The sequence below is a fragment of the Streptomyces sp. NPDC012769 genome (assembly GCF_042901205.1).
GTDB lineage: Bacteria > Actinomycetota > Actinomycetes > Streptomycetales > Streptomycetaceae > Streptomyces.
On the sequence record NZ_JBIBCP010000011.1, the window covers coordinates 1 to 57,671 of the forward strand.

The 57,671-nt window shown below is 68.4% G+C and carries 41 protein-coding genes and 5 pseudogenes (1 of these 46 running past the window's edge); 22 read left to right on the plus strand and 24 right to left on the minus strand.

Annotated elements, in window-relative coordinates; genetic code table 11:
• Positions 1-612: 612 nt before the first annotated feature.
• The 3 genes from ACFY7C_RS36020 to ACFY7C_RS36030 all read left to right on the plus strand — a co-directional run bounded on the left by ACFY7C_RS36020 (position 613) and on the right by ACFY7C_RS36030 (position 2,648).
• On the plus strand, positions 613-1,320 hold the full coding sequence (locus tag ACFY7C_RS36020) for a DUF6907 domain-containing protein (protein WP_389659633.1): 708 nt from the start codon (positions 613-615) through the stop codon (positions 1,318-1,320).
• 192 nt (positions 1,321-1,512) lie between these two features.
• Positions 1,513-1,941, plus strand: a complete 429-nt coding sequence (locus ACFY7C_RS36025; RefSeq protein ID WP_389659636.1) for a hypothetical protein — start codon at positions 1,513-1,515, stop codon at positions 1,939-1,941.
• A 212-nt stretch (positions 1,942-2,153) separates the two neighbouring features.
• Entirely contained in the window at positions 2,154-2,648 is a 495-nt protein-coding gene (locus ACFY7C_RS36030; protein WP_389659639.1) for a hypothetical protein, read from the plus strand.
• Between the two features lie 112 nt (positions 2,649-2,760).
• Here ACFY7C_RS36030 and ACFY7C_RS36035 read toward each other — a convergent pair whose 3' ends face one another.
• Positions 2,761-3,525 (minus strand): HNH endonuclease, encoded by a 765-nt coding sequence (locus tag ACFY7C_RS36035; protein ID WP_389659643.1) that lies wholly within the window; start codon positions 3,523-3,525, stop codon positions 2,761-2,763.
• Positions 3,526-3,963: 438 nt separating this feature from the next.
• On the opposite strand from ACFY7C_RS36035, the gene ACFY7C_RS36040 reads away from it, so the two are divergent.
• Positions 3,964-4,605, plus strand: coding sequence for a hypothetical protein (locus ACFY7C_RS36040; RefSeq protein WP_389659645.1), 642 nt, complete (start codon positions 3,964-3,966; stop codon positions 4,603-4,605).
• 64 nt (positions 4,606-4,669) lie between these two features.
• Positions 4,670-5,758 carry a helix-turn-helix domain-containing protein gene (locus ACFY7C_RS36045; RefSeq protein WP_389659648.1) on the plus strand — a complete coding sequence of 363 codons (1,089 nt, stop codon included), beginning with the start codon at positions 4,670-4,672 and terminating at the stop codon, positions 5,756-5,758.
• 479 nt (positions 5,759-6,237) lie between these two features.
• On the opposite strand, the gene ACFY7C_RS36050 is transcribed toward ACFY7C_RS36045, so the two are convergent.
• The 10 genes from ACFY7C_RS36050 to ACFY7C_RS36095 all read right to left on the minus strand — a co-directional run bounded on the left by ACFY7C_RS36050 (position 6,238) and on the right by ACFY7C_RS36095 (position 23,547).
• Positions 6,238-8,550 (minus strand): Helicase associated domain protein, encoded by a 2,313-nt coding sequence (locus ACFY7C_RS36050; protein WP_389659651.1) that lies wholly within the window; start codon positions 8,548-8,550, stop codon positions 6,238-6,240.
• Between the two features lie 76 nt (positions 8,551-8,626).
• Positions 8,627-11,620, minus strand: a complete 2,994-nt coding sequence (locus ACFY7C_RS36055) for an AAA family ATPase (RefSeq protein WP_389659654.1) — start codon at positions 11,618-11,620, stop codon at positions 8,627-8,629.
• Positions 11,620-12,816 (minus strand): exonuclease SbcCD subunit D, encoded by a 1,197-nt coding sequence (locus ACFY7C_RS36060; RefSeq protein WP_389659657.1) that lies wholly within the window; start codon positions 12,814-12,816, stop codon positions 11,620-11,622. The genes ACFY7C_RS36055 and ACFY7C_RS36060 overlap by 1 nt, the downstream gene beginning before the upstream one ends.
• Before the next feature lie 270 nt (positions 12,817-13,086).
• Positions 13,087-14,916 carry an ATP-dependent endonuclease gene (locus ACFY7C_RS36065; protein WP_389659660.1) on the minus strand — a complete coding sequence of 610 codons (1,830 nt, stop codon included), beginning with the start codon at positions 14,914-14,916 and terminating at the stop codon, positions 13,087-13,089.
• Positions 14,917-15,853: 937 nt separating this feature from the next.
• Positions 15,854-16,570 carry a helix-turn-helix domain containing protein gene (locus ACFY7C_RS36070; protein ID WP_389659663.1) on the minus strand — a complete coding sequence of 239 codons (717 nt, stop codon included), beginning with the start codon at positions 16,568-16,570 and terminating at the stop codon, positions 15,854-15,856.
• A complete protein-coding gene (locus ACFY7C_RS36075) occupies positions 16,570-18,702 on the minus strand; it encodes a hypothetical protein (RefSeq protein WP_389659666.1) in 2,133 nt (710 codons plus the stop codon). The genes ACFY7C_RS36070 and ACFY7C_RS36075 overlap by 1 nt, the downstream gene beginning before the upstream one ends.
• Positions 18,702-19,313: a DNA-binding protein gene (locus tag ACFY7C_RS36080; RefSeq protein ID WP_389659669.1), complete on the minus strand. Its 612-nt coding sequence runs from the start codon at positions 19,311-19,313 to the stop codon at positions 18,702-18,704. Before ACFY7C_RS36080 ends, ACFY7C_RS36075 begins: the two co-directional genes overlap by 1 nt.
• A 1,194-nt stretch (positions 19,314-20,507) precedes the next feature.
• Positions 20,508-20,996, minus strand: coding sequence for a hypothetical protein (locus tag ACFY7C_RS36085; protein WP_389659672.1), 489 nt, complete (start codon positions 20,994-20,996; stop codon positions 20,508-20,510).
• Positions 20,997-21,041: 45 nt separating this feature from the next.
• On the minus strand, positions 21,042-22,436 hold the full coding sequence (locus tag ACFY7C_RS36090; protein ID WP_389659675.1) for a helix-turn-helix domain-containing protein: 1,395 nt from the start codon (positions 22,434-22,436) through the stop codon (positions 21,042-21,044).
• A gap of 697 nt (positions 22,437-23,133) precedes the next feature.
• On the minus strand, positions 23,134-23,547 hold the full coding sequence (locus ACFY7C_RS36095) for a hypothetical protein (protein WP_389659678.1): 414 nt from the start codon (positions 23,545-23,547) through the stop codon (positions 23,134-23,136).
• 331 nt (positions 23,548-23,878) lie between these two features.
• Here ACFY7C_RS36095 and ACFY7C_RS36100 point away from each other — a divergent pair, with 331 nt between their 5' ends.
• The 9 genes and pseudogenes from ACFY7C_RS36100 (at position 23,879) to ACFY7C_RS36140 (ending at position 33,888) form a co-directional block, all read left to right on the plus strand.
• The gene (locus ACFY7C_RS36100) at positions 23,879-24,187 is read left to right on the plus strand and encodes a hypothetical protein (protein WP_389659681.1); all 309 of its coding nucleotides are present in this window, start codon (positions 23,879-23,881) and stop codon (positions 24,185-24,187) included.
• Between the two features lie 63 nt (positions 24,188-24,250).
• Positions 24,251-24,565 (plus strand): hypothetical protein, encoded by a 315-nt coding sequence (locus ACFY7C_RS36105; RefSeq protein ID WP_389659684.1) that lies wholly within the window; start codon positions 24,251-24,253, stop codon positions 24,563-24,565.
• Between the two features lie 861 nt (positions 24,566-25,426).
• Complete coding sequence (locus ACFY7C_RS36110) at positions 25,427-25,567, plus strand: hypothetical protein (protein WP_389659687.1); 141 nt, start codon at positions 25,427-25,429, stop codon at positions 25,565-25,567.
• Positions 25,568-25,991: 424 nt separating this feature from the next.
• A complete protein-coding gene (locus ACFY7C_RS36115) occupies positions 25,992-27,110 on the plus strand; it encodes an endonuclease domain-containing protein (protein WP_389659934.1) in 1,119 nt (372 codons plus the stop codon).
• Between the two features lie 359 nt (positions 27,111-27,469).
• Positions 27,470-29,311, plus strand: coding sequence for a hypothetical protein (locus ACFY7C_RS36120; RefSeq protein ID WP_389659690.1), 1,842 nt, complete (start codon positions 27,470-27,472; stop codon positions 29,309-29,311).
• Positions 29,312-30,209: 898 nt separating this feature from the next.
• On the plus strand, positions 30,210-30,749 hold the full coding sequence (locus tag ACFY7C_RS36125) for a DUF4365 domain-containing protein (protein WP_389659693.1): 540 nt from the start codon (positions 30,210-30,212) through the stop codon (positions 30,747-30,749).
• Positions 30,746-31,957: a hypothetical protein gene (locus ACFY7C_RS36130; RefSeq protein ID WP_389659696.1), complete on the plus strand. Its 1,212-nt coding sequence runs from the start codon at positions 30,746-30,748 to the stop codon at positions 31,955-31,957. The genes ACFY7C_RS36125 and ACFY7C_RS36130 overlap by 4 nt, the downstream gene beginning before the upstream one ends.
• A gap of 842 nt (positions 31,958-32,799) precedes the next feature.
• Positions 32,800-33,039 (plus strand): hypothetical protein, encoded by a 240-nt coding sequence (locus tag ACFY7C_RS36135; protein WP_389659698.1) that lies wholly within the window; start codon positions 32,800-32,802, stop codon positions 33,037-33,039.
• A 37-nt stretch (positions 33,040-33,076) separates the two neighbouring features.
• Positions 33,077-33,888: pseudogene (locus ACFY7C_RS36140) on the plus strand (IS5 family transposase).
• A gap of 148 nt (positions 33,889-34,036) precedes the next feature.
• Here ACFY7C_RS36140 and ACFY7C_RS36145 read toward each other — a convergent pair.
• From ACFY7C_RS36145 to ACFY7C_RS36160, 4 genes are all read right to left on the minus strand, one after another.
• Positions 34,037-34,699, minus strand: a complete 663-nt coding sequence (locus ACFY7C_RS36145; protein WP_389659701.1) for a hypothetical protein — start codon at positions 34,697-34,699, stop codon at positions 34,037-34,039.
• 1,252 nt (positions 34,700-35,951) lie between these two features.
• Complete coding sequence (locus tag ACFY7C_RS36150; protein WP_389659704.1) at positions 35,952-36,794, minus strand: DUF4231 domain-containing protein; 843 nt, start codon at positions 36,792-36,794, stop codon at positions 35,952-35,954.
• A 507-nt stretch (positions 36,795-37,301) separates the two neighbouring features.
• Complete coding sequence (locus ACFY7C_RS36155) at positions 37,302-37,727, minus strand: GIY-YIG nuclease family protein (RefSeq protein ID WP_389659707.1); 426 nt, start codon at positions 37,725-37,727, stop codon at positions 37,302-37,304.
• 66 nt (positions 37,728-37,793) lie between these two features.
• Positions 37,794-38,114: a DUF4041 domain-containing protein gene (locus ACFY7C_RS36160; protein WP_389659710.1), complete on the minus strand. Its 321-nt coding sequence runs from the start codon at positions 38,112-38,114 to the stop codon at positions 37,794-37,796.
• A 791-nt stretch (positions 38,115-38,905) separates the two neighbouring features.
• Between ACFY7C_RS36160 and ACFY7C_RS36165 the strand changes: the two genes are divergently transcribed.
• Entirely contained in the window at positions 38,906-39,589 is a 684-nt protein-coding gene (locus ACFY7C_RS36165; protein ID WP_389659713.1) for a RimK family alpha-L-glutamate ligase, read from the plus strand.
• Between the two features lie 854 nt (positions 39,590-40,443).
• On the opposite strand, the gene ACFY7C_RS36170 is transcribed toward ACFY7C_RS36165, so the two are convergent.
• From ACFY7C_RS36170 to ACFY7C_RS36180, 3 genes and pseudogenes are all read right to left on the minus strand, one after another.
• Positions 40,444-41,286 (minus strand): alpha/beta fold hydrolase, encoded by an 843-nt coding sequence (locus tag ACFY7C_RS36170; RefSeq protein ID WP_389659716.1) that lies wholly within the window; start codon positions 41,284-41,286, stop codon positions 40,444-40,446.
• A complete protein-coding gene (locus tag ACFY7C_RS36175; RefSeq protein WP_389659937.1) occupies positions 41,283-41,876 on the minus strand; it encodes a TetR/AcrR family transcriptional regulator in 594 nt (197 codons plus the stop codon). The genes ACFY7C_RS36170 and ACFY7C_RS36175 overlap by 4 nt, the downstream gene beginning before the upstream one ends.
• Positions 41,877-42,521: 645 nt before the next feature.
• Positions 42,522-43,083, minus strand: a pseudogene (locus ACFY7C_RS36180) (DnaB-like helicase C-terminal domain-containing protein); the annotation flags it as partial.
• 2,200 nt (positions 43,084-45,283) lie between these two features.
• Here ACFY7C_RS36180 and ACFY7C_RS36185 point away from each other — a divergent pair.
• The 3 genes and pseudogenes from ACFY7C_RS36185 (at position 45,284) to ACFY7C_RS36195 (ending at position 48,092) form a co-directional block, all read left to right on the plus strand.
• On the plus strand, positions 45,284-46,315 hold the full coding sequence (locus ACFY7C_RS36185) for a hypothetical protein (RefSeq protein ID WP_389659719.1): 1,032 nt from the start codon (positions 45,284-45,286) through the stop codon (positions 46,313-46,315).
• A 152-nt stretch (positions 46,316-46,467) separates the two neighbouring features.
• Positions 46,468-46,663: pseudogene (locus ACFY7C_RS36190) on the plus strand (transposase); the annotation flags it as partial.
• Positions 46,664-46,883: 220 nt separating this feature from the next.
• The gene (locus ACFY7C_RS36195) at positions 46,884-48,092 is read left to right on the plus strand and encodes an IS110 family transposase (protein WP_389659721.1); all 1,209 of its coding nucleotides are present in this window, start codon (positions 46,884-46,886) and stop codon (positions 48,090-48,092) included.
• Position 48,093: 1 nt separating this feature from the next.
• On the opposite strand, the gene ACFY7C_RS36200 is transcribed toward ACFY7C_RS36195, so the two are convergent.
• From ACFY7C_RS36200 to ACFY7C_RS36220, 5 genes and pseudogenes are all read right to left on the minus strand, one after another.
• Positions 48,094-48,570, minus strand: a complete 477-nt coding sequence (locus ACFY7C_RS36200; protein ID WP_389659724.1) for a hypothetical protein — start codon at positions 48,568-48,570, stop codon at positions 48,094-48,096.
• A 737-nt stretch (positions 48,571-49,307) separates the two neighbouring features.
• Positions 49,308-49,703, minus strand: coding sequence for a hypothetical protein (locus tag ACFY7C_RS36205; protein ID WP_389659727.1), 396 nt, complete (start codon positions 49,701-49,703; stop codon positions 49,308-49,310).
• A 168-nt stretch (positions 49,704-49,871) separates the two neighbouring features.
• Positions 49,872-50,207, minus strand: a pseudogene (locus ACFY7C_RS36210) (hypothetical protein); the annotation flags it as partial.
• 637 nt (positions 50,208-50,844) lie between these two features.
• Entirely contained in the window at positions 50,845-51,312 is a 468-nt protein-coding gene (locus tag ACFY7C_RS36215) for a relaxase domain-containing protein (RefSeq protein ID WP_389659730.1), read from the minus strand.
• 67 nt (positions 51,313-51,379) lie between these two features.
• Complete coding sequence (locus ACFY7C_RS36220) at positions 51,380-55,120, minus strand: CHAT domain-containing protein (protein ID WP_389659733.1); 3,741 nt, start codon at positions 55,118-55,120, stop codon at positions 51,380-51,382.
• A gap of 24 nt (positions 55,121-55,144) precedes the next feature.
• Between ACFY7C_RS36220 and ACFY7C_RS36225 the strand changes: the two genes are divergently transcribed.
• From ACFY7C_RS36225 to ACFY7C_RS36240, 4 genes and pseudogenes are all read left to right on the plus strand, one after another.
• On the plus strand, positions 55,145-55,531 hold the full coding sequence (locus ACFY7C_RS36225; RefSeq protein ID WP_389659736.1) for a hypothetical protein: 387 nt from the start codon (positions 55,145-55,147) through the stop codon (positions 55,529-55,531).
• Entirely contained in the window at positions 55,528-56,460 is a 933-nt protein-coding gene (locus ACFY7C_RS36230) for a hypothetical protein (RefSeq protein WP_389659739.1), read from the plus strand. The genes ACFY7C_RS36225 and ACFY7C_RS36230 overlap by 4 nt, the downstream gene beginning before the upstream one ends.
• 33 nt (positions 56,461-56,493) lie before the next feature.
• A pseudogene (locus ACFY7C_RS36235) lies at positions 56,494-57,017 on the plus strand (hypothetical protein).
• A 90-nt stretch (positions 57,018-57,107) separates the two neighbouring features.
• Positions 57,108-57,392 carry a hypothetical protein gene (locus tag ACFY7C_RS36240; RefSeq protein WP_389659742.1) on the plus strand — a complete coding sequence of 95 codons (285 nt, stop codon included), beginning with the start codon at positions 57,108-57,110 and terminating at the stop codon, positions 57,390-57,392.
• A gap of 22 nt (positions 57,393-57,414) precedes the next feature.
• Here ACFY7C_RS36240 and ACFY7C_RS36245 read toward each other — a convergent pair whose 3' ends face one another.
• On the minus strand, positions 57,415-57,671 hold the 3' portion of the coding sequence (locus ACFY7C_RS36245) for a hypothetical protein (RefSeq protein WP_389659744.1). Its footprint extends 2,284 nt past the window's final position; the window shows 257 of its 2,541 coding nt (coding positions 2,285-2,541); its start codon lies beyond the right edge, outside the window; it ends in the stop codon at positions 57,415-57,417.

Consider the following 57,671-nt stretch of genomic DNA (forward strand, 5'->3'; position numbering starts at 1 on the left):
GGGGCGGAGAGCCTGTCGGCTCTTAAGTTGGGCCTGACGGCCCAACTCCGGCCTGACGGCCGGAGAGTGACGCGGCGTCATGCCTGACGGCATGACGGGGGTGTGAGCTCGCCCCTGACGGGGCGATGGGGGGTTTGGGGTTGGGCCTGGCGGCCCAACGTGGGTTTGTGGCAGTTCCGGCCTGGCGGCCGGTAGTTGGTGGTGTGTCATGCCTGGCGGCATGACGGGTTGTTGGTGGTTCCCCTTCCCTGGCGGGAAGGGGTGTTGTCTGGGGCGCCTGCCGGCGCCTTGATGTCATAAGGGTTTGTTGGGCAGTGATTTGGTTTGGTGGTGTCTCTCCTGGCGGGGAGGTGGGTGGGGGTTGGTCGGGGGGCGGTTGCTTCAAACACCGTGGTGTGTGGTTTCCGTCTTATGGGTGGTGATGGGGACGGCCCACGTCGTAGCGGGGTGTGGTGGGCTCACGCTTGAGGGGCCGGGTTGCTGCTGCCCGGGCTGTCCCTTGTCGTTTGTCGTCTCCTCATCCTGGCGGACTCGTCCGTGCTGCCGGATGTCTCGAGTGGTGTGCCTGCATGCCGGCTGGCGTGTGTTCCCTCTCTGGTTTGGAGGATCGTCATGAGCGTTGCCCTGTCCGAAGCGGTCGGTCCCTCTGTCTGCCTTTCGCGGTTGTCTGCTGCCCGACGGGCTGCCTACGAGGACGGGCTGCCTCTCCTGCCTCGTCTGACCGCTCTGGGTGTCCATCTGGCCCGGGAAGTACCTCTGGCTGACGGCGCTGTGGGCAGGGTGCTGCACATCGACGACGGTCAGTGGGTGATCGTCCTTCCGGCGGAGCTGGCCGCCTTGACCGAACATGAGCGGATCGTCTCGGCTCTCTTCGCTCAGGAGCTCGGCATCGCTTCCGAGCGTCCCCTGGTCGTCCTGCGGCGGGACCGAAACTTCAAGGGGCCGTTTCTCACCTGGTGCCCCCCGGGGTGCGTGAGCGACCACACCAGGGACACGCGGGAGGGGACCATGCTGGAGGACGTCTCCCACGACATCGGTGCCGGTGCGAACCTGGAACTGCCTGTCTGGGACGCCGAAAAAGGGACTGTGGACACGCCGGTGCTGTCGGGCGCGATCCGGGTCGAACCCCACTCAAGTGTGGCCGCACGCAGGGCCCCCTATGTGAGCCTGGAGGTGTTCCAGGACGAGTGGATGGAGTGCCTCGGCCCTAGCGAGCTCGCTGACGTCATCCAGACCGTGCGGGCGCACCTGGATGTGCTGGAGAACCTGTGTGAGCGGCTTGCCCAGGCACGGCGTGTGTACCGGGGGGTGGGTGTGTGAGCGGCGAGGCGGGCCGGGGGTGTGCAGGGCTGGAGGGCGCCTGCACGGTTGATCATGTGAGGTTCCCGGGGACTGCTCACAGCGCGTTCGAGTTCTCGGTGCGTCTGGATGAGCGCGACTCCCTGACCCGGGTGGGTGCGGAGCTGGTGGAGCTGGACCGAGGAGGGGTACCCGCAGGCGTGGGAGGTCTGGGTGGACATCGCCGACTCTTGTCTTGAGTTGAAGACGGCTGGTGACGTCGCTGTGCTGCAGGAGCGGGTACACGCTTTTCTCCAGGGGCTGGCCCCCCTGGCCGGGCGGCTGGCCGACGCGCAGGCGGGTGCCGACCCGATGCGGAGCGTGGAATGGGGGGCTGGGTTCCTCGGCCAGGAGCACGTCGCCCAGGCTCCGGGTGACAGCTCTGGGGCACTGACGGCGCAGTTGTTCTGGGGGGACAGTCCGTCGTGCGTGCCGTTCGTCTCGTTCCACAGTCCCGGGCTCACCGCCGATCTGGACGCCGCCCAGACCCGGGCGTTCGCCATGCGGCTGCGCCGGATGGCCGATGACGCCGACGCCCTGGCGGCGCGCCTGGACGGCTTGCTGCATCCCGGAGGGAAGGGCGGGACGGTGAAGGCTGCCTGAGCCCGGGCGGGTGTTCCCGGGGCGCTCTGGGGGTGGGGATCCGGCCAAGTTCCAGCCGGTGACAGCCGGACGCAGTGAGACACAGGGGGACGTGCCCGGACACCTGCGGACAACCACGAACGTCCACGAACGTCGGGAGGGTGTGGCCGAACCTTGGGGCCCGGGGAGCGGCTGCTGTTTCACCGCGGCCGGTGTGCGTCACACTCCCCCGTATGCCGAGCTTTCACAGAAGGAAGGCGATCGGTGACGCCCACGAACAGCGCGTCACCCAGGAACTCAAGCAACGCGGCTGGCACGTCAGCCCCTGGGGACAAGGAGTCATGGGCGAACCCGTACGGCTCGCCCTGCACCACACCACCAGCTCCCTGCGCTGGACACCCGACCTCATCGCCGCACAGGGCCGACGGGTCGTCCTGATCGACTGCAAGAGCCGCATGACCAGCCAGACCAGCCGGCGGCACGCCATCGAACGGGCCGCCGTCACCGCCCACCTCCAGCTCGTCGCCTGGACCCAGCTCCCCCTCTACTACGTCTTCGACACCCTCGACCTCCTGACCCCGCACGACGCCCTCGGCCTCGGGCAGGAAGGCCCCCGGACTACTGCCGGCTCCGGGACGCCTTACCTCCTCGTCCCCGCCACGCGCGCCTTAGGGTTCGATGATGTCTTCGGTACTCCCGCCACCGACGCGTTGCAGACCGTGGCGTAGCTGGCGCGACTCGTGCGTTGTCCCGCTCCACCAGTTCCGCCGCGCCGTGCCTCTCGACGAGTCCTCGCCACGTTCGCCAGCACGTGGAAGCGTCGGCGCAGCCTGACTTCTCTCATATAAACCCCGGGAAGGTCCTTCGAATCAAAGGCGTCAGAGTCGCGGTGTCGCCTTCGTTCGTGAGAGTTGCTCCGGAATCGTGCGCGGTGTCAGCGAGGTACTGTCGAACGGCTTTGCCGAGCAGCTCCCCGGGGGAAAGGCGCTCCCGATAAGCGGCACGTCGGAACGCCTTGTACTCCTCGTCCGTCACAATGGCGTTCATCCACTGGCTGTCGGGGTGCATGGGTCCACAGCACATCAAGCGGACGCACACGTCGGCTCGTGCGTCCCGGACGTTCGGCGTCCGCCATGGGTAGTGGGGGTATCCCCGTAGCTCTTCCTTGCACCGCTTGAGGGCCTTGAGTGTCTCGGCTTTCTTCTTGTGTCGGCCGAGGTCGTAGTGATGCCGAAACCAGTCGCGCCGATCTGGGTCGGCTATCTCGCGCTGGGTTCGCTCGACGCGCCGGGTGATGCCGGCGTACACGCGGGCAGGCATGGCTCTCTTCGAGAATCGGAGCTCCGGGTAGCGGGTGTGGAGATCCATGTCTCGGACCCAGATCCTCGCGCTGCGCCCGTTCTTCCATCGGTTGCAGCCTTCGCAGGACGGCATGAAGTTCCACCAGATGTCGGCGCCGTTGGTAGCAACGGGCATCTCGTGGTCGATCGTGGTGGAGGGCGATCGACCGCAGTAGACACACAGGCCCCGATGAGCTGTGAGCACCATCAGCCAGACCGAGACATCCTGATCATTCCTGCCGCCTCGATCTATCGTCCTGGACATCCTCTGCTCTCCTGCCTAGCCCGGCTGCGCACGTTACGGGCAGGCTCTGACAGCCGAGCGAGGAGCACTCCATTCGGCCTGCCTGGAGCGCGTTCTGAGGGGTGACGGGTTCTGCGCAGGCTGGCGGCGAGGCGGGGCGGCCACACCGTGCGGAACAGAAAGCGTGCGGGTGGCAGTCACACAGTCCGCGACGACCTCAGCCTGATCCCGAACCACAGCGTCTAGGCGAGCACGCAGGTGGACGTGGAAGTGTTCCTGCTGCGTCGACCCGTGTGAGGGCAACACCCTTGCTGGTGTGGGGTATGACGGGGTGCCAGCTTCCAATTTCTTATAAAGGCGGCACCTCATCTGCGGTAGAGTTCTCATAAGTTTGCTGTCGAACTCGCGGAGGTCTCATTGGCCGTGCCCCTCGTTACACCGTCCCCTGAGCCTGATGATGTGCGGGTACAGCTGGGGAGTGTGGGGACCAGGCTGGAGTTCCTGCACCGCGTCCTGCGTGCGGGCGAAGCGGCAAGGCGCACCGCTGTGCCCAATGATCCGACGGGAACGGCGGGCCGGCGGGCATACGAGGCGCAGGTCCGGACTCTTCGGGAGCTCCAGATCGAGCACGAGGGCTGGGCGAAGCTCGTCCACGGTCGCCTTGAGCTGGTGTGCCGCGCCGATCGGTCAATTGCGATCGGCGTGATGGTCGGCAATGCCGCCACAGGGCAGGCGCCGCTGGTCCCGAAAAACGCGCGTCGGCGGGGTCTGGCGACGGAGCAGGTCACGCGGGCCAATGCGGGCGAGGGGGCTTCACATGTGCAGACGGCCCTCTTCGTGGCCGACGCCGGACCGAAGGGTGTGGCGCTGAGCGAGGAGGAGGCCTTCGCCCTGAAGACGTGGTTCTTGGTCTCCTTCCGCACCGAGGTGGGGGACGCGGTGCGGATCGACTGCGAGTTGTCGCAGCCTAAGCGGTTCGAGGACGGGTTCGTGGTCGAATGGGGGCGGCGGATTCCGCTTCCTCCGCTCCAGATGGACGGAATCGAACCTTTGAACGATGATGGGCCCGGAGTGATCGACATCGCCGTCGACTTCCGCTGAGCCCGCCGGTGGGGCGGCGAACCTCGTCGCCCCACCATGCACCATCGATAACTGAGGCAGCCCCATGGTGACCCCCTCCCGTATCGCACTGGCCCGCAGGCGCAGGGGCCTGACTCTCGCTGAGCTGTCGGCACGGTCCCGGGTGTCGCTGCAGAGCCTGTCCAACTACGAGACCGGCCGCACCTCGCCTCGTCCCGTCACCGTGGACAAGATCGCCTCGGCACTGGACTTTCCCGCGGCCTTCTTCGAAGGTCCGGCGCTGGACGATCTCCCTTCCGAAGGGATCTCCTGGCGGGCGCGCAGCAAGACCTCGGCGCGGGTGCTGGACGCTGCCCGGGCGGCGGGGGTTCTCGGTGCGATGCTCTACGACTGGATCGACGAAAGGTTCCAGCTCCCCGCCGTGGACGTCCCCTCACTGGGCAAGCCGGACCCTGAGACCGCCGCCGGCATGGTCCGCACCCGCTGGGGTCTGGGGGATGCGCCGGCGCCGAACATGGTCCATCTCCTGGAAGCTCATGGGGTGCGCGTCTTTTCCCTCGATCCCGACCACGCCGAGGTCGATGCGTTCGCCGTGTGGCGTGACGGCGTGCCCTTCGTGTTCCTCAACACCCTCAAATCCGCCGAGCGCGGCCGCTTCGACGCCGCCCACGAACTCGGGCACCTCGTCATGCACGGCAGCGAGCATGCCTGCTTCGGTCCGGAAGCCGAACGGCAGGCCAACGACTTCGCCTCCGCCTTCCTGATGCCCAGGGCAAGCGTCCTCGGCCACATGCCCTCCGGTGCCCACGTCGACCAGATCATCCGAGGCAAACGGATCTGGAACGTGTCGGCCATGGCCCTGACCTACCGCATGCACGACCTGGGTCTGCTCACCGACTGGCAGTACCGCTCCACATGCGCGGAACTCAGCCGCCTGGGATATCGGTCCGACGAGCCCGAGGGCATGGACCAGCGAGAGACGTCCCAGGTGCTCACGAAGGTCTTCACCGCCCTGCGCACGAAGCACATCAGGCCTTCCAGCGTCGCGGCAGAGCTCGGGCTGACCACCGAGGAGATGAACCGGCTCATGTTCGGCCTCACCTTCACGACCTTCCCCGGAGGTAACCGCCAGGACACCGCCTCTGCGCAGAGGAGACTCTCTGTGGTCCCGTGATCAAGGCCGCCGGTCATCCGGCATGCCGTGCCCGCCGGCAACGCGTCGTCTGGTCGAGGACGACTGCGCTGTCTGTGCGTCTCAGGTTGACCGGAGCGTGCCGGTCACACGTACCGTGTCGTTGAACCGGGGCATGATGACGGAGGCATTCGCAAAGGTGCTGCGCCGGGATGCCGCCGCGTTGCTGGAGCAGTACGAGGAAGGCCGATGAGTGCCGGATCGGGCCGAGCCGAAGCTCGCCGGAGACGTTGGCCATGGCCAGTGGGGCGAGGCGCTCTTCCGGCCCTGTCTGCGCCATGCGCCTGCGGCAGTGCGGTCGGGCCATCTCATCGAGGTGCTCGCCCCGCTGCTGACGTCCGGGGCGGCGGCGGGGCCGGTCCGCATGTCGTGGTCCAGTTGCGCGTGCTGATCGACGCATGTGCCCCGGGGAGCTGAACTCCGTCAGCTCCCCGACCCGCGCACTTCTGCCAACGCTCGATTCACTGGTGGGTCACCGTGCCAGGCGCGGGCGTCTGGATGCCCAGTCGTGTCAGTGCCCGGCGGTGTTCTGGTGGGAGGCGATCCCATCGTCGCCGGATGTTGGTGAGCCACTGCCCAAGCCGTACTGGCCCGGTGTCAAGTTGTTCGATGTGGCGCTGGGGCACCTTCAGGTGGCCTTCTCTGGCGAGGAAGGCAGCCGCTGCCTCCAGGCCACGCTGGAAGGACCGTTCTCGTGCTGAGAGCGAAGGCTGCTGCGTGGAGGGGGGTGCGGCGGTGTGCAGCCCCAGGTCTTGCAGGAGGAGAAGTTGACCGGGGTGGGCGGGTGGTGTGCTGCGCTGGGTACGGAGCCACTCCCCTAGGCGGATGCCTTCGCGGGTGACGAAGGCCCGCGGGACATTGGCGAGGTTGTGGCCGGCTTTCCGGTGATGGCGGGCGGCGTGGTAGGTGCGTTGCCAGGTCAGAGGCCAGGCCGGGTTCCAATGCGGATCAAGGTCTTCCAGGGCTTGGGTACGGGCATTGGTGAGCTGGTCGGCTCGTTTGCGTTGGGTGGCAAGCCAGCGGCCGAGGGCAAAGTCGGTTTCGGGGTCGTGGTAACCGACGGGGACGGCGAGGTGTCCGTGGGTGGTGGCGTAGGCAGCTGCATGGGTGAGGCCGCGGTCCCAGGCTTGCTGGCGGGGGTTCCAGATGATGCCGAGTTGTTCGAGGGCGTGGGTGCGGGTGGCATCGAGGGCGTTTTGGTTGTGGAGGTGGCGTTGCCAGGTGAGCCAGCGCCCCAGGGCGTAGCCTGTCGGGTCCTCGTATGTCTGGGGGATGTCGAGGTGGTGGTGGGTGCGGTGGTAGCGGCGGGCTGAGGCCAGGCCGCGGCGCCATTCGGCGCTCTTTGGTTTGAGGACGCGCAGGGTAAGGGCGAGGGCGACTTCGTCAGCTTGGGTGGGGCGTTCGAAGTGGAGCCATGTGCCGGGTTCGTTGGTGAGGGTGGGTCGGTGGGTGCGGGGGTCGGCGAGGCGTGCTTCGAGGCGGCTGTCGTGAGCGCGGAGGGCCTGAATGGTGCGCCACAGGGGGGTGTAGGCGTCGGCGCTGAGAAGGTCGTCGGGGTTTTCGTCGGGGGTGAGGTAGACGGGGACGACGAGGGTGGCTTTCTTGCCTGCGCCGGGTTGCTGGCGCAGGGCGCGGCCGACGGCCTGAACGGTGTCGACGGGGCTGTTCTTGGGGTCGGCGAAGACGACGGCATCAATGGCGGGGACGTCGATGCCTTCGCCGAGGACGCGGGCGTTGGCAAGAACGGCAGGTTGCTCAGGGTGGGTGTGGGCGGCGAAGTCGAGGAGGATGCGGCGGCGGACCCTGGGTGGATGGGTGCCGCTGATCCACTGTGACCACAGGCCCTCGGGCTGCAGGGCGGCTGGGAGGGCGGCCGCGGTGTCGGGGAGGGTGGTGGCGAAGGCGCGGGCGTCTTGGACGCGGTGGTGGAAGGTCAGGACGCGGCGCAGTTTGTGGTCGCGGATGGCTTTGAGGACGGCAACCTGGCGGCCGGCCAGGCGCAGGCCGTCGACGCCGGCGCCGGGGCCTGTGGCGAGCCAGTCGCGCAAGGTGGTGTCGTCGATGACAGGGACGAGGATCTGGTAGTCGGCAAGCAGGCCGAGGTCGATGGCGTCGGAGAGGGTGAGACGGTAGGCGACGGGGCCGAAGAGTGTTTCGTCGTCCATGGAGGCGACCGTCTCGGCGTCCCCGTCGCGGTCGGCGTCTGCGTCGGCGTCCCAGATCCGGGGTGTGGCGGTGAGGTAGAGCCGGTGACGGGCGGGGACCTGGTCGTCGTGGTGGATGGCTGCCCATGCCTTTCCAAGGCGGCCGGCGGTGCGGTGGGCTTCGTCGATGACCGCCAGGTCCCAGGGAGGCAGGGCATGGGTCTGGTGGGCGGTAACGACGGAGGGCAGGGAGGCGTAGGTGGCGTAGACAGTCACCGGCTCCCCCGCGCTGCTGGTGGTCAGAGCGGCGAGTTCGGCAGGGTTGGTGGTCATGGGTAGGTCGCCGGCTGGGGTATGATCGACGGCTTGCCGTGCCGAGCAGACAGCGACCGTTGTGCCCTTACGGCCCGCTGTGTGCCAGGAGCGGGCCGTCTGGGACAGCAGGTCCAGGGTGGGCAACAGAACCAGGGTCCTGCCTCGCGGGGTGAGGCGGCCTGTGGTGCGGGCGGCGATCAGGGTTTTCCCGGTGCCGCAGGCGGCGACCACGGTGGCCCGGGAGCGGGCACGCAGTGCCTTCACAGCAGCTGTGACGGCTTCCTGCTGATGCGGTCGCAGCTCGATGTCGGCCATGGGGGTACCGCTCCAACGGGGTCGGTCGGGCGCAGAGGGAACGGGTTTCCCGGTCCCTCTAGCTGGGGGTGTCAGGCTATTGGGCTGCCTCGGTCAGGTGGGCGAGGGTGGAGCCGGTGGGGCCTTTTCGGACGTGGAGGCGCTGGGTGATGCGGCGGCGTAGTTCGGGGATGTGGCTGATGACTCCGACGGTGCGGTCGTGGGCCCGTAGGGAGTCCAGGACGTCGAGGACGTTGTGGAGGGTGTCGTCGTCGAGGGTGCCGAAGCCTTCGTCGATGAAGAGGGTGTCCAGGGGGTTGCCGCCGGCTTCGTGGGTGACGACGTCGGCCAGGCCAAGGGCGAGGGAGAGGGAGGCGAAGAAGGATTCGCCGCCGGAGAGGGTGTCGGTCTTGCGGGGGTGGCCGGTCCAGGAGTCGGTGATTTCCAGGCCGAGGCCTGAGCGGGCGCCGTGGGCGGCTTGGTGGTCGGAGTGGCGCAGGGTGTAGCGACCTTCGGACATCAGGTGCAGGCGGGTGTTGGCGGCGGTGACGACCTGTTCGAGGCGGGCGGCCAGGACGTAGGCCTCCAGTTGCATGCGGACGCGGGTGCCGGATGCGTTGCCGGTGGCGAGGTCGGCGAGGTGGCGGGCGGTGCTGTGGGCCTGCTCGAGTTCCTTCAGGCGCTCGACGACTTCTGCCAGAGCTCTGGTGAGCGTGGTGAGTTCGGTGGTGCGGGTCTGGGCGGTGCTGGAGGCGGTGACCGCTTGGGCGTGCTGGTCGTCTGCTGCGGCGCGCCGGGCTGTCGCCGTTTCGATGTCGGCGGCAGGCTGTGCTGCTGCTTCCTGAAGGACAGGGTCGTCGAGAACGGCCTGGTGGGAGGCGCGGGCCTCGCGCCACTTGTTGATCTTTTCCTCGAGGTCGGTCAGGTCCTGCTCGCTGAGCAGGGCCTGTTCAGCTTCGGTGAGCGTGCCGAACCCCTGGGTCGTGGCAGCGTCAGTGGTTTCGCTGGTGCGCGTGTTCAGGGTCAGGGAAGCGATGTCTGCGGTGCGGGATGCCTCGGCTGCCTGCTCGAGGTGGTCGGCGGTGCGGGTGAGGTCGTCGATGCGGGTTGCGAGGGTGGTGGCGGCGCCGCGGGCGGCGTCTAGTGTAGTGGTGAGCTCTGCGTGCCGCTGGAACAGGTTGTCGTAGTTGGCATTGCGGTCGGACAGACCTGCGGTTGCGGTGCTGTCCTGCTCGGTCATGGCGGTGTGTTCGCGGGCGAGCGCGAGGAGTTCGTCCTCGACACTCCTGCGGTCGGCGGCTTGCTGGAGGGAGTCGGCCAGCTGCTTGGTGAGTGTCTCGTGGTCAGCTCTGAGGCTGGCCAGCGGGGTGTCGCCGGCTTCGCCTGTGGCCGCGGCGGCGTTCTCGCGCAGTTGCTGCAGTTCGGCCGCAATCTTGTCGCGCTGTTGCTGGAGGTGCTGGTGGGTCTTTTCGGCGGCTTGTTCGTCCTCGCGCGTGGGATGCCCGTCTGGTGCCTGGGCGGGATTGGGGTGGGAGCAGGAGCCGCATACCGGGCACGGTGCGCCGTCGGTGAGGCCGGTGGCGAGTTCGGCGGCCATTCCCTCGGTGCGTCGGCGGCGGATGTCGATGTGGGCTTTGGCGGCCTGATCGGTTTCCTTCTGGGCGGCGGCCAGGTGCTGCTCGGTGGCGTTGATCTGTGCACGGTGGGCGTCGCGGCGTTTGGCAGCCGCCAGGCGGCTGCTGAGGCTCTCTAGCTGGTCCTGTTGGCGCCGGCTTTCTTCCTCGGCCTCGCGGGCAGTCTCCCGGCGGATCTCCAGGGCGGCTCGCTGAGCGGTCTCCTTCTCGAGCCAGTCGCGTGCGGTGCGCTGCTGGAGGGCAAAGTCCTGCCGCTCGGCGTCGATCCGCTCCAGTTCGGTAGTGAGCTGGTGAAGCCGGGTTTCCTCAGGGAGGAGGGTGTTCAGCACGGCGATGTCGTCGCGGAGGCGTTGTCCGGCCGCGGCGAGGTCGGCGGCCTCAAGTGCGGCATGCTCGGGAAGGAGTCGGCTGCGGGCGTCCCTCTCACTGCTCTGTGCGCGGGTGTGGTCGGTGCGGGCGGTACTGAGGGCGTGCAGCAGCGGTGCCAGCTGCTGGGCCCGCCGAGCCTGTTCCCGGCGCCGCCCGAGGGCTTCTTGGTGCGGGGTCTGCTCGTCCAGCCGGTCCAGTTGTGCGCGGGCGGTGGCGTAGGTGGTCTGCTGCCTGTGCAGTTCGCGGGTGGCTGCTTCCAGCTTCTGGTGGGCGAGTTGCCTTTCCTTTGCCTTCTCGGCATCGGCCTGGGCGGTGAGGGCGTCGGTCTGGCTGGTCTGAATGAGGTCGCCTGCCCAGGTCAGGGCATGCGTGGCGTCGGGGCTGGGAGCGTCGTACTGGGATTTCAGGACAGGGCCGGCGGCCTGGTGGATGCGGGCCGCCAGGTGCAGCACCTCGTCGCGGGCGGCGTCACGGTTCTTCTGGGTGTTGCGGCTGTGGTCGCTCAGCCAGCGTTCGATGAAGGCGTATCGGTCGGTGTGGAAGAGTTTGCCAAGGAGTTCGCGGCGCTTGCCGGCGTCGGCGTAGAGGAACTTGGTGAACTCGTTCTGGGGCAGGAGAACGACCTGGCAGAACTGGGTCCGGCTCATGCCGAGCAGGTCCTTGATCTCCTTGCCTGTCTCCTGGTGGGACTTGCTGGAAGCCTCCCAGTGGCCTTTTCCCGCCGAATCGGTGGTCCACCGGCTGAGCCGGGTCTCGGCCTTCTGGAGGGTCTCGCCCGTGCCGTTCTTCTTGGGACGCATCTGCTGGGGGACGCGGTCGATGAGCAGCCGGTGGCCGGAGATGGTGACGTCGAGGGTGACCTGGGTGAGCAGGTCGGCTGGAGCGTGGTGGCTGCGCAGCAGCAGGTCGCGGTCGACCGGTGGTTCGCCGTACAGGGCGACGCAGATGGCGGTGAAAAGGGTGCTTTTCCCGGCGCCGGTGTCGCCGTGCAGGAGGAACAGGCTGTCGGCGGACAGGGCGTCGAAGTCGACGGTGTGGGTGCCGGCGAAGGGCCCGAAGGCCTGCAGGGTGAGGCGGTGCAGGCGCATCAGACGGTTTCCTTCTGCAGTTCGTTCACGCGGGCGGCGTCGACGGCCTGCTGGAGCAGGGCGTGTTCGTCGGGCGTGGGTGCGCTGCCGCGCAGGTCGGTGATGAAGTCGCGGGCGATATCGAGTTCGCTGCGGCCTTGGAGGCGTTGGGTGTAGGTGGGGGTGTCGGTGGCCTGGGCGGGGATGAGAGCGCGCTGGTGCTTGAGGCTGAGCGTGTGGGGGAAGCGGCGGCGCAGGCGCGCCATGGCTTCGAAGGGCAGGGCCGGGTCGGTGAGGGTGACCTCGAGCCAGGCATCCTTGAGCGATTCGTGGGCGGGGGCGTTGAGGAGGTCTTCGAGGAGGCCTTGGATGCGTTCCAGGCGGTGGGGGGTCGGGCAGGGCAAGCGGATGATGGTGGGGGCCGTGCCGGGGGCGAGGTCGACGAGGGTGAAAGACTTGGTGTGGGCGGCCTCGGAGAAGGAGTAGGGCAGGGGGGAGCCGCTGTAGTGGGCGCGGTCGGTGATCTTCTGGGGGCCGTGGAGGTGGCCGAGGGCGACGTAGTCGATGCCGTCGAAGACGTCCGCGCCGACGTGGGCGACGCCGCCGACGCTGATGTCGCGTTCGCTGGTCGATTCCTCCACACGGGGTTCTTCGCTCTGGCCGGTGCCGGGGGTGACGAAGGCGTGGGCGAGGACCACTGAGCGGGTCCCGGCTGGCTGGCGGGTGGTGAGATCGGCGTGAATTTTTTGCAGGGCGGCGGTCAGGACCGCGCGATGGGAGGCGGCTTCCGCCTCGAGCTGGGTGCGGACCATCGTCGGCTCGAGGTAGGGGATGCCGTACACGGCGACGGGCCCGTCGGGATCGTTGAGGACGACGGGGACGTCGCAGGTGTCCGGGTCGGTACGCAGGTGGATGCCGGCGCGGGCGAAGAGGCCGGATCCGACGCCGAGACGGTGGGCCGAGTCATGGTTTCCGCTGATCATGATGATCGGCACTGCGAGGTCGGCGAGCTGGTGCAGGGCGCGGTTGAACAGGCGCACGGCGTCCAGGCTGGGGATGGCACGGTCGTAGATGTCGCCGGCCACGAGGATGGCGTCGACGGCCTGGGTGCGGGCTGTGTCGACCATGTGGTCGAGGAAGGCACGCTGGGCGGGGATCAGGTCTTCTCCGTGGAACCGGCGGCCCAGGTGCCAGTCGGATGTGTGGAGAAACCTCATGCGCATACACCTCGGCTTTGTCACTCAGCGTGATTGTCAGTGTCGGCAGGGAAGATGAAGAGCGTGGGAAGGAGGAGAGATGTCCTCTCCAAGGTCTGCTCGTGCTGCCTGCGTTCCCTCGCCGGGCGGGTGCAGGTGGTGCGGAATCGATGCTCGGATCCATGCCCGTCAATGGGTGGAATCGGTTGGTTGGCATGTGTGGGAAACGCCGACCGACGAACAGCGCAAAGAGCGAATGCGGGCGCGTCGTGCGCGGCGGTCGGCATCGGATCAGTGAGCGAGTTCTTGCAGGTGGGCGAAGATGTCCCGTAGCTGTCGGGGCACGTCCTGGGCCGTAGTGAGGGTGCTGACCAGCCCGTAGACCATGGCGGGTTTGCCGTTGGGGCTGTTGTCTCGGGCCTGGTTTTGGACCATGTCGAGGATTCGGGAGCTGAATTTCTTGCCGTCGCGGTGAGCCGTGAAGTCGTCGGCTTGCCAGGTCTGCGGGGACGGCCGGGGCCAATGGATGTTGACGGCAGTGGCCCACTGCTCGTCGCTGAAGAGTTCTTCGAGCTCGTTGTAGCCGTCGGCCTCTCCGACATAGGAGACGTGCTTTTTGAGGTCGAGACCGGCGCGGCGGAGGCGTTCGTCTTTGAAGAGTTTGTTGGTACGGCTGTCGGCGTCCACCATCAGCATGACCGTACGCCGGTGTTTGACAAGGTAGCGGGCCAGGTGAAGGGCTCCCTCATTGTTTTCGCAGCCCCACAGCGCGATGCCCGCTGCCTGGAGGGACATGTTCTGGGCCAGGCGGAACAACAACGGCAGGCTCTTTTGCTCTGTGTCGCCCTCGACGGCCAGGAAGCAGCGTTCGTGCAGGAGAACGGAGTTGCGCAGCCCCAGTGATGCAGCGATCTGGCCGAGGTGGAAATCGATGCCGTCGTGCTGGTCGTCATTGAGCTGTTCGACGACGGTGCGCCCGCCGGGTCCGAGGCTCAGGTGGACGACGTCGGCGATGTCGACGCCGTCGATGAGGTTCATCGAGTGGGTGGCGACCATGACGCTGACGTGGGGCAGGGTGCACTGCTTGCGGATGATGTCCATGACCGTGCGCTGGTGGCGGTAGTCAAGGTGGGTGTCTGGTTCGTCGTAGACCACGATGGTCTGCGTGGGCTGGGTACATCCCTGTTCCGTCGAGGCGGCCAGTTCGGCGTTCTCCAGGAGGTTGCTGGTCCACTCCCATACCGCCAGGGCGATACGGCGGGTGCTCCCCTGCCCTGCGCGTGTCAGGTCGACGGGTTCGCCGTCTGCTCTAGAGACGTGGAGAGGTGCGCCCTGGAAGCCCCCTTTGAAGGAGACCATGGGCTTGACGTTGACGCTGACGTATTCGGCGCAGTGCCGCCGGATGTGGTGGCACAGGGAGTCGGCTTCCTTCTCCAGCCGCTGGGTGATCTCTCCCTCGATCTCCCGGACACGGCCCTGAAGAGTCTCGTCCTCCAGGTGCGTCTTGTAGCTGCTGCTCAAAGCCATGCGCACGGCGTCATCGGGGCTCTCGTCCTTCCCGCCGAACGACAAAAGCCGCGGGAGTCGCTCTTCGAGCGCCTTGGGCAGCAGCTGCCACCCCTGCTCCTGGGGAAGGGTCTTGGCGTGTGCCGTGAGTTCCGCGAGCAGGTCCTCTTTGAGATTTCCTGCAGGGGAGAGGCCGTACTCGGCGACGAGCTTCGCCAGTGCCGGCTTGAGCAGCTGGCTCAGGTCACGCAGCTTCGGGTCGGCGGGCTGGCTGCCGAAGTACTCCAGGCCGGCCGCCTCGCCCAGTCGTGAGCGCCGGCGGATGCGCACGTGTTCGCCGAGACCGCTGCGTTCCTGTTCCTCGGTGTCCAGCCGGAACTGGCCTTCCACCCAGGTTTCGGCGCATCGCCGTCCGTTGCAGTCTTCCTCGTCCTGGACGTAGGTGCGGTCCTCGTCGGTCAGTCGGTGGGTGCCGAGGAGGAAGGCCAGCGCGGTCAGTACGGCGCTCTTTCCACCGTCGTTGCGGCCGGCCAGAACGGTGGGCCGGCTGACGGGAATGTCCGCGACCTGCGCCAAGGAGCGGAACCCGCACGCGGAGTAGCTGTCGAGATACACGGGAGGAGCTGCTCCGTATCTCCCCGTCCAGAGCGGACGGAGGCGTGGCGTGCGGTGAGCACGGATGCTGACGAGGCACCTGTGCCACTGGCACAGGCCGTCATATTAAGTGCTGTTGAACAACTGCAGTACGTTTTGGGCCACTTGAACCAGTCAGTAGCTTCGCGGCTCACTGACCCCGCAACCGCATCCCCTTCAGGGGTGCGAGCGCATTCGAAATCCAGAAATCGCACGCGCGATCGATGCTCTGGGGGAGTCTCGTCGGCTTGGATTCGACCACCGCGCGGGCAACCGCGCACCTGGCTTCCTCTGCGCCCCCGGGAACCTGAACCAGCGACTGCTGCAGACCCACTGGGTCGACAGCTCCGCACACCCTTGATGGCTGGGATTCACCGTGGATGCGCGCTTTCTCCACCCTGCCGGCAGATCAGGCCCCGCACGCTCTCCCGACAGGCTTTCTGATCCCTCACGCGATCCTGGGTCCGTGTACCGGCCTGTCGCCTCGGACTTGCCACTCGCCTCGAGTGGTCACCGACACCCGCTGCAAGAGCGCCTCACAGCGCACAGCATGCCCAACCACCAGGGAAAAAGACCTATGAGGCTCACAGCCTCGCCACTTACCACACCTCGCCGCCCACCACGCCACACGTCTCGAAGCGCCGCCGCAAGTGGACCTGTGGACCTGGACCGATGTATCTCGGGAGTGCGCACCGGGCACGTGCACATGCCATGGCCTGGCCGGAGCTCACCCCGCTGCGCAACGGCACCGGGAGCAGGTGCGGTGGCGGCGGCACTCGGCGACCGCACCCCGGGTGATGTCGCGACCACTGGCTCTGACCGGCCCCGTCGCATCCCCCGTGCGCGCAGCCCGCCATGCCTTGTCTGATCGCGAACGGTCACTCGGAGACATCCGACTCATCCTTCTAGGGGTGAGCGGTCAGCGAGGGCGCCACGTTCGAACTTCGAGGTGTGTGATGTGGGCGTCTTCGTGAATGCGGCCGGTTTCGAGGAGCCACCCGTGGACGGCCGCAGTGACGTCGCCGCCTGCTGCATCGACGCGGCGGGCGAAATCGGCGGCGTCGAAGCCTCCCGTGGCAGCGGATCCGTAAGAGCGCTCCTCGGTGTGGTCGGCCCGCTGGACGACGTCACGGCGAATGCCTGGTGAGTCGGTTCGGCTGCCCGAGGCGAGGGTGTAGCCGGACTTGGCCATGCGGACGGTGAAGGCGAGGCGAAGGTCCTGGCGGGCTGCTTCAGCGATCAGGGGGCGTAGGCGCGTGGCGCCGGAGGCGATGGCTTGGGCGCCGGCGCGACCGGTTCCGGTCCCGGTGGGGGTGATGAGGACGGCTTTGGTGCGCACGCGGGCGCGGGCGCCGGAACTGGTGGTGCGGCGGGTGATGTGGGGGGCTGCGAGGGCGGCGAGTTCCGCCGTGTCGGTGATGCCGGCGGTCTGGACGGCGGCGAGGACGTGGGTGAGGGCAGGGACGTAGGCGGCGCCTTTGTGGCGTGTGTAGAACTGGGAGACCAGGGAGGGGTCGCGGTCGATGATGCGGGCGATGTCGCGCTTGGTGAACCCGGCGGCCTGGAGCTGGTCGGCGAGTTGGGCGGCCTCGTGGAGATGTGGGGCCGGGGCGCGGCGGCGGTTGCGGGGCGGCATCAGGACTCCCCATGGGTGGTCGTCGGCTTCAGGGCGGCGCGGCCGGCGTCGCGCAGGGCGAGGAGTTCATCCTCGGTGGCGGGAGCGGGGACGGGGCCGGTGAGGTGGCCTTTGTTGAGGTAGTCGCCGGGCTGGCCGTGGTAGGGCCAGGGCTGCGGGGTGGTGAGGTAGACGGCGTCGGTGCGGAAGGCGACGACGCTGCCGGGTGGGGTGTGCAGGGCGCCGGCGTAGGCGTTGTCGTCGCGGTGGCGTTGGTTGAGCAGGGCGGCGCGGGCTCCGGACCAGATCGCGGCGGCCCATTCAGGGTGGGCGTTGGGGTCGCGGGCGAAGCCGGTGGGGCGCTGCCAGGTGATCGTCTCGTCGGTGAAGCTGATGATCTCGGCGTCGGCGGGGACCTCGCGCTCGTGGGTGCGGGGGGTGGTGCCGGTGACCATGCGGGGGCGCTGGGCGAAGGAGCCGATGCCGTACAGGAGGAGGGAGCGGACGGCACGGGAGGCGAGGCGGGCGGCTTGGCGCTGGTGGGGGTCTCCGTGGAGGTCGGCCTGGGCGGCGAGGGAGGACCAGGCTTCCTTGAGCTTCTTCGACCAGTCGTCCAGCGGCTTGCCGTCATCCCACAGCAGGCCGTCGAGGATTTCGACGCGCCAGGGCTGGATCGGATTGGTCAACGCGGTGTGGATTTCGGGGCCACCGGCCCAGGTGGTGAAGGTGCTGCCGGGGGTGGCGGGGTAGTGCCAGGCGCGGTCGCCGGGGGCGGGTGCGGGCAGGAGGCCGACGTGGTTCCAGGTGTCGGGGACGGTGACGCGCACCTGCCAGTGACCGCAGCCGTACAGGGCCTTGATCTGTTCTTTCTCACTCCAGGAGGCGAACGTGGTCGCGGTGACGCGGCGGGGAGTGCCGACGGGTGACTTCCAGGTGTGCTTGGCGTAGGCGAAGGTGCGGTCGTACTCGACAAGAGCAGGCAACTGCTCGGGCACGCGGGGCGGAGTGATCAGTTCGGTGCGACCCTGGCCGGCGGTGGCATGCAGCAGGCCCCGGAGTTCCTCGGACAGGACAGGGTAACCCTCCGCGTGCTGCCCGCGGGTGGGAATGGTACGGGTCCACAGGTCCCGTCCGGTCTGCGAGGGCGAGCCCATCAGAACGGCGTCGTTCCAGTGCGTGCGCAGGGCCTTCCACAGGAGGACGAAGGCGTCGCGGACGGTGGTGGGGTCGGCGCCTTCGGGGTCGAACCACTCCCCCACCGAGCGGATCTCGACGTGGTGCTGGCCGTTGTCGCTCTGGTAGCGGCCGACCGGGTTGCGGGGGTGGACGAAGTGGCCGGCCATCTTGTCCTTGCCGTGGCCGGTATCCGTGCGCCAACCCGGGATGGGGGCGCCCAGCCAGGCGGCGACCGCGTCCTTGAGGAAGGCGTGCTGGTCGGCCTGATGGTGCCAGGGATCTCCCGCGGTGATGAAGATCCTCTCGGTGCCCTCCGGGATGGCGTGAAAGACGGCCTTGAGGATGGTCGCGGCCGTGGTGTCGGTCAGGGTCAGGCGCAGGGTCTGGTCGCGATGGACCAGGACGCCGGTGGCGGTGTCGAGGAAGACAGTGGAGCGGGCCTGCTGGGTGAAGTTCGGATGAGTGGAGGCCAGGTTCGGTGTGTGGGCGAGCCAGCGGTCGCCGTCGGAGCCCTGAGGGATCGACGGCAGGTGGCGAGCTGTGCCGACTGCGGAGCTTGACGCGTCCGGGGAAGCGGTCGTCGCCGTTGAGGCGGGTGGGGAGGTGGGTGCTGTCGACAGCGTGGGCGTGACGGGCCTGTCAGCTTGGGCTGTGGGGAGCGCGGCGGGGGTGCCGTCCGGCTGGTTGGTGTCGGCGGAGGGCGCTTCGGGTGTGCGCGGCGCTTCCTCGGGTGCGGCGGTGGTTTCCCCCACGAGGCTTTCAGGGGCAAGTGCAGGAGCGAGCTGGACGATGTCTGCGAGGCTCAGGCCGGCTGCGGGAGCGATGCGCTCGGCGGTCGCCTTCTCGTAGTCGGCCAGTGCGCGGATCTTCTTGTCACGGCTGGCTTCGAGCTTGGCCAGTGCGGTCCTCGCCTTCTTGATCTCGTCCCGGTCCGCCCGGAGTTCGGCGAGGGTGGCGTTGTAGGTCTTGGCGTCCATCACGATGCCTCGGTCAGATCGGGGTTGCGGGCGGGGACGTAGGCGAAGGGTCCGCCCGAGTCGGAGGGCAGGCGTGTGCCGAGCAGAAGGTCGGCGACGGAACGGTCGCCGTCGGCTCGGGAGGTGTAGGTGATCCGGGGGGTGATCAGGTCGGTGACCAAGCCGGCCAGCCGGGCGTCGGGGAAGGCGTAGCGGCCTTGGTCGTTTCTCTGCCACGGTGCAAGGCCCGTGAGTGCGGCCACGACGTATCCGGAGACGGTTACGGGCAGCACTCGCCCGGCGGCGACGCTGGCAGCGTCGCATCGCCACCAGCCCCTGAGTGTCTCGAGAATGTCTTGGGCGGGAAGCCCGGTGTGGAAACCGGTCCCGTCACGGCCGTGCGCTGGCGGGGCCTGGGCCGCGTTCACTCGCAGGACGGCGATCTCAGGCACGTCGAGCCGGTGCAGCGGTGCGCGCGGGCGGGCGCTGAGGGTTTGTACGGCTTCGAGGGGGGTCATGACCCGGTTCCCGCGGCGTTCCAGCCCTGGCAGAAGGCCGGCTTGGATGAGCTGTCGGTAGGTGGTGACAGCGCAGCCGAGCTCCTCAGCCGCCTGGCTTGTCGTCAGAAGCACGGCCCCTCCCTCGAACATGCCGACTCATATATTTGATGACGCATCTACCGTAGCGGGCCGTCGGCTCTGGATCCACTCGCACCGGCCGCCTGCCGCTCCCCGTCCGTTTCGGCGCCAGACCGGTGCCTGCGGCGGCTCGGCCGTGTCCTGTGACCGGAGGGCGAACGGGTCGTCAACGGAAGGCTCCTCTCTGTATGCCGACCGGCTTGCCAGGCCGATCCCCCAAAGTCAGGGCCGTGACCGCCGCCATGCCTGCATTCGTGCCTCGCGGGACGGCCGGGCGCCTCCATATCCCTCCCGTCCCTCGCTCCCCGCCTCACCACCCATGCCCAGCCTGTTCTGTGAAGTGGTGAGCGCGTCTTCCAGGTGTCGGGATGAGCCGCCGGGAAGACGTTCTCGGTGCTCGCTGGGGCAGGTGTCGCAAGACGCTTCACGACAGCGTCGGCGGCCCGGCAGCGGTGACTGGTGACGCCAGTGGCAGTCCTTGCAGCGGCGGTGGCGTAACGCTTCAACTCCTCAGAACTGGACCATGTTTCGGCAGCTCAGATGCCATCTCTGCGTGCCCGTGGGTCGTGAGTGCGAGACGCTTCAGTGGGCTTACGGCCGGCTCACGGACGCTGACGCGACGCGCGGATGCGTGGTGGCGGACGGTGGGGCAAGTGCTGGATCGGTGAGGGCGTGGCGTAACGCATCACGGCGTCCGGCAGTGCTGCAGCGGATGCGCGGCACTGGTCTGTGAGTGGTGGTAGATCAACGGCGAGAGGCATCCGGAGACGAGAGTGAGACCACCATGACCCGCCGCGTTCGATCCCGTCAGCTCGGAGCGGCAGGCTGGAACGATACACCTGTCCCCAGTGCGAGCTGTCGTGGAACCGGCTCGCCGCTCTCCGGCCTCGGCTCCACAGACCTGGACCACGAGACGAGTCTGCGTCTGATCGACACACCATCGCCGCCGATCCCGCCGCGGACGGATACGGCTGCCAGGTCATCGCAGCCCACCAACGCCCCCCTCCCCCGCACCTATCCCTGCTGGGCCCGGTGGTTTCGGCCCTTCGCAGCCTCGGGCGCCCTGCGTCCCCGCGCCCCAGGGGATGTGGGGCGTCGCGATGCCGGGCACTGCCCTCGCCCTCGCTCCGTACAGCCTTCGCCCCTTTGGAGCGCTCGGACTGCGAGGGCACTCACAGCGGTGGGGTGTCAGCCGCTGCTAGGGAGGCGAGAGAGGATCTTGCTGTGAAGGCCGGTGTACGTGCTTCCGAGCGCGGTGACGGTACCGGGCTGGGGGCCGGAGCCCTGGCGCAGGGCGCTGACGTAGTTCTCGGGCAGCAGGACGCGGTCGCCTACCTCGAGCCGTCCCGGTCCGGTCCACACGTAGGCGTAGCGGCCGACGGTGACGGCCTGATGGCCGTCTATCTCATACCGACGGTTCTGGGCGTCGAGCTTCTCCTTGAGCATGCGCACCTGCCGCTCGAGGTTCTCGACGCGGACGTCTGCACTCTGCTGTTCCCAACGCTTCGCCTGCTCCCGGCCGGCACGGAGCCCCTGCTCGTAGGCGTCGACGAGCTGCTTCTCGTGGTCGGTGGTGTGGAGCTTGCAGGCGAAGCCACGTCCGGAGAACTGGGCGCGGCAGGGCTTGCCTGTCTTGGTCGGACGTCCGCAGGGACGCATGTGCACGTCGTCGAGCATTCCGATTCCTTGAGGGGTGTCTGGTGCCAAGGGACGGCGAGTGGCTTACGGAGTGGTGGGGAGGGCGGTGACGGGCTGTGAGATAGCCACAGGCAGGCAGTCGGGTACCGGGAGGTCGTTGTGGATGCAGGTGAGCACGATCAGTTGGAGATAGCGGAGCGCGGCGGGGCGTCCGGGGAGCTTGCCTTGGCTCTGTTCGAAGCGGTTGAGTGTGGCGGGTTTGATGCCGAGGATCCGGGCGGTGGTGTTCTGGTCGAGGCCGGCCTGAGCACGGGTGTCGGCGAGGGTCTTGGCGTTGTCGTGCCAGAGCTGGGGGCCTTGCTCGGCGAAGTCCTTGGGGACGCCGGAGCGGGCTTGGGCCAGAGCGGTGGCGATGCGCTCGGCCTGGGTGCCGAGGAGGAAGCGTGCCAGGTGTCTGGCGTCCGCGGCTCGGTCGATGTCCTGCGTCCAGGGCTGCGTGGCTTCCTGGTAGACGCGGACGCGGGCCTTGGCGCATTCCTCGCGTTCTTTGCCGTCGCCGTCGGTGCTTCGGTAGGTGTGGTGCAGGGCGCTGGTGCAGGGCATGGTGGCGTTCTTGGCGAGGTCAGAGCCGCGGTCGTCCTGGTCGGCCTCGATGCCGGTGATGAGATCGCGGATCATGTGTCGCTCATCCGGTGTGAGGACGTGAGCGAGGGCCTCGGCGGCGTCCTGCGCCTCCTGCCGGCCGGCGGGCTCGAACGCCGCGCCCCAGGAATGGAACGCCTTCTCGCCGTCCGCCTTGCTGAAGGCGACATCGATGGCCCTGAAGGTGTGCGGGCTCCACGCGTCGAGCATCAGCAGGAGTTCTCGCGCAGCGGCCTGGCGGTCGGCCTCGGACGGGCCAGCGACGCCACGGCTGTGCGGGGAGGTGTGTGAGGATGCGCCGACGAGCCAGTCGCCGAACAGGTGGGGACGGCGTGGGTCCCGGCCATCGGCGTCGTTGAACCAGTGTGCAGCCGTGACCACCGCCTCGTGGGCGTGCTGGATGGCGGCGTACCAGCCGAACAGGGCCTGCCTGTAGTTCTGCAGGTGGCGCTCTTCGTCGTAGTCGCCGGTCTGTGTGCGGCAGTGCTGGGGGCACTCGGCGGCCCAGACCCGGTAGAGCGCGGCCCGTGTCTCCGGGGCTGTCGACAAAGCGGCGTCCAGGTGCTCGCGCTTCGGCCCGCGGTCCCGGCGCCTTTCAAAATCTCTGTCGAAGAAGCTGTCGAATCGAGGTTGCTGTTTCCAGTTGACTGCCGCCCTTCGCACCACAGCGTCTGCCGTCCAGGCGCCGGTCGCAATGATCTCCCGCAGGGCCGATGCCACGTCGTGGCGCAAGGCCGTTCCGAGTGTGATCAGAACGGGCAGAGCCTTCGGATCACCGCCGAGCGCGGACATCACGAGGTTGACATCGTCGTGGCGGTGAAGATGCTGCTGGAACACGCGCAAAGCCTCCTGACCTCTCAGCTCTCCCTCGCCGTCCCCGGGGCCGAGAGCTCTCGCTCATCCTGCATCACGGGGATGACAACGACTCCCGGTATTGAAAAAGCCTGCTGGTCCATACGTCGACGTCGCGCCATTCGAGCGTCGGGCCGCGCGTGACTGGCCTGTTCTCGCTCTCCTCCTCTCCCTCAGACCACCTGACCGTCCCAGGCTTCCTCCGCGCACTGGGTGCACGGACGGCACTGCCGACGCTGCGCGCAGCCCTGCAACACCACCCGCAGCCCGGTCCTTGGTCCCGCCGGCGAAGCGCCTCAGGTGTGAGCAGGCACGTCGCGGGTGTCATGGTCGACGTGGGAGAGTGATGGGGCTCCCTCACAGTGTCACGTCCTCGGAGCCGGGGGCCTGGCGTCGTTCGGGCCCGGGCGGGCTTCCTGCGGGGAGGGGCCCCGCCGCTCAGTCGAGGAACCACGCGTTCGCCCGGGACCGGACACGACCGGGCGGGGGCTCGCAGCATGCCGTGTCCTACCCGGACGCCGCCCGTGGTCGAGTCCCTCGGGACTGCTTCCGGGGCCGGCCCGGGAGGACCGCGCCCGCTCCCCGTTGTCCTGAGCAACAGTGGCGGTGCCTCTTGCGGCAGGCCGTGGCTGCCGCCTGGCCTCAGCGCGTGGGGCTGGGTTCGCAGACCAGCCCCAGCCTGTCAGCGCAGGGCCGGTACGTGCTCGCCCGTCACAGTCGCCCGAGTGCGTCGCTCGTCGACGAAGCCGTGCCAGTGGTGGAACCCCAAGTGGAGCGTACGCTCGAGATGCTTCCGGCATTCCTCCACGACTACCGGCCATCCCCGCGGGCTGCGGTTGGCGTGCTCGGCCTGCGGAACCTTGAACCACCAGGTGTAGCAAGCGTCATTGTCGCTGCCGAAGGTTCCGTCGTCCTTGCAGCCCTCATACACACACCCCAGCGCAACGGCGAGGTCAGCCATCACCTTCCGGCTGTCCTGCGCCAGCAGGAACCCGATTCCCCCGGAGTGGTACGACTCGCTGATCATGGCCTCCGGGTCGTCGACCGTGATCCACCAGACCACCCAGTCGTAGCTTGCCCACGGATCGGGTCGCACATCGCGTCCTGCTGTCGGTGCCATAGAAGTCCGCTCTCTTGTTCCGTCTGATCTCTGCCCTCGTGCGGACATGAGGTGTAACGACGGGGATGCAGCCCAGGGAACTGGCAGCGGTCCGGCCCCTGCCAAAGTCTCCATCTCACGAGGCGGGTGCCGGAGCGGAACTCCGTCCCCGTCGACCCCGCTCGCATGGCGCCCCCATCGCGACGCCGGCCGGGTTGTCCGTGGGGAAACGTAAGATCTGCCGATCCTCACGCGAGGCGCCCAGAACCCTGCAACCGCGCGAAAAAGGGCTGGCCGGCAGGGCCGGGGGACACGGGGAGGAGCGGCGGTGGAGGCACATCTTCAGGAAGCGGTGGCCTGGGGGCGGCAGAGACTCGAGGAGATGGGGGTGTTCGCTGCGCAGGACGGTCTGCGATGGGCTGCTGCTCACGGGCTGCTTCTGTCGGTGTGGCGCAGCGGGCCGATCGAGGACGCGCACGCCGCTCGGCCGACCAACCGGCGCAAGGGGATGCCCGACGGGGTGATGTTCGCCCGGAACACATGGCTCACGCGGCAGGCGTTCGACGTCCTGGGATCGACGCGTCAGTACCGCCTGTATGGGCTGGAGCGTCTGATCCTGGACCGCGACACCGAGTGACCGGGGTGCGGTGGAACGCTCACGGACTTCGGCCGGGGTTTCCTCTTAGACATCCAGAAGCACGTGAAGAAGCGCATCGACCAGTTCGCGTACTTCGAGGACATGCTGAAGCCGGACGACTTCCTCGTCTTCGCCGCAGCTCCCCAGATCGGCACTCACACCGAGCACTACGGCATGCCGCAGTGGTCCTCCTGCGTGGAAGCGGCCCTGCGCCGGCTGCGCGGTGAGGACGAAGAGTTCCTGCGCGAGTGGGGCGACTTGATGGAGCGCATCAGGCCGGCGCCCGACCGCGTCACCGCGGACATCGATGCGGCGGGCCGGCTTCTGCTGGAGTCGCCCTGGGAGCTGGGCGCCGACGTCCTTGAGTGGTTCGCCTGAAATCCTGCCCTGAGCAAGCCGGACATCCCCGCGTAGCGCTTCGCGCAGCCTGTGCCCTGCGGGCAGTGCCGCGGAGAGTGCGTGAAAAGACAGCAGGACAAGGAGCAGCTGATGAGCGAGCGGACCGTCCACCTCGATACCGATCCGCGTGACTGGCGCTGCCGGAAGATCCGTATCCGGGCGCATCGTTGGTACGCCAGGGTCGAGCTCGATCGTGACGGGTACGTCGACGCCGTGTCCTCAAGAGGCGGCGCAGTGAGCGGAAAGCCGTCTGCAGAAGGGCTTGCTTCCGGGCTGTGGGAGTACGGGTGCTCGACCGCCAGGCGGCAAGGGTGCGGGCATCGGCGGTGACGCCGTGGGCGGCAAGTGCGGCCGGTGCGGACTTCCTTGCCGTCAGGTAGGCCAGTGCCTGGTGGAGACGTTCCTCGTCGCTGCGTACCCAGGCGACGTCGTCGAAGACGCGCTGGTCCAGGCTCGCAAACAGTGCGCGCCCTCCTTCCACGCCCTGCGCGCCCAACTTTCCAAATCCCACGGGTCTTTCCTTCAAGCTGATCGGTAGGTGTGGTGACGTTCCAGACGCGGCGGCTGCGGATCGTGAAACGGGCGTGATGACGCCGGCTGCATGAACGCAAGGCCGGTGGCGTGCGGCCGCATGCCACACGTGCCGTGCAGGCCCTCCTGTGCCGTTCCTTGTGGGATGGAGTGAGGGCGACAGCCGGGCCTGGCTGTCGCGCGGGCGCCGGTGGGCTGCAATGCAGGGCGCTGTGGTCGCGGCGAGCGGCCGCTCTTGCGTCACTGACGGGTTGCCCGGCCGTCAGTGTTGCGGCCCACGCGCTGATCGCCTACCCGGCAACGATCAGCGTGGCCGCGCTGCTGAGCAAACCCCAGTGGCAGCAGCGGCTGCGTCAGTCGGCATCGGACGATGGCCTGCGTGCGGCGAAGGCGATGGCGCTGGAGGACATCGCCGACGGATCGGGCGGCCGTGGCTGGTGGACTGGCTGACCGCCGAGGCCCGTACTCGTCGCCCAGGCGCGGAGGAACGTGATCCGCTGCAGTGGTGGCTCGAGCAGCTCACCGGCCCGAACCCTCCCAGGTGACTTGTGGGGCGTGCCGGGCAGTCTGGCCCGCCCGGTGCATTACGGCGACCGTCTCACTTTCCTCACCGACCTTCGGGTTCGCGAGGTCATTGACGGTGCCAAGGCCGCCTTTCTGACCGGCGGATGGGAACCGGTCCCTCATGGACCTTCACCGGCCGGTCAGCATCACAGCAGCCGATGACAGAGCAATGCCCCGGTCCTCCTCTTGGGGGTTCGCGGGGTGACAGGGCGAGCGGCTTGCCGTGCGACCGGCACGGTCCCCTGTCGTGGTGTCCCCCGGCCACTCGGCCGGTCCTCGCAAGGAATCAAGATCAAGGAGCGTGAACATCATGTGGGTTTCGCCTCAAGCAGCGCATCAACGGCTTGTCGACCTCACTCACCACACGACGGTCCCCGCGTACCTGGACCACGTGAACCGCTACACGTTCGCCGCCTCCAGCCACGTCTTCGTCGGGGAGGTGGCTGTGCTCGGACACAAGCGCAGCCAGCTGTGGAAGTTTGTCGACCGGGAGGTCCAAAAGGCCGGCAAGCAGCTCGTGGAGCTTGGCATCGACCCCGGTGACCTGATCGATGCCCGCCTGGACCGCGGTGAACCGGGCAGCTGGCGCTCGCGCGTCGCAAGCTGGGTGGGTGAGGCCACCTGGCTGCACGCGCCAGACGGCGGTGCTCTGCCGGAGGGCTTCGCCGGGCAGCACCTGCCGGAGGAGTTCATCCGGCGGACCGTCGCGAGCACCAGGCCGCTGCCGCTGATGACCTGGTCGGGCCGGACGTGGCTGATTCCCCGCGCGTACGCCGCGCTGCTGGACCGGGCCGAGAAGGCTGAAGCGGAGCTGACCGCGCAGGCTGCGGTGTGCACTGGTTGTGGAACGCGAGCGGAGACCGAACAGTGGCGCACCTCGAGCGCCGCCGGCTTCGTTGTCCTGTGTCCGGTGTGTTCCGCGGAGGCGGCCAGGCCGTACACGGGGCATCTGCGCGGGCGTACGTACACGAAGGCGTTCGCCAAGCAGTCCCGTGCTGATGCCTTCCTGTGCGCGGTGTGTCCCGAGCCGCGGCGGGCCCTGTACTGGGACCACTGCCATGCTCACGGGCTGATCCGGGGCCCTTTGTGCGTGAAGTGCAACAACGCCGAGGGCGGCCCGGGATTCCTTAAGCTCGCCGGGGCCGTCGATCACCTGCTCCAGTGCACTGCGTGTCGCAGTGGGCGGATCCTTCCCTCGCAGCATCACGCCGATGTCGTACGCCGCTTGGCCGACTTCGATCCGCACCCGGCCTGCACACACGCCCCGTCCTGGCGGAGGTTCCACGTCGAGGAGGACGGAGCGGTCCTCGCCCGGTTCCAGTGCTTTGAGCACGAACCAGCCCTCGAATGGTCCGTCCTGGTTCCGGTGCACGACGTCGATGCCCTGGTGCGCCGGTTCGTCGATGACGCCACCGGTTCTGCGGCGTGACCGCTGTATAGGGCGGTCAGGGGAGGCGGGGCCGGGCACGGGAGACGGCCGAGGGACGCGCGGCGGAATAGGGGGCGGCAACGACACGGCAATTCGTCCCCTGTTTCGCCGGGGCGTGTGTACCGCCGGTGAGATGGACGCTGCCGGACGGCAGGCAGCGCGGTGTCGGGCGCGGGGGGCCTCTCGGGATGGTGACGTGGGGATCTGAAGCCGCTGGCTCCGAGGGCGCCTTGCCGGGCGGAGCCCGTCTGACGCCGACGCGGGTTGGCCGAACGTAGAAGGCTTGTTCCAGGCGTCACCCATCTGGCGGCAGATCGTTCCTGGGGGCAGGTATCAGCGTCTGCGGTGAGGGAGGTCCGGTGGGACCGTCGTTGGTGGTGGAGCGGCTTGAGTTCTTGAGGGATGGGGTCTGGCGGGTCCGCCTTTTCACCAGTCTGGTGACTTTCCTGGTGGGACACTCGAAGGCGGGTAAGTCGACAGCAGTCGAGGCGCTGCTGTACCCGCTGGGGCTGACCACCGCGAGGGTCATGCCGGAGGTCCGCGGCTGTCAGGAGATCCGTCTGACGTTCCGCGTGGCCGGCACCCGCTGGCAGGCCACACGCAGGGGCGCGGAGGCGCAGGCCCGGGTCCTGATCAAGAACCTGGACGACGAGAAGGACATCGGCCGTCCACTGCCCATCACCTCCTCATCCGGGGAGACAACCGCCGGCGCGTTCATCCAAGACCTCCTGGGTCTGCCGGCCGCCTCACGCGGCACCGCCCGTCTCACGCTGGACACCCTGTACGGCACGGTCATGGCCCTGCGTCAGACCACGATCGCCTCCGAGTTCCTCGGAGGGGTGAAGGCGCAGGAACGGATCCTGACCCTGGAGGTGATTCTGGGTCTGTGGAGCGAAGCCCTCGCGAGCCTGGAGAAGCATGCCTCGGAAGCCGAGTCTCAGCACCGTGCGGCGCAGACGGCTCTGACCCAGTTCAAGCGGCTGCGTGATACGGGAGCCCTCACAGACCCGGAGGCGACACGTCAGGAACACCGCCAGAAGGAACGTGAGCACAAGGCGGCCGCGGAAGGCGCCCAGGCCACGGCTGCGGCGCTGTCGACCGCTGTGGGTGAGCACGGCCGGCTGGTGGCCCTGCACAAGGCGGCAGAGCAGCAGCGGCGGAAGGCTTCAAAGCAGGCCGAGGACGCGCGGGCCCGGTTCAACAGGACCACAGCGGATCTCGCTCGGGCCGAGGGTGTGATCTCCGGGCTGCTCTCGACGCCCCCGATGGAGTGTGCGGGGTGTGGCCAGGGGCTTCCTGAGCGGGAGCCGGGGCAGTGCCGGCAGTGCGGCCAGGCGGTTCACGGTGCTGAGGACCGGAGGGAGAAGCAGGTCGCGGCGGCGCGGGCGAAGGCGGACCGTCTGCGGCTGGACCTGAAGGGTCTGCAGGAGGCCGTGGCCGGCGCGGAGCGGGCTTCGGGGGCCGCTGAGGAGGCGGCCGCGCACGCGCTCGCGCAGCGCGACGCCTACGAGCGGGACCATCTGGCTCCCGCCCGCCAGGCGGCACAGCAGGCGGAGAAGGAAGCCTTCGGTCTGAGCCGGGACGTCGCGCAGCTGAAGAAGCAGATCGACAACGCCGACTACATCAAGGCGCAGGCCCTGGCCATCACCGCGGCCAAGGAGCGGATGAAGGCCGCGCAGGCTGCCAGGGACGCGGCGAAGGCTGCTGACGAGGTGCGCCGCAAGGAGGTCACCGGCCGGTGGTCGGAGTTCTTCCTGCGGCGTCTGCAGCAGATCAACCCGGCTGTGGAGGCGGCGTTCATCGACCCGGCCGACTTCACCACCCGGGTCAAGGAGCGCAACGAGGCGGACAAGTCGTTCGACGACAGCTCCGTGGGCGGCAACCCGAAGGCCGTGACCAACATCGCGCTGCTCCTGGCGCTGCGTGACCTCGGACGCGTTGATGCCCAGGTTCGCGTGCCGCCGCTGCTGATCATCGACTCGCCGTTGTCGGGTCTCGGCTCGACGGGCCTGGACCAGGAGACGAGCCTGCGCTTGATCGACACGCTGATCTCTATCGCGGCCGATCCCGCCACGGACGGATACGGCTGCCAGATCATCGCGGCCACCAACGATCCCCTCCCCCGTGACTACCCCGAAGTCAGGGAGATCCATCTCGACGCCGGCAACCGATTCTTCGACCACGCGCCGTCCGCCGCCTGACCCGTCTGCCGGGCTCGACGCTTTGGCCCGGCAAGAACGCAGGCTCCGGTGCTTGAACTTGTCACGGGTGCGTGGCGGGGCTTGCCCGCAATCGGGAGCCGGTTCGACAGGCTGCACGACCGGCTCCGGAGCGAAGCCTCCCCACCCACGGGCGACGGGCGCCGCCATCTGCGATGACATGCGCGTGGACGGAGAGCCTGCGTGCGCGACGCCGGCATCTCCGTGAGCGAGGTGTCGTGGTCCTCTCCGGTCAGCGAGCCTGGCCGGCAGCTCGCGCGCAGGCTCGTACCTGAAGGCATCTGGGTGAGCTGAGCCGCGGTCCGGGGTGCATCGCCAGTCTCACCGAGTGTGCCGGCCGTGCGTTTCTGCGGCCGTGGTGAAGCAGGAGATGGAAAGCAGCGGCATTCCAGTCTGCTCCAGCAATGCTCCCCCGTCCTCGCCCACAGCAGTACCGAGGCAGGACAGCCTCAGCCGACGGAATCCGTTGCGGCCGAAGTGTCACCGCGGCCGGATGCGAAACCTGCGAACCGGCGCCCGTCTGGATCGTCGTCTCTGCCGCGTCCTTGTACGCGATGTCCGATCCGCCCCCCGCCAGGGTCGCCGGGCGCGGCGCCTCGTGCTTGAGACTGTGCTGCTGAGGGGCCGTGCTCGTCCCTTTCCGGGAGCTCGGGGGCCACCACCGTCCGAGGTCCGCAAATCGATTGTCGCTTCTCGCTCCCGGCCGGCCTGGTGGTGCCGAAGCGGCCCGAGGGGCCCGGCGCGGCCGGTTCGTCAGTCGATGAGCGGACCTCGTTGCGTACGAGAGCTGCGGGAGCTTGCGGTGGTGATCGGGGCGTAGGGTGTTGCGGGTGTCGGGCGCGGTGTGATGGCACGGCGGGAGCGGAAGCGTGGTTGGCGGGTGGACGAGGCGGAGTTTCGCGGGGTGGGTATTCCGTCGAGTGCGCACAAGGAGCGGGCGAGCTATTACGTTCTGGGGTTGCTGGCCAATAGTGCGCGCTGTCAGCTGCAGGATCCGTGTCTCGACTACGACTGTGTCGACACGACGGTGATGGGATCGGGGTCGCACCGTCGGCGCAGTCCTCGGTTCGACGTCCAGCTGAAGTGCACCAGCAGTGTCCACACGGCCCGGCCGCGCGCAGGGGGCGGCTACACGGTGAAGCTGCCGGCCGACCAGTACACGAAGCTTCGGGCGCCGGGCTACGTGCCGGTGAGGCTGGTCGTGATGATCCTTCCTGAAGGAGTGGAGATTCCTCAGGTCAGAAGCGACGGAGATGCGTGGTCTCTGGACGGCTTCATGCTGTGGTCCGATCCGGCGCAGTGGCTCCCGCTGCAGCCCGGCAGGAAGTTCGGCACGGTGACTCTGGCGCGGGAGAACGAGTTCACCCCGACGTACATCAGCGATCTGATCAAGTACCTGGGCGATGGAGGTGCGCGGTGAAGTCGGACAAGGTGGATACCCGGGCTCTGCGGTCCCTTGTCCCGGCCGTCTCCGCTTCCATGATCTCGGAATTCCTGCGTGCGTCCGGATGGCTGCTGGCCGACGAGCGTGAGGGACTTGCGGAGTACTGGGCGGCTCCCGGCACCCGGGCGGAGGAAGCGGAAGACGAGGCTGTTCTGCTGCCGTTGGACGAGCAGATGCGCGACTACGACCGCAGGCTCGTAGAGCTGCTGGCGGCTCTGGCCGATTACTTCGATGACGACGCCTCGCAGCTCGAGCAGCGGATCACAGCCGTCGGCTGGGACACCCTGCTGTTCCGTGTGAATCATGCCGGTCCACGGCAGTCCGTGCCGCTCACCGAGGCTGCGAGCCTGCTCAATGTCGGCCTGGAGATGCTGCGGCTCTCGGCCCTCTACACCGACAATCCCCACCGCACTGGCTGGGGCGGCCGCCCCAGCTCCGGCGTGACGGGCTATCTGCGCGACGGAGTACGTCTCGGCCACACCCGGCAAGGCAGCTTCGTTTTCCCCGTCATGTCACGCATCGGCCCGCGGCACGGGGCCCAGCAGCCGTTCGGGCGGCGCGTCATGGTGCACCTCGCCGAAGCGCTCGGCCGTGTCCACACATGGGCCGGCCACGGCGCCGACGAAGCGGAGGACCTGCCCCTGTTCGACGCCGCCATCGCCCGTTCACTGCGCCCTCTCGCACGGGCCGAGGACCTGTCGCTGGAGCTGTCGTTCCGCTGGGCCCCCACTCCCCTCACCGCGCCCAGTGTCCCCGACCGCCCCCTCGCCTTCGGTCTCTCCGCCGTACGCGCGCTCGTCGGGGAGGCACAGCGGGCCCCGCAAAGCGCCCGGGCGCCGCGCAGCACCCAGGATCCACAGCCGGCGGAAAGGACCATACGGCGTCCTGTTCTCACCACCACCCCAGCACGCCCTGTTCAGGACCTCACCGGCACAGTGGTCGCTATCGGTGTGGACGACCGGAACACGGCCCGCGGCGAGAGTCCCTACTTCCTTGTGCTGCACGTGCGGGAGACCGACTACGTGATGGCGGTGAGCCATGCCGAGTACGATTACGCGCTACGGGCGCGCGCGGAGAGCCGGCCTGTCACCGCGAGGGGAAAGGTCGGCCTTGAGGAGGGCAGGAGAACGATCCAGGGATCGTTGGTCCGTGACCAGACGCCGTCCCTCACCCGTCGTCCCTAATGCACTCGCCTGATGCTGTGCGCGTCGGTGTTGAGGATTGGTCCTGTTCGCCGGCTACGGCCTGTGGCTGGTGTCCTTGGCGGCCCCGGGGCGGTGAACGGATGCACCAGCCGGGTAGTCGGCGCGGCCGTATGCAGGCTGACCGCGGTATGCAGCACGGCTCCGCCGCAGCCCGCAGAACATGCCAAGTCTGCCCACCGCATCGCCGGCCGCCCGGGCCCGGATCGCGCGCCATCGGTCTGCTGGTCGTGGTGTCAGTGCGGAAGCGCAGGCTCTGCTGATTCTCGTGAGGCCCCACGAGGCTCACACATCACGAGGAAAAGGGGGGCGGATTCCTGGGGAACACGGGGAGACGCGGTCGATGGAGGAGCAGCTGCGGGAAGCGGTGGCCTGGGGACGGCAGAGGCTGGAGGAGATGGGAGTCTTCTCGGCCGAGGACGGTCTGCGATGGGCTGCTCATGGGCTGGTTCTGTCGGTCTGGCGTAACGGGCCGGTCGAGGACGCGCACGCCGCACGGCCGACCAGCCGCCGCAAGAGTCTCTCCGACGGGGCGATGTTCGCCCGGGACACATGGCTCACGCGGCAGGCATTCGACGTACTCGGGTCGGATGACCGCTACCGGCTGTACAAGCTGGAGGACCTAATCCTGGACCGTGATGCTGTCTGGCCGGGATGCGGGGGGACGCTCACCGACTTCGGGTGGGGATTCCTCGGGGAGATCCAGAAGCATGTGAAGAAGCGCACCGACCAACTCGCCTACATCGAGGAAGAAGTGGGGCGGGAAGACTTCCTGGTCTTCGCCGGCGCGCCTCAGATCGGTACGCATTGTCGATCACTACGGGATGCCGCTGTGGCCCGCCTGCGTGGACGCGGCTCTGCTCCGGTTGCGTGGCGGGGACGAGGAGTTCTGGCGTCAATGGGGCGAGCTGATGGAACGTGTCGGACCGGCCCCGGACAGCGTCACCGAAGACCTCGATACGGCGGGCAGGCTTCTGCTGGAGTCTTCCTGGGAGCTGGGGGCCGAGGTCCTGGGCTGGTTCGCCTGGAACCCGATCCTGAACCGGCCGGCCACGGCTACCTAGGGGGTGTCTTGCCGATCATCGGATCGTTGGTCCGGTCATGAGGGATGGAGAGATTTCTGACGCCGCGTGGGCGGTGATCGAACCGTTGCTGCCGCCCCCCGGGCCGAGCCCGTGGCCGGTGGCGTGATCACCGGCAAGTGCTCGAGGGCATCGTGTTCAAGTTCCGCACCGGTCTGCCCGGAGGGACCTGCCCGAGCGGTTCGGACCCTGGCAGACCGTCCACGGGCGGTTCGCCCGCTGGGCCGCCGACGGCACCTTCGACCGCCTCCTGGCCTCCGCCCAGTCCCGGGCGGAGGTCGACTGGCTGGTCGCGATCGACTCCACCATCGTCCGCGCGCATCAGCACGCGGCTGCCAAAGGGGGCTCGAAGAACGCGGGCTCGGTCGCTCCCGCGGTGGGCTGACCAGCAAAATCCACCTCGCCTGCGACGGACGGGGCCGGCCCCTGGCCTTCCTCCTCACCGCCGGCAACCGCAACGACTGCACTCAGGCCGAAGCCGTCATCAGCCGCATCCGCGTCCCGGGTCCGGGCCCGGGAAGGCCCCGAACCCGGCCCGACCATGTGGTCGCGGACAAGGGCTACTCAGCCCGCGCCTTCCGGGCCTACCTCCGGCGACGCGGAATCAAGGCAACGATCCCCGAACTCGTTGACCAGCTCGCCGGCCGCAGGAGGCGTCGTGAACGGCCCTGCGGGTTCGACAAGATCACCTACCGACGCCGCAACGTCGTCGAACGCTGCTTCTACCGCCTCAAGCAATGGCGCGGCCTCGTCACCCGCTACGACAAACAACCCGACCGTTACCTTGCCGCCCTCACCCTTGCCAGCACCCTCATCTGGCTCGACCGATGATCGGCAAGACACCCCCTAGCAATCTCCCGGACCCGCCCGGATCCTGACGGCGGCTGCGCGTCCCCGTCAGGATCCGGGTCGGTCGCGGAAACCTCATGCGCTCACGCACACCGCCGCGCGGCGCCTGGATTCGAGAGCTCGTCCTCGTCTACCGCCATACTCGCGGATCCGCCTTGATCGCGGCCCGAGCAGCTTGCAGGAAAGCCTCTGTCTGCCGCTGAACAGGGCCTGGTCCGAGAGCGGTCAGCGCTGCCTCATCGCCGACTGCAGCCATGCGCTGGTGCATCTCGACGGATGCGGACATGAAGTCCGCCTCCAAGACGTCCGCGAACTCGGCGGGCGCGTCGCGTACATCCTGGACGATCACCAGGACGAGCCGCTCTCGGGCGTAGCCGACGGTGCGGACCCGCCATCCGAGTTGACGTGCCGCACGCCGCATCGCAGCACGGATCAGTTCCAGGCCACCCAGCGCCTGGGCATCCGCCGGGTGGAGACGGACCTCCAGAGCCCCGCCATAGCCGCCGGCCCCTTCGGGGCAGCTGGCCTGAAGCACCGGCCTCAGTGTTTCGGCCAGAGCAAGACAGCGCGGGTCCTTGGACAGTGCGGGCCGCTGGGTCGGTACGGGTTCGGCTGTCGCCGTTGTGGCGGGAGGCTGCTCCGTGTTGGAAGGCATCCGCTTCGTCAGCGGTGCGCCGAGGTTCTCCTGCAGGACGGCCAGGGCGCGCTTCATGCCAGCTTCGTCGAGCCGAGTCGGGAGAAGTCCTGCTTCGCTGCAGGTGATCACGTGGTTCAGGGCCTTCTGGTAGGCCATGGGCTGGGCAGAGGCGAAGGCCCGTGCCAGACGCGTGCGGTGGGTACGACCGGACATCACGATCCCATCAGGCCCGCTCGATCGGAGACATCCCACCGCACTTTGTATCCAGCAGGCCGTGGACGTGAAGGGTCAGATCCGAGCCGGAGTACCTCAGTGTGGTCCTGGCGGCGGCCGGGTTCACCCAAGGCGGTGGCCCTATGGGGTGGTGTGCGCCCACAAACGCAAAGCCAGTATGCCACCAGGTGCTCCGCGACACCGGGAAACGGACCCGCGTTCCGCGGCGGCTGTCGACGAGGTCGCACAGGGGGCCGGCCATCACGAGAACCGTTCACTACTCCTGCGGCGAGGGGCACGGTCGGCGCGGAAGCGGTCACGGGAGCAGGTGTTGGATTCGGTTGGGCCCCGTCGCCTACGCGTACCGGATCGGCGGGGCCGCAGCGCTTGCTCGTGCTGGTGTCTCGTGGCGGGCGGGCGGCTCGCGCCGTGACGTGCCAAGGCGTTCGGGGCGTGCCCATGGGGGGTGGTGTGGCGTTGCAGGGGCGGGGGCTGAGCGAAGGGCACGTATATGTCGTACGGATATGGTGGCGGTCCCGACTGGCCGATGATCCAGGCCCGGCGGCGAGCCGAGGAGGAGGCGTCCCAGGCGCACCGTGCGGCCGCCGCCGGGCGTGCCACCGCTGGTCGCTGGCAGGCGGCGTTCGAGGCATTGGCCGGTGTGGTGCGCGCGGCGGCCGATCGCGGTGGCGCCGAGCATCGTGACGGTGGCCGGTGCGGCTGTGTGTCGTGCTGGGACAAGGTCATCGCTGGCCTCGCTGCCGAGGCTGAAAGCCGTACGGAGGCCGCTGGAGGTACCGGGTCGTTCACGTTCTCGTTCGATGACCTCTTTCGCGGCGCTGGGCCTCAGTAACGCCCCCTGAAGATCCCCTCCCGCGGTCGGTGGGGTGCGATGTTGTCGTGTCTGGCTGGCGGCGGGACGGGCATGGTGCGGAAAGACTGTTGGGCCCAAGGGCGGGGGTGACGGTTCTGCGATACCTGCGCCAACGCGGCCGGCTCTGGTCGATGCTGGTGCTGACGTTCGCATCGCCGCCATCATCCCGGTGAGGGCCTCGTTTACCTCTCTGGCAGCTGGAGGAACTATGGGTCGCCCGCGAACCGTTCCTGGCCTGACCCGGCTGGACACGCCATTGCGGAACTCGCTTCAGGTGAGTGCCACCTTACGGCGGCCCTTGACGGCTGCTTCTACGGCGTATCAGATGGCCGGCTCGCGAGCTTCCGGTGGCTGGTCCAGTTGTTGTTCCCGGCGCCTTTGCTCCACTCTGAGGGTTTCGACTCTGGCGGTGAGCAGGGCGAGGTTGGCTGCGGGGTCTGCGCTGTCGTAGGGCGGGAGAGCGAGGTGGAAGGCGTTGGCGTGTTCCTCGATCGAGTCTGCTGTCTGCTGCAGGTTGAAGCTGCGTTCGCGGAACTTGTAGTAGCCGGTGATTCCCGCACAGATGGCGACCAGCATGGTCAGACCGATGATGATCGATTTGAGTGGCTGCGTGGTGTCGCTGAACGCTTGGGCCCCGGCGTTGGCGATCGAGCCGATGATGATCAGGAGCTGGAAGAAGTTGTGCCGCCGACGGTAGCGGTGACTCTCCTTGCGCAGCTGGTCCAGCTCTTCGGGAATGGACTCACGGTAGGCGAACTGCCTGTTGCGGATGGGGATGTCGAGCGGAGCGGCATCGATGAGCCGGTTCTCGATTGCGACTTCGAGGGCCAGCTCGAGCTCCTCGCGGGTGAGCCGGTCGCCGTGTGTGCCGGGCTGTGGGCCAGCGTGCCTGATCGTTTCTATCCACGACGCCCCGATGAAGCCGATGACGCATACGACGCCCAAGAGGGTGAGCACCGTGTTGATGGGAGCCATGTCGAAACGGCGCCACGTCAGCGCTGTGGGGACAGCGACGCCGAGCACACAAAGCACGCCACCCGCACCGAAGCTGTACATCAGGCGTTGCCTGAATCGGACGTCCCGAATGTGCTGACGCCACTCCAAAACCCGCTCGTTGTGCTCGCGCAGGCGCGCGACTGGCCCTGGCGACAGCGGCGCCGACATCCCTCTCCCCCTACCGTTTTACTTGTCCCGGTCCCGCCGCGGCCTCGGTCTTCAACGCGGCAAGCTCGCAGCAGATCGTCTTCGTCGGCGTACTGGAACGATAGGGCCATGGCCTTGTGCAGTGGGCGGGGTTGCATCAGTTCGCCACAGCGCGATCTTCGGACCGTGCGGTGCAGGGATCGCGCCGACCGCACTGCTACACGCCTGGCTACTGGCCTTCCGCCAGATGCTGGGCCATCACCATCTCCGGTCGGACTTCGTCTACTCGAGCATCTCGGTCTCCGTAGTCCCGGCATCTGTGGTGTGCGGGGCGTGAACGGGTAGGGAGCGGGACACCGCGACGTACCCGGCAGAGGCAGCGGTTCGCCGCCCGAGCCGAGACAGCGGCAGCCGGTCATCGGCGCAAGCCCCATCGCCGCCGGCCCCGCCTTCGGCCCCGTGACCGGGCCGGCTCAGCCGAGAAGCCTCATGCTCACCCGGCCTCGGGGGTGACTGCGCCTTGATGCGTCAGCCTGTCCTGCTGGCGCGCCACTCGAGCGCTTGCGGGGTCTCCGTGAACTCCACCAGGTGTTCGTCCGCGAAGCGTTGCAGTGCGGTGCGTACCTCGGTGGGGGTGACGTAGAAGAATTCCTTCCTGTTGTTGACGCGGTTGACGCGCCGGTCGGCAAATTCCTGGTGGAGGCGGGTTTCGAGGCCGACGGCGTCCTTGCTGAAGATCAGGGCGTGGACGTCGAAGCGGAAGGGGACGGCGGCGCCGCTGAGTTCGTAGACGCGGTCGAGGGGTTCAAGGCGTCGGATCATGCCGATCTTGACGATGCTGTCTCCGAAGGCGCCGATGTTGGAGACGACGTAGACGTAGCCGGTGCGGACATTCGCGGCGCGTGCGTCGACGTCCTGGAGTGCCTGCTGGATCTCGGCGAGTTTGGCTTCCATGTCACGTACGGCTTCATGGTTGCCCTGGGAGCGGAGGCGTTCGAGGGCGGCTTCGTAGTGGTTGAGTTATTTGTTCAGTTTGTCGCGTTCGCGGTCGAGCTCGCGCTGGGCGGCCGCCTCCTCGCGTTCGCGGGCTCTGGCCTCGCGCTGGGCTTCCTTTTCCTCGTCCTTCTTCTGAAGGAAGTCGGCGGTCAGCTGCAGTTCTCGGACGCGGGCGTCGTGGTAGGCGTCGGAGATGCGGATGCGCATGGTGGCGCCGAGCCTGGCGATGGTCTCCCGGCTCTTGTAGAGTCGGTCGACCAGTGAGGCGAGGCGGTGGGGGCGCATGGTGCGGACGGCGTAGTCGGCTTCGGCGTTGTAAGCGCGGAGGAACCCGTTCACACTCACCGTGCACTCCCCTCCCCCAGCACCACCTCGAACAACATGGCCGGCAGGAACGTCAGCGTTCCTGCCCGCCGGACTCCTTCTGGGATGCTGCCGCCGACTATCTAGCCGGGTTGCCGGCCTGTTGTAGCAGGACGGCCTCGTCGGTGGCGTCACGCATCCGGAGACCTCCAGGGCGCCATGAGGCTGTACCGGTATGCCGAACAGGCCAGCACCCTTCTCCCCGGCCTGGCCGATTGCCTCGCGAAGACAGACTGGGAAGCAGGCCGCGCCATGATCCTCCAGCGGGTCAACTCAGGCTACTGGCGCGCCGGACATGAGATGGCAGCTTTCCTCGGAGAGGTAGAAGGACAGCGGATGCGTCGATACGGGCTCGAATCGGACGGCTCACTCTCCGATCCTTGGGGCTCACCGCGCACAGATCCGGCTTGAAGCCGTTGGTGCGAAGGCGAGGGTCAGCGCTATGACCGGACTCAGCGCCGCCAGGAAAGGTGCTCTCGCAGGAGCTGTCCCTCCCCCAGGCGGTGACGCCAACGAGGGAAACAGCCGCCTTACGCGTAGACCAGGGTCGCGTTCACTGTAGACGCCGCGGTCGCCCCAAAAGCTGTCTCCCGAACCGCCTTCTCGACCGCTACACCGGCGGCTCAGAAAGGCTGCGCAGCGTCCGCTCCAAGTGAGCAACACATGTCGCACCAAAGCTAAAAACACAGGTAAACGGCTCTACGAACGATTCCACCCAACGCATGTCGAGACCACCTATGGCAAGCCCACGGCCACCGGTTGCGCTCACAGAATTGAGCAATACCAAGGCCAGAACCCCCTGCCCTGCTCATCCTTCGACGAGCAGCAACAGCGGCCCTGATGAATCCGACAGCCGCGCACCTGGCCTGCCGCAACAAATTCCAGCAGTCCAGGAGCTCGCCCTGGCCGGCCTGCCGGTGCCCGACACCCTCTCCTACGCCAACGCCCCGCTGGAAGGCGTCCTGCACAGCCCACAGTTCCAGGCGCCATGCGTGGTCAAATCCGTGTGCGGCAGCAAGGGCCGGCAGGTCTTCCTCGCACCCGACACCCAGATGCTCCACGACGTCCAAGGCAGCCTCTCCCAGCAGACGCCCCTGCTCTTTCAGGACTATCTGGAACACTCGCACGGCCGGGACCTGCGCGTCGTCGTGGTCGACGGCGAGCCGGTCGCCGCCGAACTGCGCACCTCGCACAACGGCGCCTTGCAGTCCAACCTTGCCAAGGGCGGCCAGGCCACGCTCTGCGCCGGCCGCTACCCGGCAGCGGAAGAACTGGCCGTACAAGCGGCCCGAGCCCTGGGCCTGATCATCGCCGGGGTGGATCTACTCTTCAGGCCCGACGACACCTTCATGGTCTGCGAGGTCAACGCCGTCCCCGGATGGCGGCCGGACATGACCAACGTCATCCCGGCCATCACCGCCTGCCTCGCCCGCTCACTCGACACCGCCACGCAGTGAACCAAGAACGGAACACAGCGCTGTGGCGCCACAGAGCAACACGCCGAGATATGCCCCAGGACCGTGGTGAGCACCTCACAGCCCACCCGCCCACCAGGCAAAACACCCTGCCAGCCACACAGGCCAGGCACTCACCAACGCCCTGCCGGCCCACTCACCACAGGGGTACGCCGGAATCACCGGGCATCCCCGCACCCCTGCCCTCCGCGTGCACGTGCTAGGCGAGGGCCTGCACGCCGCTCTCCCGTCCGGGCCAGATCACCCCGCCCGGGACAACCACACGCCCTCGCCCTGACGGCCGAACCCGCCGGTGCGCCGGGGGTGTCAGCGGGCCTTCACGCCGAAGCTCCCTCACGCAGAGGGATCATGCCGATACTGGCTCGCCAGGTCGCGGAGTGCCTCGAAGTGCCGGAGCTGGCTACCGCGTGACGGCGGGGGCGCAGGCACGTCATGGCTGATCCCCCGTGGCCCGTCAGTTGCTGTGGAGCCGCTTGGGCAGCAGGAGCATCAGCGCCCACATCGTGGGGAGTGTGCCGACGACGTACCAGAGGCTGTTGGCGAATGCGGTGTTCACGGCGGGGCCGCGGGTGCCGGCGCTGATGTCGGTGAACGGGACATCGGACAGGTCGAGGGCGCGGGCGCCGCACCCCCGATGACCGAAGAAAGACTTGGAGCAGGGTGCGCGGTCCGGAGATCGCCGTGCAGGCGGCCTCTGTTGGTTCTCCGGCCGGTTGTCATATGGCGGTGCTGTGGCCTGCTGTTCTCCTTCCAGACCGTGGCGGAGGGGTTGAGTCTCAGGATCGTGTCGCTTCCTTCGGCCGCCTCCCGATGGGGTTGAGCAGGTCGTGCGCGATTCAGATCGAGGCTCGGAGGGCCTTTTGCAGGAGCTCGCCGAACTGTGCGGGGTGCGTGGTCAGTCCGATGTGCCCGCCGGGGAAGTGCTGGAGCTCCGTGCCGAGACGTTCGGCCAGGAAAGCTGCCGAGCGGTAGGGCAGCTCGCCGTGTGAGTCCTGGCCACCGGCGATCACGAGCCGGTGCGACAGCTCCTCCAGCCGACGGATGTCCGGTGAGTAGGACATGAAGCCGGGCACGATCCGCCCGACGAAGTACGGCAGGTTGGTCATCGTCTGCTCGGCCCGCGCCGCTGCCTGGGGCGGAAGCTGGGGCTCGGCCTTCGGTTCGGTGGTGTCGCCGTCCTTCTTCAGGCCCGCGGCGAACACGGCCATCGCCGGCATGAGCCCTTGGGTGCGGAAGGTGTCCCGCACGTGTGCGAGGAGCGCGCGGTGTTCCGCCGCGTCCGGCAGGACCTCCACTACGGGCGGCTCGTGCGCCACCACGCGTGCGATGCGTTCGGGGTGGGCGGTGAGCAGGTGCAGGGAGGCGATGGCGCCCGAACTGGCGCCGAATACCAGGGCGGGCTCATCAGGCGACAGCAGTTCCAGCATCCGGAAGGCGTCATCGGCGTGCTCGGCCACGTGCTGCTCGGCGTCAGGGTCGTCCAGCGTGCTGCGGGACATGCCGCGAGGGTCGTAGGTGGCGACTGTGTATGCGGCGGCCAGGTCGTCGGCGATGCCGTCGAAGGATGCCGCGCCACCCGTCCCTCCGGGAATCAGCAGCACGAGCGGGCCCTGGCCTCGCACTTCGTAGTGCAAGGTCGCACCGTTCACACGCAGGCTGCCGATGGTCGGGGCGGTCATGAGGAGTCTCCTTCTCGGGACGGGGGCCAGTGCTCCAGGAGGGTGTGCAGGGCGTCGAGCGCGCGGGTCCAGGACTGCTGCGGCGAACGCTCGTGTGCGAAGCCGCCCGCCGCTTCCAGGGCGACGAACCCGTGGAACGTGCTGCGCAGCAACCGGACCGCGTCGGTCAGGTCCGGCTCGGCCAGTCCGTAGCCGCGCAGCATGCCGTAGGTCAGCTCGACCGCCCGCCGTGGTCCGGGCGCCCTGGCGGCCAGCTCGGGGTCGATCTGGATCGGGGTCTGCGTTGCCGTGTAGCGGCCCGGATGCTGGTGGGCGTACTCCCGCCAGGCATTGGCGAAGGCGACGAGCGCGTCCTTGCCTGCTCGCCCGGCGGTCGCCTCCGCGATGCGGATGGTCTTCTCATCCGCCGCCAGCAGGGCGATCCGACCGCGCAGATCTTCCAGGCTGCGGACGTGCGTGTAGAGGCTCGCGTCCTTCACGCCGAGCCGCCGCGCCACTTGCGACATGGTCACCTGGTCGAGCCCGACGTCGTCCGCCAGCTCTGCGCCCGCGACCGTCACCCGCTGCGCTGTCAGCCCGGCCCGCACCATGTACCCTCCCAAGATCCTTGAGGTCCTAGTTTTAGCCTAGGGGTCCTAGGAAAACAATGGGGGGGGCGCAGGCAACAAGGGCGTCCGCGGGGGCACGGACTGCCTGTCAGTTCCTCGGTTGGCTCGTCAGAGCATCACGCTGTGAGCCCGTTGCCTGTGCCGGCCCGCGGCCTCGCCGCCCGGAGGGCAGCTTCGCGGGAGGCTCCGCCGCGGGCTCGGAAGGGGGATCTTGTGGGTGTGGGCCCATCTCGCCATGCTGGCGGTGCTCATGCCCTTCTCCTGGGCGGGATCGGGCAGGATCCGGCGGCGGTGAACGTACTGTTCGATGAGCCAGTCGCGGTCGATGGTTCCGCGGGGCTTGTGGTCCTGCGGGCCGGCGCGGAGCGGGATGCCGTACTCCTCGGCTAGGTCGGCCAGTACTGAGCGGGAGAAGCCGGTAAGGGCGGCGATCTGCTGCAGAGATCGGTGTTCGTCGAGGTAGAGGCTGGTGCTCCTGTCGACACACCCACGGGAGCACCACTTCACTGCTCCACTCGAACAAGCGACTGTCACCACCTGCGCGTCTCACGTCGGTGTCGCATCCGACTCTGATCCGACGTCACCTCTGATTCCGACACGAAATCTGAGACCCCACAGCCTCCTGGGTCAGGTGCGGGCCATGCCCAGGAAGCGGGAGCAGTGGGCCTGGAACGCGACGCCGATGGTGGCGGTGGGTCCGTTGCGGTGCTCGCCGACGCTGATGGTGGCTTCACCGGAGCGCGGGGACTCCTTGTCGTAGACGCCCTCGCGGTGCAGCCGGATGACCATGTCCGCGTCCTGTCCGATGGCGCCGGACTCGCGCAGGCCGGAAAACCATCGGCTTGTTGTCCTGGCGCTGCTCGGATCCGTGGTGGCGTGGGGCCAGGGCGATCTCCGGCACGCGCAGGGTCTTGGCCAGGAGCTTCACCCCTCGGGACATCTCCGAGACGTCTTCCTGCCGGCTGCCGTTGCGGCGGGTGCCGAGTGGGGTCACGAGCTGGAGGTGGTCCACGATCACCAGGTCCAGGCCTCCGGTGGCGTCAAGGCGGTGGGTGAGGGTGCGGATGCCGGCCAGGGTCGGGTTCGGCGAGTCGTCGGCGTGGAGAGCGGCTTCGCCGATGGCGGGCAGGCGCCGACCGACGCGCGCCCAGTCCTCGTCGGTGACCGTGCCGCCGCGCAGGTCGTGCAGTCCTGGCCATCGTCCACTGCCCGGCCGGCATCCCGAAACCGATGGCGAACGACCCGGGAACCGCCATCCAGGACGGAGAACTGACGGCGCTGTGCGGGCTGCTGGACTTCGCCACCCGGACGTAGACGCCACACGCGCGGCCGGCCGGCGGGCTGAAACGCGTGCCGACCGTCGCGGCGTCGCCGCCAAGCGGGGCGACCGGACCGCACTCCACCACAGGTGCGGGCCGGTCTCATCCACCCTTCGGGCCCGTGCGGACGGGGGAAGCCGCAGGCCCTTGGTTGAGCGCCCCATGTGCTCCCCGCCCATCTGCCCCCAAGCCCGCACACCATGCCCGCCCCATGTCACCCGGACAGACGAGGTGTGAGGCGCGGACTGTGGGGCAGACGGGCGGCAGCGCCGCCGTCGACGGACAACCCCCCGAGTCGTGGACGGCGGCGACGGCTGGTGGCCGGTGGATGGTGGGCCGCCTGCGGCCCCCCATTCCGCAGGCGGCCCCCCACCGGAAAGCCGCGAGGAGCAGGCAGCCGCTGGGTGAAGCCCGCTGTGAGCAAAGGCGGCCGCGTCGCCAGCGGGCGTCAAGATGAGAAGCGGTGGCGGTGAGCTTGCGGTGGGCGGCTTCCAAGGTCCCGGGTGTGAGTAGTCGGTGTACGGGAAATCCTGGTGAGAACGATCAACGATCATGGTCGGCTGGCGCGCCGGCCGGGGGTTCCGCCGGGCATGGCGGAAAGACCCCCGGACCGGCGCCGGCCGCCCATCAGCTCCTCGACCAGGGACGGCTTAGGGAGTCGGGTCACCGGGACCTGGTCTAGTCGACGCCGTCGCTCGCCCCGCTCTCCGGGGGCATCCCGCCACACCCGGTACTCCGCCGGCTCGACCACGCCGTCCTCGCGGTTGCGGTAGCAACAGCAAGAGCAGGCGCGGCAAACTCACCCCCGACAAACTCGCCGCGCTCGCCGGCCTCGGACTGGAGTGGGCGGCATCCTGACACTGTCAGGCGGACCCCGGGCGCCGTGTTCGGCCCGGGGCCCTTCGCTGTCCCCGGCCGGCGGCATCACACACGAGCGCGTGTAAGCCCTGGGATCCGGACCACTCCCCTGTCACCAGCACCCCCGGGCCATGCCCACCGGACGCCACCCCCCAGCCACACCACCCCGGGCACCACCAAGCCGCGCCCCAGAACCGTGGTGAGCACCACCACGACGAGCAGAGGACGGGGGCGCAGCCGAGCACCACCACGACGAGCAGGAGGCGGGGCGCAGCCCACGACGAGCAGGGAGCGCCTGCGCGGCCGGGCACCACCAGGCCTTGCCCGAGGACCGTGGTGAGCACCTCACAGCCCACCCACTGACAAGGGAAAACACCCTGCGAGCCCTACAGCCCGGCTCACCCACCACAGGCCTGTCGGCGCGCTCACCCCCGGGGGCGTACGCTGCGCGCGGTCCCGACGGGCGCGAGGCGGCTCTGGTCAGCGGCCGCCCATGAGGAGGACCCGGAGACGATCCTCGAAGCGAAACCATGACAGCCACGCCCGCCACCCATACCACCCCGTGTCAGTTGCCTGACTCCCCCGAACACACCGCCACCAGGAGAACCACACCCACCTGACATGCCGTCACTGACGCCCATCCACCCACACCCGCGTGACCGGGCGCCACCGGGCGGTCGCCCGGGCATCGGCGGCCCACGCGACCGTGACCGGCCGGTGCAGACAGCCGGCACCTATCTACGTGCAGGTCAGCGTCGGCCGCTCCACCGCGGCCTCCGCACCGTCGTGCCGCTGCGCCTCACCATCAACACAGGATCCGGGGTCGCCGCCGAACCCGAAGGGTGAGCGAAGGAAACGGCCTGGCAGGGGCACCTCCGTGGCGCCGCCCCTTTTCCCGTGCGCAAGACACCCCTCGGGCCGCCGACAGGTCGCCCCTCCGCGGCAGGGGGCCGACGCCTGGCTGTGACCCGTCGTGCCGATGAATCCCGCTGTTCCTGGTGCGCACGGCCGTCGTGTCAGCCAGTGTCGGGCGACGACGGGTTCCCAGCCGCGGCTCTGTGCGCCTGACCCGCCTGCGGAGAAGCCTCGCACCCCCTTCTGACCTTGGCCATGACCTCAGGAGTAATCGACCCCTGCCCAGGCGGACGGGCATGTTGGTCCCGCACGAGCGGTAACGGGCCGCATCGGGCGGGAACGAGACGAGGTACGGAAATGTTCACGGGTCGGCGTGGTGTGGTGGGAGTCGCGGTGGCGGCGGTCCTCGCGGGGGTGGCGACCTCAGCGGCGGCGCTGCCGGGCGGTGGGGAGACCGCCGCCCAGGGCGACTGCCCGCAGGTGCGCGCCAAGGTCGAGCGACTGGAGGGCCGGATCACCCCGAACGCCTGCGCGTTCATGCGGCGCCAGATCGCCTTCGGTGAGCTGCCGACCGGCGCCCCGCCGGCCATCGGGGACCTGAGCCACCCCCGGGTGAAGGCCTATCTCGACATCTTCGACGAGGAGGCCACCCTCTGGGAGGCGGGCAGCGCCCCCCAGCGCGGCCACACCGTGATCGGCACCTCTATCACCGGCTCCCTGCGGCTGGCACCCGACCTGCGCTACCGGGGCACGGACGTAGTGGCCGACGGCAGTGTCATGATGTTCGGCCAGTGGAACGAAATCACGCTGAAGGGCCACAAGGTGGCCTACCCGCAGATCGCGCGCAATGTCCTGGGCGACGACGGCAAAACCCTCCAGGCCCGCCGCTACTACGACCGCTACGCCCTGTTCCGTGACACGGTCCCGGAGCTGGCGCCCGAGGCCCTGTTCGACGGGATCGCGGACCTCGGCCCGGCCCCCCGGGGGCCGGCGCCTGAGCGCCTGCGGGCTGCGGAGATCCCGGACCGCCTGGCAGCATGGAACGGGGAGGACGTCGACGTCCTGCTCGCCCGGAGGGGAAACGCACGGCTGTCGGGGCCAGGGCTGGACGCTGCGCTGACGACGGAGACCGGCAAGCGGGCCTACCTCCAGCGGTTCTTCGACACGGCGGACGTCCGCTTTAAGACCGGCCAGGCCGCCTTCGGCAGAACCACCACCTACATGGAGTGGCACGGCACGCTCTCCGGACCGAAGGGCAAGGACATCCCGTTCGGGATCGTGGAACGCTTCGGCCCGGACGGTGAGTGGGAGCTGTACTTCGACACCCTCCCGCTGATCGCCGACCAAGCCGAGATCGGCGCGCTCTTCCAGAAACTGGCCCAGCCTTAGCCTGCTCCGTGTCTACCGGCCTCGAACGGTGTCTCGAACCGGATCGCTCGCCAGAGGGTTCGCCGGACGTGGCGGCGGCTCTCGTTGGATCACGTGCTCCGGCCAAGGTGTACGGATCACGCCGAAGGCCGTGAGAATGAGTCTGCTGCTCGATGCTGCCCGGAGGGAGGGAGGCGTTCGCGCAAGCGTCACGCTTCCCGGGCGCGTTCGATAAGTGTCGGACCGCTCGGCGCGACGAGTTGTCCGAGCCCGGGGGCGCGGTGCTGTGTGCGGACGGCGCCGTGAAGTCCCCGGTGGACTTGACACTGCCGCCCCGAGCATCGTCATGGGCACCAAGCGATGTACGGCGGCCCGGGCAACGAGCGCACGATGAACGACTGCCACGTTCCCCCCCTTGTTGTTGATGATCCGGGGGGTGGTGTCACCGGGCTCGGAGGCATCACAACGGACCGCTGATGAGGGGCTTGAGCACCGGCTTCACCTGAGCCGGAAGAGCTCTCCGTAACGTGGATGTGGCAGCTCGGTGCCCAGGCAAGGCCGGACGATAGCGTGATGGAGGGGGCTGCACGTGATCGACACCGGCGACATCGACGTCTTCCTCAGCCTGGACGTCGGCAAGGGCGAGCACCACGCCACCGCCGTGACACCGGCCGGGAAGAAGGCGTTCGACAAGCGCCTGCCCAACACCGAACCCAAGCTCCGCGAGCTGTTCGCGAAACTCCAGGCCAAGCACGGGACCGTGCTGGTCGTGGTCGATCAACCGGCCTCGATCAGGGCCCTGCCGCTGGCCGTTGCGCGAGACATGGGCTGCCCCGTCGCCTATCTGCCGGGGCTGACGATGCGGAGGATCGCCGACCTCTACCCGGGTGAGGCGAACACGGATGCGAGGGACGCGTTCATCATCACGGACGCGTCCCGGGCGATGCCGCACACGCTGCGGGCGATCGACGGAGAGGACGAGACGAGCGCCGAGTTGGAGATGATCGTCGGCTTCGATGACGACCTGGCCGGCGAGGCGACCCGGGTCGCGAACCGGCTCCACGGCCTGTTGACGCAGATCCATCCCTCGCTGGAACGGGTGCTGGGGCCGCGGTTGCAGCACCCGGCCGTCCTGACGCTGCTGGAACGGTTCCGATCTCCGGCCCAGATACGCAAGGCCGGCAGACGTCGACTGGTCACACTGCTCCCGCCCAAAGCGCCGAGGATGGCCGAGCGGCTGGTCGAGGAGATCTTCGCCGCCCTGGACGAACAGACCGTGGTGGTGCCCGGGACCGAGGCGGCCGCACTGATCGTCCTGAGCCTGGCCGGATCCTTGGCCACCGTCCTTGACCAGCGGAAACTGCTGGCCGGGCGGATCGAGGAAGTCCTGGAGGCCCACCCTCCTTCCAAATTCCTGACCTCGATGCCGGGAGTCGGCGTCAGGACCGGAGCCCGCATCCTGATCAAGGTCGGCGACGGCAGCAACTTCCCGACCGCCGGCCACCTCGCCGCATACGCCGCCGGTCTCGCCCCCGCAACCCGCAGTTCCGGGTCCTCGGTCCACGGCGAACAGCCCTCCAGGAGAGGAAACAAGCAGCTCAAACGGGCTTTCTTCCTCTCCGCGTTCGCCGCCCTCGGCGACCCGGCAACGCGGTCCTACTACGACAAGAAGATCGCCCAGGGCAAGCACCACACCCAGGCCCTGCTCTGCCTCGCCAGACGCAGGGCCGACGTCCTCTTCGCGATGCTCCGCGACGGAACCTTCTACGAACCGCAGCCGTCTGCCTCAGCCACCTGACCTACGGGTCTGCGAGGAGAACGATTCGATCGGCCTCGACATCGAAGCCGAGCACTGGATGGCCATAGTGGCCTTCCGGGTCCATCAGCACGGGCTTGTTCAGCCGCCTTCCGACCTCTCGCAGGAAGCCGCAGAACACATCAAGTCGATCCTGGCCCTGCAACTCCCGCAGGTCGACGTCGAAGTCGACTTCGTCGTCGGCATGGAACCGGAAGATCGCCAGCACATCGGCAGTCGGCCAGACCCGCAGGTTCGGGCACCCGGCGTCCGCCGGGCGGGCCAGCACAGCCTCCGCCCGGGGCACCGGAAGCACCGTCTCTCCCTCGGAGTACTGGCACTTCCAGCCCTTCTCCGCGACAAGATCGAGGACCGCCTGCCAGTCCTGCACCGAGGCACCCGGGACACGCATGTCCGGCAACGCCCCCATCAAGTCCGGGTCGAAGAAGGAACTCACGTCATCCCACAGCAGATCAGCCACCGCCACACCGTCCGCTCCTTCACATGAAACGCTTCCGCCATCAACCCGACATGCCGGGACGACAGCACACCACCCGCCGCGACGCCAGAAGCCCACGCACTGCCGGCCCGCGAAGAACCCTGGCCGAAGCCTCCAGCAGCCCCGCCGTCTCCCCCGACACACGAACACCCCACTCCACCCCTCGATCAGACCGGGGCCACCCGTCCCGCTGCATAAGAACTCTCGAACCCGAGACAGCATCACCCCCATGAGACAACGCCTCATGACAGTGCAACCTCCAGCCCCACGACAGTGGCAAACACCGAGCGACCACAAGCTGACCAGCCACGAAGACCCACAACCCACGACCACAGCCACTGACACCCACCACCACTGACACCAACCCGAAAGACCGCACACCGAGCCTCGCTGTCAGGCCGACCCTGGTAGTCGAGGTGGCAGCGGGCGGTCAGGCGTCCGGGTCGACTTCGGAGTGCGTGAACCGCAAGGGCTTGCCCAGCGACCGGGCGTATGGCTTTGTTCATGAGAACGGACGGCCGATGTTCACGACTTCGGGGGGCACCGAAGCACACTGAGGATTCGAACGATGCTTGAGTTTCGCCCCGAGAGTCGACTGCCTAGGCATGGCAGGCGGTGTGCGGCGGGCCTACCTGCCGACACCCATCCGGGCGTAGCCGCGGCGTTCCGCGATCTCGTGTGTGCGGCGCCGACTGCTTCAGAGTCGCGCAGGCAGCGGCTCAGCGGTCGCCCGTGTGCGGGCGGACGGGAGGTGGCAGTGGCTGGCGCCAGTCGCCCAGTCTCGTGAGGAGAAACTGGCGGGCGAGAGAACGTATGTCGTCCCACACGGGATCTGTGGCCAGGGCGTTGTCCCAGAGGCCGACGCGGCCGCCGGCATCGATCTCGCCGAGGCGACGGCCGATGGCCCGAAGGTTGTGCAGATCCTCAGGCGTGAAGACTCCGCGCTCCGCAAGTCCTTCTGAGACGCGGCAGAGTAGCTCTACCTCTTCAACGACGCCCTTCGTCTCCTCCTCACGCTTGCCCAGCCAGGCAAGTTGATCCTGGGTGTCGGCTGCCAGGAGGGTCATAAAGCGCATTGTCCAGCTGCGCAGGCGTTCGTCGCCGAGATGGTTCACACGTGCAGGATCTCACCTGGCTTCCGCAACCGCGTTCGAGGGCACGGAGGGCAGCGGCCGGCGCGGCGCCCCGTGGAGGCTGAAGCTCGAATGCCGCTGCCGTAATCGAACAGCACCGGACAGAAGTGCCTCCCGAAGTCGTGAACATCTGCCGTCCGTCATACAAAGCCGGGCGTAGGTAATTTCGGCTCGGGTGCTGTCTCCGATGTAGTCGCCGACGACGAGCACCTCATCGGCGAGCCGGATCTTCGCCCGGTGCAGATCGTCGAGTCGGACCTTCAGCGCCTCGGCCTCGACGGGATCGGACCAAAGCGTGTGCGGCGACTTCATGTCACAGCCCGGTTTGCCGACGATCTTCCCGGCTGTGGTCTCCCGCAGATCGGCCTCGTTCATCTCGGTCATGAAGCGCGTGGAGCCGCAGATCACGACGATACGCGGGAGGCCCAACAGCTTCTTCGCGTCGGCGAGCTTCTCCTCGGGCGTAAGCGGTTGCGGATGTGACACTGGTTCCTCCTGATGGTGCGGTCCAAGGCGTGCCTGCAATCAGCAGGCCCATTCACCTGGGAAAACAGGGGGCAGACCTATCAAGGTCATGGGCCCAACTCGCCATCGTGAGTCCTACTCACCAGCCGTACCCCGTCCGACTCGTGCAGGCGGAGCGGGAAGGAGGGGGCGGCCCGGTGGTACTGCTCCCAAAGCGCGCGCTGGGCACCGGACCTCGCCCGCGCACGCCCTACCGGCACCGGCTGGCACAAACCCCATCTCCTCGTTCATGACCCGGTGGCCGAGGTCAGCGGGGCAAGGGCGGAACGGTCTCCGAGGTGCCCGCGTGTCGGTGACCCACGTGATGACCCTTGCAGGTCAAAGACCCTTGGTAAGCACGGTGGCAAGTGCGGTGGTGAGTGGGGCTCAAGAGCGCAAGGCGGACGACGGCCGGCTCCGTGGAGAGGGAGGGAACGGCAGGATGCTCGAGGCGTGCACGCCATGGTGCGGGGGCGTTCTCAGGGACGTCCGGCCCATGCCAGGTGGTGGGACGCGACATGCAGCCCTTGGCGCAGACGGCCGCGCAGAACGCCCACGCGCATTCGGCCCTCCACGACCCGCAGCCCCCGGTCGGACGGGACCAGGAGACACCGGTTGATCAGGAGCGGCCGGTGGAGGACCAGACGATGAGGTCCTGGTCGACGCCGGCGACCTTCATCACGGGGCGCAGGCCCGGCGTCACCTCGCGGGGCACCGTCGCCGGGCCGAGCTTCTCGCAGACCTCGGTGGTCATCGCCAGGGTGTAGAGGGTGCCGGCGGCGACAACGTTGCGCAGCAGACGCCGGGTGTCCAGGGCGTACAGGAACCGTTCGGCCGCTGGGCCCGGTTCAGGATCATGCAGTGCGTGTGCAGAAGGGGCACTCGTCTCGGTTCTCGAAGTGGTTGAAGGCCGCGACGACCAGCCCGGTGGTTTGGCTCGCTCGCGGCCGGAGGACCAGCGGACTTCCGTGACTTCCTCCTCCAGCCACCGCAGCGCCGTCTCGATCGCCCGGTCGTGTGCCGTCTCGTTGACCGCGCCCGCGCCAGCCCAGCTACCGCGGAGCGACCGAGCGGCGTCCACAGCCACATGGGCAGGCCCTCCAACACCTGCGCCCCGCCGACACCGCCGCCTGCACAGCCAGTTCCTGCGTTTGTCAGGGGCCGATGTGTACGTACGGGGCCCAGAACATGGAGGGTGAGGTGTCGGGGTTGGCGCGGAGGTTTCGGGCAGCGGCGTTGAGGAGGGTCGCCACGTCGCCGTGGGCAAGGTCGTCGTAGACGAGGTCAGCTATCAACGGGGCGATAGCGTCGTGGACGGGCCACAGGGTGGCGACTACGTGCCGGTAGCCGATGGTGTGCAGGGCCGCGGCCAGGTGGATGGCCTCGTCGGTCAGGACGGGGCCGACGGCGGCGGTCTGGCAGGCGGAGAGGAAGGCCAGTTCGGCGTGGGGCAGGGAGAGCGCGGCGATGTCAAGGACAGTGAGGACGCCGTCGGTGAGGGCCACACCGCTCTGGGAGGGGTAGTTCAGGTCCTGGAGGCCGTGGCAGGCGAGGTGGATCCAGGCATGGCTCGGTAGTTCCCGGCAGACGTCGGCGATCGATGGGGCGTTGAGGAGGGTCGCGCGGTCGCCGAAGGTACGGGTAAGGAGGTCAACCTCGGGCTGGACGTTCAGGTCGGCTGCGCCGGGGGTCTGCTTCATGGCGACGACCAGGATGCGGCGGTCGGCGGGGTCGGCTGTCGGGCGGGACCGTGCCTCGGCCAGGGCGCGCAGGGTGGGGGTGTACGAGGAGACGACCTGGTCGAGGGCGCAGGCCCCGGCCGGGTCGATGCCTGCGTGGATCGGCAGGGCGGCCAGGGGGCCGGTTGGGCACCACCATAGGCGCTCGGTGTCGCCGAGGGCGGCTAGGACTGGGCCGGTGAGGTGGCGTCCGAGCCAGCGCAGCAGGTCGTCCGTCCGCTTGTGGAGGGTGAGGTGCCCGGACGGACTTTTCTCCGACCTGTGAAGCAGGTCTAGATAGGTGTTGGCGGTCTCCGTCACTTCGGTGGCGGTCAGTTCGGGCAGGGGCTGCACGGTGACTGTGCCGGGGCGCACGATCAGGGCATCGCAGCGCAGGGCACTCACGTTGAGCAGGACGACGGGGCCCTGCGACGCGGTTTGGGAAAGGGCCTCGAAGGATGGCGGCTTCAGGAAGTCTGCGAATCCTGGTAGCTCGCGGGCCCGGCGGATGAGGGAGTCCCATTCGCCGGCCAGGGCGGCGCGGTCGGTCGCCGTCGGGGAGTCGGCCGTGCCGGGGTCCACGACCTTGTCGAGCGCGGCGCGGATCTCGGTGAGCCTATCGGCGAGGGCCGGTTCGGCCTCCTGGAGCGCGGTCAGTTCGGTTCTGAACTCCAGGAGTTGCGCCCAAAGCACGCCCCGCCCGTGTTCCAGCAGTTCGACGGCGAGGCGCGGCTGCTCCTCGTCGATCGCGAGAGCGGCGGCGTCGCAGGCCAGGCCGGAGATATCGGCGAGCTCACGCTCCTGGTCGGTGCGGGAGACTCCGCGCCAGGCGAGCAGCGGAAGGAATTCCACGGCCAGCCGCAGCGCTTCGAGCGCCGCCGCGGTGTCGCCGTCCGGGTAGGCGGTCTGGGCCCATCGCTGCGCTGCTCGTACGCGCACCCCTGCGGATCCGGTCTCCGAGTACGCGGCCTCGCGGAGCACTTCGGCGGCCTTCCGTCGGGAGTCCGCCGTTCCGCGGGTGAGCTGTGCCTCTGCGAGGTTGACGAGGTGGCGGGAGCGGCTCGGGTCGGTTGGAGACATCGTGGTGACCGCCTCCGTGAGGACGGTGATGGCGTCCGACAGGTCGTTGGGGCTCTCCTGGTGCTCGGCACGCTGAAAGAGCGCGGCCCCCCAGGTTGCGAGGTAGCCAGGCCGCCGCCAGGAGCCCTGCGGCAGGGTCTCATAGGCCTGCTTGGAGGCCTCGACCCAGGCGTCGAGGTCGGCGGGGTCGTTGTAGGTCTGGTAGCGGGTGCCGAGCGCGTGGGCCAGGTTGATTTTGGCCATCGGCCGAGTCATCGCGTCCGCATGCGTCTCAGCGTGGCGCAGGACGGAGACGGCCTCGCCGATGTCGTCCCGGTTCTGGGTCAGGGAGAACCGGTGGGTGAGCGCGCTGCCCAGGTTCGCGCTGGTCGTGGCGTGGAGGGGGCTGCTGGGCTCGGTGGCGTCGAGTACGGCGCGGTGGAGGTCGATTGCTTCGTTCAGGTCGGTGGTCGATCCGGTCAGTTCAAATCGCGTCTGCAGGACAGTGCCCAGCAGGTTCGTTTCGGAGGCGTAATGGGTCTGCGTGACCGCCTCGCGCAGGAGGCGCACAGACTCGTCGAGGGCGACCCGGTCGCCGGTCCGTTTGAACTCGTCCGAGAGCAACACGCCAAGCGCGGACTGGGCCATGGAGAGGCCGATGGTGCCGGGGCCGGCCGCTGCCATTGCTTCCCTGGCGGCCCAGAGGGTCTCCTTGCGGTCGTCTTCCGAACCGGTGTCCTGGAAGCGATCGCGCAGGGCGCTGCTGAGTTTGACGCAGACGAGGGCCCGATCGACGCCTTGCGGGGGAGTGATCTGGACGGCGCGCCGGCAGAGCTCGACGGCTTCGTCCAAGTCGGCCGCATCGTGGAGGAATGCGTATCGCAGACGCAAAGCGTTGGCGACGTTGCCGAGAACATCCGCGGATCCGGCTCCGTCGTCGAGGGCGTTCAGGGCGCGGCGCCCACGCTCGATGGACTCCTCAAGGTCCGCGCGTACTCCGGAAAGCAGGTAGCGGTTGTAGAAGGCGGCGCAGGCCAGGCTGTGGCCGCGCGCGGTAAGCGCGGAGCCGTCGCCCCCGAGAAGCTCGATCAGCTCGTTCAGGTCAGCGATGTCGTGACGGTGCTCGTGGCGGGCCGTCAGCGCCGAGCCGAGGTTTTCCCGACAGAACGTAAGCAGCTCGTCCGGGGCGCCGGCGAGGGCCTCCCGCGCGAATTCGACGGCCTCGTCCGCGAGGTCCGCATCACCCGTCATGGTGTCCAGCTGGCCCAGGACCCCGCTCAGGTAGCTCTGGATGAGCGCCCTGGGGAACGGGCTGGCGGGCAGTGCGAGTGCTTCTTGTAGGAGCGCCACGGCTTCCTGCACCTGCGCAAGGGACGCGTCGGTGAAGCTTCTGGCCATCAACACGACGGCCCGGCGGAAGAGGGCGCGGGGCCGGTCGGCTGAGCCGGGCGGGTTGGCCGCGAGCGCCAGCGCGCTCAGGACGTACTCCTCCGCCGGGTCACGGCTGTCGAACAGGTGCTGTTCGGCCATCACCATCCCGAGTTCGGCCGTGGCCGTCCAGTCCGGTCCGCCAACGGGGAGTTCGGCCAGCGCGGCGATGAAAGTCTCCGCCAGCTCCACTCCGACCGACGGCGAGTCGTCAGCGAGGTAGAGGTCGGCGACGGCCGAGCAGAGCATGCGGTGGACGTACACCCGGTGGGGGTTGTCGGCTTCGAGCCGTTTCAGACCCGAACGCAGCAGCTCCAGCCCGGCACGCAGATCCTCCGGCGCCCGCCGCATGGTCAGGTAGCGGCCCAGCAGGATCGTTGTCGCTGCGGTCTCGTGGAGTTCCCGCGAGGACTCCATCGCCGCGATTGCCCGTTCGAGGCTCGTCGGCTCCTCCGCCATCGCATTGGCCATGTCGTAAAGCAGCTTCGCCCAGTCGCGCCGGTCCTCTTCCTGTTCGAGGTCGAGCGTCAGCCTCTTTCCCGCGACCCGCCTGTCGAGGAAGTCGAGCGCGCGCGCGAGTACCTCCGGACCTTCTTCTTCAGCCATTGCGGCGATCGCCTGGCTTAGGTCCCCGAGGTCACCACCAGTCTCATAACGATTCCAGTACTGCCATGCCCCGGTTTCAGCCACTTTCTCACGATAGTCTCGTTCAGTGTGGACGACCTGAAGTTGCTCTTCGACCCGTCGGCCCCGATCGACGGCACCGTACGGCTCGACATCCCCGCAGGGCTGACGCTTGAAGACGCTGCCAGCGCGCTAGAGGCACTGCTGGCCGCCGAAGCGGTCGAGTACGTGCTGGTCGTCGTGGACGGACGGCCCGTCGGGGTCACGAGCCGGAGGTGGCTCATCCGGATCGGCGCGGCCAGCATGCGCTCGCTGGGAGACGGTGCGGGCGCGACCCTGCCCGGCGAGTCCTTGCGCTACCGGCTGCTGCGATACACATGCGGCATGTGCAATGCCGAGATCAGACGGGTCCATGTGGATCCCCGCGACCCGCCGACCTGCCCGAATGGCCACGGCGTGCTGGAGCTGACGCGATGAACTTCGACGCGCTGGCCAGCCCCGGCTTCGGCAGCGCGAGATTCCTGCTGGTGGAATACCTCCCCACGTACGCAGCCGGGCTGGCGGTCCTCATCCTTGTGTGGGCGGGCGCCCCCGGCCGGCTCGACTTCGGCCAGGCCTGGCACACCGCGGGACACCTGGCCATCGGTGAGCTCCTGCTGCTGGCACTGGCCATGACCCTGCTGGCATTCCTCGGGCATCCTCTGCAGCTCGCGTTGCTACGTATCCTGGAGGGCGGCTGGCCTTTGCGGCGCGCGGCCGACCTGTCGCGGCGACGGCAGGCGAGCCGCCGCGCCCGGCTGGCCGCCGATGAAGAGCTGCCGCCCGGTGAGCTCACCGAGGCCCAGATCCAGGCGGCTGGGCAGGCCGGCACCCGGCTGCGGCGCCTGTTCCCACCCACGGCCGTACTCCGGCCCACCGCACTCGGCAATGTGCTGGCGGCCACCGAGATCAGCGCGGGTGAGCCCTACGGCCTCGACACGGTCGTCACCTGGCCGCGCCTGTACCCGCTCCTCCCTGCGGACACCAGGCGGATCGTCGACGACAGGCGCGACAGCATGGACGCCGCCGCCCGCCTCGCGGTGACCATGACTGCCACAACCCTGGTGACCGCGGGCCTTCTGTCCGTTTCAGGCTGGTGGCTCATGCTGGCTTTGATCCCCCTAGTGGTCGCCCGCGTTTCCTACATCGGTGCGGTCCATGCCGCCGTCGCCTACGGCGAGAGCCTCCGCTCCGCCGTGGACCTGCACCGGTTCGCCCTATCGGAAGCCCTCCGCATGCCCCTTCCTGCCGACCTCGCCGAGGAGCGGCTGCTGAACACCAGGCTCAGCGAGCTGTGGCGCCAGGGAGTCCCCATGCCCGAGACGGCGTACGAGCACCCCCCGGAGGGCACGAAGCGATCCGGCTAGGGCGTGTCTCGGAAGTGCTCTAGGTTGGCTGACGTGAGTGCGCGGGGTTGGAGTTACCGATACGTCGGACCGGTCGAGCTAAAGGCTGCAGTCCGGCGTGACAGCGGCGGATGCCCGATCGGCTCGGCGGCTGACTTCGACAGCTGGATCGCTGAGCGATCGGCAACAGAACTGACCGAACCGTTCACCTCCGTGGTCGGCACGGACGGTGTGCTTCGGCTGGCGCAGCGACGGAGCGAGCACGTGGCCTGCGCACCGGCGGAGCCAGGGCCTTGAGTGCCGGCGAGATTGGTTTCCTGCGCGAGCGGGCCCGGTGGGCTGTGAGCACGATCAGCAACCAGTCCACCGGATACTGCCCCGACATCGGCTCCTGGTCGGCAGTCGCTCGTGCTCTGGACGACGCAGGGCTCGATCGGCCCTCCAGCTTCACCCACGAGGTGGTGTTCCGCCGGTGTCCTGACTACCAGGAGCACAACATCGTGCGCGAGGACGACTTCGTCTGCGTCTTCTGCGCCAGCGATCTGCCGGAGACGTGGAACGTGGATCCCATCGTGTGATGGCCGAGGGTCACAGCCTCGTTGATGGCCGCGACGAGGACGGTCGCCTCGTAGCGGACCGCGAGTTTGTCGTATCGCGTGGCGGGCCTGATGGGCGAGACGCTTCCGTACGAGGCGCTGCGGGCGCCGACGAACCGGATGCGGCATCACCGGGGCCAGTGGCAGGCCGAGCAGGCGCAGCGCCCCGCGGAGGACCCGCGGAAGCTGTTCACCGAGGTCTGCCTGCACGGGCTGAAGGCCCGGTTGTGTGACGGCGTGGCCTCTCTGGACAGCTACCTGCTGCCGCACGTGGAGGCCGCCTTGATCACCGGTGACGCGCGGCCCGGCCGCCCGGAACGCCGGGGCCCGGTCGCGTGTGCGGCCGGGCCCCGGTGATGCTCCGCTGTCTGGGAGGACGTCAGCGTACGTCGACGTAGTCCGCGGGCGAGGGCGCCCAGGTTGAAGTGGCGCTGCCGCCGTAGACCAGTCGCCAGGAGCCGTCGTTCCAGGCGGCACGCTTGAGGCTGACGGAGCCGGTGGAGCCGGTCAGACCGGTGGCGACGACCGACCAGGTGGTGCCGGTGCCCGCCTTCTTGAACTGCAGCTCCACCTTCTGGCCGGCGAGGCCGTTCTGCGCGCCGTACTCCCAGGCGGCGCCGGTGAGCCGGCCGGTGA

What these genes read in the sequence shown, in the direction of transcription:
- ACFY7C_RS36020 (WP_389659633.1), top strand. Translation starts at nt 613, where the DNA reads ATGAGCGTTGCCCTGTCCGAAGCGGTCGGTCCCTCTGTCTGCCTTTCG.
- ACFY7C_RS36030 (WP_389659639.1), top strand. Translation starts at nt 2,154, where the DNA reads ATGCCGAGCTTTCACAGAAGGAAGGCGATCGGTGACGCCCACGAACAG.
- ACFY7C_RS36035 (WP_389659643.1), bottom strand. Translation starts at nt 3,525, where the DNA reads ATGTCCAGGACGATAGATCGAGGCGGCAGGAATGATCAGGATGTCTCG.
- ACFY7C_RS36045 (WP_389659648.1), top strand. Translation starts at nt 4,670, where the DNA reads ATGGTGACCCCCTCCCGTATCGCACTGGCCCGCAGGCGCAGGGGCCTG.
- ACFY7C_RS36050 (WP_389659651.1), bottom strand. Translation starts at nt 8,550, where the DNA reads ATGGCCGACATCGAGCTGCGACCGCATCAGCAGGAAGCCGTCACAGCT.
- ACFY7C_RS36055 (WP_389659654.1), bottom strand. Translation starts at nt 11,620, where the DNA reads ATGCGCCTGCACCGCCTCACCCTGCAGGCCTTCGGGCCCTTCGCCGGC.
- ACFY7C_RS36060 (WP_389659657.1), bottom strand. Translation starts at nt 12,816, where the DNA reads ATGAGGTTTCTCCACACATCCGACTGGCACCTGGGCCGCCGGTTCCAC.
- ACFY7C_RS36070 (WP_389659663.1), bottom strand. Translation starts at nt 16,570, where the DNA reads ATGCCGCCCCGCAACCGCCGCCGCGCCCCGGCCCCACATCTCCACGAG.
- ACFY7C_RS36075 (WP_389659666.1), bottom strand. Translation starts at nt 18,702, where the DNA reads ATGGACGCCAAGACCTACAACGCCACCCTCGCCGAACTCCGGGCGGAC.
- ACFY7C_RS36085 (WP_389659672.1), bottom strand. Translation starts at nt 20,996, where the DNA reads ATGCTCGACGACGTGCACATGCGTCCCTGCGGACGTCCGACCAAGACA.
- ACFY7C_RS36115 (WP_389659934.1), top strand. Translation starts at nt 25,992, where the DNA reads ATGTGGGTTTCGCCTCAAGCAGCGCATCAACGGCTTGTCGACCTCACT.
- ACFY7C_RS36135 (WP_389659698.1), top strand. Translation starts at nt 32,800, where the DNA reads ATGCCGCTGTGGCCCGCCTGCGTGGACGCGGCTCTGCTCCGGTTGCGT.
- ACFY7C_RS36145 (WP_389659701.1), bottom strand. Translation starts at nt 34,699, where the DNA reads ATGGCCTACCAGAAGGCCCTGAACCACGTGATCACCTGCAGCGAAGCA.
- ACFY7C_RS36150 (WP_389659704.1), bottom strand. Translation starts at nt 36,794, where the DNA reads ATGTCGGCGCCGCTGTCGCCAGGGCCAGTCGCGCGCCTGCGCGAGCAC.
- ACFY7C_RS36155 (WP_389659707.1), bottom strand. Translation starts at nt 37,727, where the DNA reads ATGGAAGCCAAACTCGCCGAGATCCAGCAGGCACTCCAGGACGTCGAC.
- ACFY7C_RS36170 (WP_389659716.1), bottom strand. Translation starts at nt 41,286, where the DNA reads ATGACCGCCCCGACCATCGGCAGCCTGCGTGTGAACGGTGCGACCTTG.
- ACFY7C_RS36175 (WP_389659937.1), bottom strand. Translation starts at nt 41,876, where the DNA reads ATGGTGCGGGCCGGGCTGACAGCGCAGCGGGTGACGGTCGCGGGCGCA.
- ACFY7C_RS36185 (WP_389659719.1), top strand. Translation starts at nt 45,284, where the DNA reads ATGTTCACGGGTCGGCGTGGTGTGGTGGGAGTCGCGGTGGCGGCGGTC.
- ACFY7C_RS36230 (WP_389659739.1), top strand. Translation starts at nt 55,528, where the DNA reads ATGAACTTCGACGCGCTGGCCAGCCCCGGCTTCGGCAGCGCGAGATTC.
- ACFY7C_RS36240 (WP_389659742.1), top strand. Translation starts at nt 57,108, where the DNA reads ATGGGCGAGACGCTTCCGTACGAGGCGCTGCGGGCGCCGACGAACCGG.